This is a genomic window from Fundidesulfovibrio putealis DSM 16056, from assembly GCF_000429325.1.
Classification (GTDB): Bacteria; Desulfobacterota; Desulfovibrionia; order Desulfovibrionales; family Desulfovibrionaceae; genus Fundidesulfovibrio; species Fundidesulfovibrio putealis.
The window spans coordinates 56,736-112,568 of sequence record NZ_AUBQ01000012.1 but is presented as its reverse complement, the minus strand read 5'-3'; the positions used below and the strand labels follow the sequence as shown (position 1 = coordinate 112,568).

Genomic DNA, 55,833 nt, shown 5'->3' with positions numbered 1-55,833 from the left:
AGTAATCAGGTGTGCCGGAAGCTGCGCAAATCAGTGCCAAATCGCGCACCGCCTTACAGCTACCAAGGGCATTTGAGGGGAAACTGAGATATCAGACCGTAAAAAATGAAAAAGGGTCACGGCTGTTTAGGCCATGACCCCGATCATTCGTGGTAGCGAGGGAGGGACTAACTGTCCGCTGACTGTCATAACTCTGCAATCATTGAGCTTTTCTCTCCAGGGACATCGCTCAAGTCCCGTTTGAGATGCGAATGTGTACCAGTGAAGGGGGGCAGATGACAACGCCGAAAGTTGGTCATGTTCCAACGGAGGGATTGAACCCCAGACCCGTGAGCGTAGCCCCGGTTCCTGGTTTGATACGGGCGTTTTCCGTTCTCCGAGGATGCCGCTACGGGCGATTATCGACGGCTTCAGAACGTGAGCCAGGGTAAGCAAGGGCGAGGGAGTTGGAAAGCGTTATGGCCCCGTAGCAGCCTTGTTGGTGTGGGTTTCTGAGCACTCTGAGCGAAAAAAATGTGAAAGCCATACCTATAACATAGTAGGGTCCGACGCAGGACCACAAGCCGTATGGGTAGGGGTAGTGCCCCCCCCTGTGCGTGTGTGGAGTCGCGTGCGTGCGTCCCGCTTGATTCAACTGGCACCTCTCCGACGATCATCCAGAGTGAGTGCCTGTTGCCTGATGGGTGATCCGCTTCCCCTGGTTACGTCGCGATCCTGGCCCTGTCCTGCCCGTGGAAGTCATCCACCTTCACTTCCAGTGAGTCTTCTCCACTGTCAACCAGAGTACACCTTTCCAGTCACACCTAGCCCTTCCCAGGAACCCGCATTCCACCGTGACAACTAACGTCAAAATCGATCAGGTTGACACTGTGACAGCCTGTGCCTAGACTGAGATTGACACGTCAGGGAGGCACATCATGAGTGGTCAGCAAGTCGGGTACGTCAGGGTCAGCAGTGTGGATCAGAACCTAGCACGCCAGTTGGACGGGGTCAGGCTGGATGAACGGTTCGAGGACAAGGCGTCAGGCAAGGACACCAACCGTCCTGGCCTAGAGTCCTGCCTCAAGCACCTTCGCAAGGGAGACACGCTCCACGTTCACAGTATGGATCGTCTGGCCCGCTCCCTGGCCGACCTGCTCAGGTTGGTGAAGGAACTCACCGAGCGCGGTGTTGCCGTTAAGTTCCACAAGGAAGCCCTGACGTTCACAGGGGAACCAAACCCCATGCAGGATTTACAGCTTGCCGTCATGGGAGCCGTGGCAGAGTTCGAGCGTTCCATGATCAAGGAGCGGCAGCGTGAAGGGATCGCCGCAGCCAAGGCCGCAGGGAAACAACTGGGACGCTCCAAGATGCTGACGCCGGAACAAGTGGAAGAGATCAAGGCCAGGATCGCCGCTGGGGAGACGGTCAAGAGCCTCGCGCAGAAATACGGGATCAGCCGTCAGAGCCTGTATGCAAACTACCCGGAAGTGATTCGTAAGGCTGTTTGAGGCCGTCGAAGCCACATGGCACTGGCGGCAAAGTCGCGTGGATTCTGAACGTAAATGCGTGAAACAACAAAGGCTACTCAATTGGTAAGCCGTTGGACTTCTTGGCCAATTGATAACCATTATCACTTTACTAATGACTCCACTCGTACAACTCGAACACTCCCCGTCATGGTAGTCCAGTTCTGGTCGAACAACTTGAACCGCCCGATTTCACTGGACATTTGTCATCTGTTGTGCCATATGATCGTCCACATATCCCAACGCAGGAGGCTGGACGTGGAAGACTTTTTGATGATCCTCGACGAAGAGGTGGCACCTTTGGACTCGTTGCTTGAACTTGGAATGGAGGCTGGAGAGGGACACTGCGGAGTGGCTTGGCACCTGCTCGAAGCTGTTGTGGAGAACGTCAAGCGGAGGGTCCGCGCACAGTAGTCGAGAACTGCTCAAACACACAGGCACAACAAGGCCCCGCCGTCCAATCGGATGCGCGGGGCTTCTTTGTTTCTGGCCCTGTGGCAATTCTGATCAAGTCTGACCATATTCTGCAACTGCCTCTGCTTCTGTTGCTATGGTGCATGTATCTCACATGGAGGTGACACATGTCACTGTTGGAAGAACTGAAGCGGCCAGTCAAAGCGCATCCACTCAACGCGCTGCTCAAACTAGCTGGCATCAAAAAGGCCCGCGTTGCGGAGAAGCTTGGGGTCAGCCTGTCACACCTGAACAACGTACTTCTTGGGAACGTGAAGCCCAGCGAAGCCCTGTCTGATAGACTGGAAGACATCTGGATTGAACTGGGCACGAGTCCTCTCCCGTAACCCGCTACATCTGACAAAGCCCGGTCATGCGCTGTGCTGGCCGGGTATTTGTTGGCCTGTGCTGTGTTCAACCCTAACCAGACAAAGAAGGAAGAGAGATGGCAACTGAAACGATCAGTCTTCGTATCGACAAAACCCTGGCAGACGGATTCCGCGCCGCATTAAAGAAGCTCCAGCTTCCGCTAGCGAAGGTGCTTCAGGGATCGTTGTTCTTGGCCCTTGTGTCACTCGACGTGAGCCAGTCAGGGCGGGTGAAGTTCAAGAGAATGGCGTCTGCGTGACTTCCCCTTACTCAGGGTCACAAACCGCCGCAAACGCCGAATTTCGTGTCTACCGTGCCAGTATTGGAGCGGGTTCCCGAACACATAACCAAGGATGACAACAGCATGAGAAACACGTTCAAGAGTCGGATCACACTGGGAAGTGAAGTCCTTCACGGGATCAAGCTTGCCCAGAGCGAGTTCATCAGCAGAAGGCACTACCTGACCACCACACTGGAGGTCTACGAACTCACAACCGCTGACCGTGATCCGTTTATCATTACAGCCAGGAACTACCTGGGATGGCGGCAACTGTACTCCGCAACGACGGTGGCTGAGTGCCTGGATTGGTTGAAGGGTTCCCGGCTCCCGAAGGAAGCTGTCAGCAGGATCGTGGAGACGCTGGCCGAAAAGCCCCAACCCAAGCGCGGAAGGCCAGCCAAGCCGAAGGTGACGTATTGCACTAGGAAGCGGCGGGATGGCTCCGAAGTCCGTGTGGCTCTGACCGTTGGGGCTGCGGCGTAATGGTGAAGTCGGAGATCGTGCCACTGCGGATCGTGGTGGACTCAAGGGAAAAGAGGCCCTGGCTGTTCAGTGGCTATCCTGACGTAGAGGTAGTCCGGGGAACACTCAAGACCGGGGATTACTCTTTGCCTGGTTTTGAGGATCAGGTGGCCCTGGAGCGCAAGAGCCTTCAGGACTTGATAGGGAGTCTCTCCGCTGGCCGTGACCGTTTCGAGCGCGAGATGGAACGACTTGCCGCAATGGAATTCGCCGCAGTGCTAGTCGAGGCATCAGCCGAGGATATCGCCAAGGGCAAGTTCAGAGGCAACATGAATCCGACAAGTGTTCTTCAGTCGATCTATTCTTGGACGGTTCGTCACAATGTCCACTTTCTTCTGTGCGGTACGCGGAAGCATGCGGAATACGCCTGTCATGGCCTATTATCAAAGTTCATTCGCGAGCACCTATCAAGAGAAGGAGCGTGTGCCAGCGATGCATATCGCGAAGTCCGTGCAATAACTGCAATGTGACGGAATGTGTAGCATTGCAATCCGAGCAAAATAGCTGTAAAGTCGAAGCCCCTTCAAGCTGCTGCTAACAGTTTGAAGGGGCTTTCGCTGGGTGGTGCCGTGGTCGTTCTGCAAGATACATAGAACACGAACCCAGCCAAGTCAATCATACAAATCATACACGAGGTTCGATGTGTCGTATTCGATAGGGTCAACGTCCGTAACGGGCGAGGTTAACACTGTTTACAGGCCCAAGGGAGAGATAAGGGAGGATGCTCTGTCCCTGCCCTACCACAGGAGGGAGGCTCCTGGGTGTCGTAGGGATGCCTTCTTCCGGTTCAGCCGAGAGATCATAAAGGGTGAAACTTGGGCGGAACTGAGTGATGCAGCACGCGCCGTACTCCCTGTCATCATGCGTCATTGCGACAAGAAGGGAAGAGCATTCCCATCGCAGGAAAGGTTGTCTGAATTGTCTGGCGTGAGCATCAACCCTGTGAAGCGCGCAATACAAGAGCTGAAAGAGCGTGAAATTGTGCGCGTAACCGCAAGCTGGACGAACAAGCTAACTCGTCACAATACCTACCATCTCAAGGTTCCACCGCTCAACAGGAGCTTCGCTTGGTATCCGCACATCGTAAAAAGCGGATTGTGGGCACGCATGAGCTTTCCAGCCAAGAACATGTATGTCGTGCTGTTGTGTGGGTCGACGATGGATCGCAAAGAGTATGAGAGCGTTTGCGAGGAACTAGAACGTCGTGGACGACATGCCGAACTGGACATGGCCGACGATTCGCCATTCACCTTCGATTCAAAGAACTACGCATCCGGCTACCAGTGGCGGGAGTGGCAGTTCTCTCATCTTATGGGGGAGGACAAGGAGGGGCTACGCAAGTTCACTGGCATCAAAGACAAGAGGACGCTGGTAAAGTACGGCTGTGAACTCATGAGTGTTGGCCTTGTAACCCCTGTTGAGATAAACGGCGAGGTTAAGTGGCGTGTCCAGGTAGAGCGGTCACTCGATGGTTGAACAAGGCAGGTCTTGCATGAAGTGTGCTGGTAAGAAGGCGATCTGCATGAGGCATCCAGAATACCTGCATGGAGGCGTGCATAGGGCGCACAGATACATGCATGGAGGTGTGCATGGCGGGGTGCACGAAGTGTGCTAGTAAGAATGTCTCGAGAATGTCTTCAAGAATGCCTTGAGAATGATTTTAACTATTCACCGTCAAGGCGGTGAAGTTGCAGAAAAGTCATTGTGCCTGTTTGGACCTAGGCTGGACGCAAGGGACTGGTCGGGCAAGCCGTGGAGGTTGCATGGTTGGCGTGGAAGCTGTTAGCAGCCTATTGGCTGGGCACACCTTTAACCTGGAGGGAGTGCGGTGTACGTGATCAAGATCAAGGACCCAACGGGCGAATTCTTTGTCAGTCAGACTCAGGGGCAATACTGCCATGCTAAGGCCGGTGCGCGGCTATTCACTGATCGCAACGAAGCTGAGTCCGTGGCGGATGCCGTGAGGCCTGAATGGGTAGTGGTTCGGGTGCCAGTCATGGTCGAGGAGGTTTAGGTAGACCTCTTGCCCTGTGCAAAGCAGCATACGTCGATAGCGCCCCAAGTTCGTAGCGCAAACCATGAGAACAGCCGCCTCACCTGACCTTAACGGGCCGGGTGGGGCGGTTTTTCTGTTTGTGTTGGCATTGTGTGGGTTGACTCACGTCATCACCCTTCGATCCTCCTGACCAGTCCCTCCGATTGGCGCTTCACACTGGTGCCATGACTGGCCCTCTCAAGTAGGGAAGCTTGATTTCATGCGTCTCTTCAAATATCTCAAGAGCAGGAGGGCTCTATGCGTAGTACATGCGGTGTCTTGTTGGTTGTTCTTATCATATTTGGGCACTTCTCAGTTGCTCTATCTGTTGAACCCCTTCCTGATGGATTTCGTGGACTGAAATGGGACAGCACAATGCCAATTGAATGGCATGTACGCTCTGTAAAAGAAAATTTTTGCATTGATACAGGAGGCGGTGTAGAAACTGTCAAATTCGATAATCATGAGGTTGTAGACAGGCTGATATTTGGGATGGATGTCGCTAGCATAGTATATAGCTTTCGCTTCAAGAAGTTGAGCTTCGTTCGAGTTTATATCTTCAGTGGCAAGTCTGAAGCCAGTAGCTACATCGCAAAGTTCGTGAAAAAATTTGGAAAACCTGATGTCAATGGAGCACACACACCAAGCATTGTGGACGCAAGCGGCGATATTACAATGGAGAGCTTTGCGTACCTTTGGTCAAAGTCAGATCGCTTTATACACATAAGCTACTCCGTATCCGGAGACAAAACAAGGTGCCTCATAACCACAGAGATTGGGAAAGTAAACTCTAACCAGTACGATGGATGCTTTCCTTCGCGGGGGTTCATAAGCAGTTTGCGCAGTAAAGGCTATAAGCTCGAACACAAAGGCGGAAGCGACGATGGCCTATAATATGGAATCGGTGACACATAAGCCACCTCATCATCATGGATAAGGCACTGGCGAAACTCTACAAGGGAAACTGGGAGCAGCACCGGCGGCATTTCGAGGCCAACTGAACACGCGTTAAATCCGAGGGCAAGTAATGGATCAAGACCATCAGGTTCTGTTGTCTGGGTTGATAGGCTCTGTAGTTGGCGGCATACTGTCGTGCGCTGGGTCTTGGTTTGCAGTTATGACTACGGCTAGATCAGCAAGTAAGCAAGAGATACGGCGGAACAAGCAGAACATTCATAATGTTCTGCAAGCAATACATGACGAACTTGACGCAATTTATACTGCATACATGGACACAGTTGGCAACACTATCGATTCTGATCCAAAGAGAACGACTCTGAACTCTATATTTGTCGTTGGAAGCGACTACTTCACAATGTACAAAGCGAACGCCGCCCAGATAGGAAAGATAGACGATGATCATCTACGAGGACTGATTATCAGAACATACAGCGCAGCGATGTCGCTTATTGACAGATATAACTTCAACAATGACCTGTATCAAAGGTCGCAAAACATGAGATACAACGGACCAAACACCTTTGACATGGAGAGCATTAGTGCATCTGGCATGATGCCGAGTGCATTCAAATCCATTAAGGAGAAGCACGACGAGGTAAAGACGCTTTATGACGAACTGATGCATGAATTACATGAGCGAGGAATCAAGAAAGACTGAGTGAGTCACGATGACCGGTGGCCTTTTCATCGCTCTGTGTGGTCGCGTGGACACACCGACTTCAGCACGAACCGACTCAGCGCCAAGTGCGAGAGGTCCAAACCGAAGTCGAGTTTCTTGATGTACTCTGCCAGTTCCGTGATGTTAACATCGAATATGTAGTGCGCGAAGGTCACGTCACCAGAGAGCGAGTGTCCATCGAGGAGCTTAATCTTGTCTACAGGAGTGCCAACCTTGTACAGGGCCGTGGTGAAGTTTTTCCTGAAGCTGTGGAAACTTTTCGTCTCCGCAATGCCGAGTCCAGCTTTGTAACCGCTGAACCACTTGACGAGATACCGTCCCTTCTCTCCCTGTTGGGCTTTCAGGGCTGGAAATAGTTCGACCTCATTGGCGCCACGCATTGCGTCAACGAATTTGAGAAAGTTCAACTCCTCCAGGATGAAGGGGTGGATCGGTACGATCCTGTTTCCACTGCCGGTCTTCACCTCCTTCTCACCAGAGTCGTTGATGTTGATGCACCAGATGCTTGCGACCTCTTGAACGTCATCAACATGTAGCTGGGCGATTTCGCCCAGTCGTGCCCCTGTAAAGAGGGCTAGGATCGGTCCCCAGAACCTCCATGGGATGTCCTTGCAGGCATCCACAAAGCCAGGGCCGAAGAGCAGGGCGAGGTCATCGGTGGTGAAGGGTTGCTTCTTCTCACTCTGTTTTCTGTTGTCCTTGAGAGTGATCCCCGAGAAGAAGTTTTCCGAAACCCACCTGCGCTTCCTGGCATAATCAAATAGCGCGGACAACTCCGTGACAGCGAGCTTGACGGTGGAAACCCGGATTGTTTCGATCTCTCCAGACTCTTTTGCCTTCTTCGATTGCCTCTTTTTCGGCTTGGCGATCATCTTCTTGACGAATTCATGCGTGAAATCGTGGTCGATCAAGGCCAAGTCAACATCACCCATCACTTCAGGTAAGAACTCTAGACGCGCCATCTGTGTCCGAACTGAACGAGGTTTCCATTCACCGCTCTGGGTTTTGTGCTCACTGTACTCCCGGATGAGGTCGGACACTTTTCGCTTCGGCTTGTCTGGTGCCGTAGGTACGGGTAGCTGGTGGGAGGGTTGAGGCCTTGGTGCATCATCCAGAAACACCTCTGGCACATAGTCGATAAAGCCGTATTCACGCTGTCTGACCGCAGCCACGGCCTCAATGAAGGCCTGGGTGTAGACATGGCACACTTCATTGACCGTAGGGTCATCGTCCGCGATTTCGACGCCGAACCGCTTGAGCATGGCGAGGACAGGCAAACGAAGATCGGGCCAGCGGTTGGTACGGAGCCTTTCACGAAGTATCTTCTCAGCCTGTGTGGCGTCCTTGTACTCCCATGGCGACAGCCCGGTAGTGTCCTGCCAGTCGCTGGGGAAAATACCTTCCGAGGTCAGTCGAACACCGAACTCATACTTTCCAGGGAACCGCATTCGGTCCCGTTGATCCTCTTGCAGAATGCGCCGGAACTCCCGCCGCGTAAGCTCAAAGATTTCATCACTGCTCAGGTCTGCCATTGCTCCAGCCCTCAAGTCTCTCAGAAGTCGGCGCGTGAACGCTGCCAGGGCGAAGGCTTTATCGCGGGCTTCCCGGATACGTCCAGTGCCAAGGGAGATGCGAAGTTCACAGCGTCCGATTCTGGGCCGAATATCAACCGGCACCTTGGCCCGGAAGTGAAGTGTGCCACTGCGTTGAACTAAGTATGAGAGCCACGCCATACCGTCCCCCTATGTGCGGGGAGAGCGATGTGTACCAGTGAAGTGTACCACTGGCGTCCGAGTGGGCATCTGGAGGAAAAGCGGGGAATTCCCTTCAGCAAAAGAAAAAGGGAGTCAGACACTTACGTCCGACTCCCGGTGATTCGTGGTAGCGAGGGAGGGAATTGAACCCCCGACACTGCGGATATGAGCCGCATGCTCTAACCGACTGAGCTACCTCGCCACGAAGTTTGCCTTGCGGCAGGACGGGCTAAATACAAAACGAAGAGGTGCTTGGCAACTCTTTTTTTTCGATTCCCTTAATTGGGCCAAAAGAAAAACACGGCCACGGCCAGCAGGATGCGGTAGATCGCGAAGGGGCGCAGGGTCACGCGGCTGACCAGCCCGATGAACCACTTGATGGCCAGCCAGGCCGACAGGAAGGACACCACGAAGCCCACGCCCAGGAATTGGAGGTCGCCCACGCTGAACTGGTCCCAGCTCTTGAAGATCTCGTAACCGGTGGCGGCCATCATGATGGGCACCGAGCTTATGAAGGAGTACTCGACGGCCAGCTTTCTCCTGGCGCCGAGGATCATGCCGCCCAGGATGGTGGATGCCGAGCGGGAGAAGCCCGGCCACAGCGAGAGGCACTGGAACAGGCCGATGCCCAGGGCCAGGGACGGGGAGACGTCGTCCAGGTCGTGGTATTTTTCCCAGGCTGTCTTTTTGCTCTCGACGATGAAAATAAGGATCGCACCCGCAATCAGGGCCAGGGCCACCGGCAGCGGCTGGAACAGGTGCGCCTTGATCATGCCGCGCGCGAACAGGCCGAGCAGGGCGGCGGGCAGGCAGGTCAGGAACAGGAGCGTCAGCCCGCGCCGTCCGGCGAAGCGCTGCCTGGCCTTGGGGAAGGCGAGCGCCGCGAAGCGGTCGCGGTACAGCACCACCACGGCGAGGATGGCCCCGAGCTGGATGATGATGTCGTAGGAGGCGGCTTTGTCGCCGGAGTGCCCGAGCAGCACGCCCGTCAGGATGAGGTGGCCCGTGGAGGATACGGGCAGAAATTCGGTCAGGCCTTCGACGATGCCGAGAATTATAGTGCTAAGCCACGGGTCCATGAAATCTTCCCAGAACCGGACTGTGCGGGGCCGCTGCCGGACGATTCCTCGCCAGGCTCCGGCCCTGTCCGGGCGTAATGTTCAACCGGTTGCGCCCAGCGGTCCCGAGATCGCGGGCAGGGGACGGGGTACGACAGTCCCATGTTCCTTGCAAGCCCTGAGGCCATGCGGTAAAGGATGATTGCCGTTTGGTAATGAACGAAAAAATGGAGAATCACCCCGATGACCACTGTAATGCCTCAGTCGGAACTCATGCGTAATGCCGTGGCCTGGGTGAACGAACATCTCGCGCAGCCCGGCAGTTCGCTCAAGAAGCTCTTGGACGAGGCCGGAATGCGTTTCAATCTCGGTCCCAAAGAGCAGGAGTTCCTGCGGGGCTTCTTTTCCAAGTCCGACAAGTAGTGGCGACGTCCGTCATCTCGCGCCTGAAGGCGGCGAGCCCGGACAGCGGGCTGACTGGAATTCGGGAAGAAACCGTCTCAGGATTCCGGGTTGCCGCTTGCGGGCGTCTCGATTTCAGGCGTACCCTCTGAGGCAGCGGCAGGCTGGTCCTCGCCAATGCCCAGGCGGATGTCGATGCGTCGCCAGAGATCCTCGTAGCCTGCTCCGGTCACGGAGGAGAACAGCACCGGCTTCTCGCCGCCCAGGAGCCCGGCCCAGCGGTTCTGCTGGGATTGCTGCTCGCGCTTCTTGCACTTGTCGATCTTGGTGAGCACGCCGATAACGGGGATGTCCGAGGCGCGCAGCCAGGCCACCATGTCCAGGTCGCTGGCCTGGGGCGTCAGGCGGCAGTCCAGCAGCACGGCCACGGCGCGCAGCCAGGCGGTGCCCGAGAGATACCGTTCGATGAGCTCGGCCCACTTGGCGCGCTCCTCCTTGGAGCGGCGCGCGTACCCGTAGCCGGGCAGGTCCACCAGATAGACGTCGCCCGGTTCGATGCGGTACAGATTGATGCTCTGGGTCTTGCCGGGGGTGGAGCTGGTCTTGGCCAGCTGCTTGCGTCCGGCAAGCCTGTTGAGCAGCGAGGACTTGCCCACGTTGGAGCGCCCTGCCAGGGCGATCTGGGGTGCGTCGGGGGCGACGAGGTCGGCCTGTCCGTAGATGGTCTTTTCGAGATGAAGTATCTTGCGCATGATGTTTGATTCCGTTTAGCTTCTCGCGGTTGCGCAGGATACCCTGAAATCCCACGAAAGCAAGCAAGGTGAGAGCATGACCAAATGCCGCATTCTGGTTCTCAACGGCCCGAACCTGGGGCACATCGGCAAGCGCCAGCCCGAGATTTACGGATCCAGGGGCATGGACGACCTGGGCCTGATGGTGGGCGAGTCCCTGGGCGAGGCGGCCGGGCGCATCGAGCTGTCGTTCTTCCAGGCCAACGGGGAAGGGCAGCTGATCGACCGGCTGGAACAGGCCTGGCGCGACAAGCTCGACGGCGTGGCCTTCAACGCCGGGGCCTTCACCCACACCAGCCTGGCCCTGGCCGACTGCCTGGCCTGGATTGGCATCCCCTGCGTGGAGGTGCACCTGTCCAATATTTTCGCCCGCACGGACCAGCCCCTTCGCCAGCAGAGCCTGATGGGCCGCAGCGCCATCGGGGTTGTTGCGGGTTTCGGCATGATGAGCTATGTCCTCGCGGTTTCCGCCCTGTGGCAACACTGGCTTACCAAGAACAGTTGATATTCAAGGAGATACAATGCTTTCCACCACTGACTTCCGCCGCGGCCTCAAGATCGAGCTGGACAACATCCCCTACGAGATCGTGGATTTCCAGCACGTAAAGCCCGGAAAGGGCGGAGCATTCGTGCGCACCAAGCTGAAGAACATGCTCAACGGCCGCGTGGTGGAGAACACCTTCCGTTCCGGCGAGAAGATGGAAAAGCCCGACATGGAGAACAAGTCCATGCAGTACCTCTACCAGGACGGCACCGGCTTCGTGTTCATGGACATGGAAAGCTACGAGCAGTTCTCCGTGGAGAAGGACGTCCTGGGCGACAAGGGCGGCTATCTGGTGGACGGCATGGAGCTGACCATGCTGCTGTACCGGGGCAAGCCCCTGGACATGGACCTGCCCGCCTCCGTGGTGCTGGAAGTCACCCACACCGAGCCCGGCGTCAAGGGCGACACCGTGAGCGGCGCCACCAAGCCCGCCACCCTGGCCACCGGCATCACCGTGACCGTGCCCCTGTTCGTGAACGAAGGGGAGAAGATCAAGGTGGACACCCGGACCGGCACGTACCTGGGCCGCGTGTAGCACGAAGCCTTTGGCAGCCAGGCAAGCCTCGCGGCTGCCTCGCTGCCTGCATAGTCGGGAATGGCCGTGGGGCGGGGCTCCACGGCCTCTTGTTTTGGGGGGCTGCGGGGATGATTGGCTCGGATGAGCGCCACCGCGCACGCGTCCCTCTGTGAATGCCATTGCGGCTGTGCTTGCATGGCCGGACCCGGCTTTCCGGCCATTCGCCCCCGGCGGGGAAGCGTCTTTTAATCGCCTGTTTTTTCGCGTAATGATCGTCCAGAACACGGCTGATCGCGCCTTTTCGGGAGAGAGTTACGGAACGCAAGAAAATTTTGGAGGAACTGGTCGGAGTGACGTTCGTCTTCGCGGCGGCGTTTCTCGTCCTGGCCCTGTACTCCTTCGACCGGGCCGATCAGGTCCCCATGCTTCAGACTGCGGGGCCGCACGGCGTCACCAACCTGATGGGCGTGGCAGGCTCGGCGCTGGCGGGCTATCTGGTATGGATGTTCGGCCTGGCGGCGTGGTTCGTCCCGGCGCTCATGGTCTATGCTGGCGTGCGTCGCCTCTTCCCCTTGGTTGGCATCACGCGCAGGCATTGGGCCGGGCTCTTCGGCCTGTTCCTGGTGTGCCTGGTGGCCCTGGGGTCGGACTGGCCCGGACCGGGGCTCTCCGTGAACCAGGTGGCTGGCGGCGGCGCGCTGGGGGGCGCGCTGTACCGCATCGGCGCGGGCATCATCCATCCCGTGGGCATGTACCTGCTGGCCACGTTCCTGGCCGTGGTGTCGGTGCAGCTGTTCGTGGGGCTCTCCTGGCAGGAGCAGGCTTCCCGGCTCAAAGCCTTCCTGGACGGCGTGTGGGCCATTGTCAGCCCCCCGGTCATGCGTTTCCTGTTCGGTCCCGGCTACGGCCAGAATGGGCAGGGCGAGAGGAACGGACAGCCGGATGCGTATGACGATGACGACGAACTCGAGGACGCCCCGGCTGTCGCAGTCGCGCCCGTGCGGCAGGAGCAGCCCGCGTCCAAGCGCCCGGCACGGCAGGAAAAGCCCGTCAAGCCCAAATCCAAGCCGTTTTTCCGGCCCTCTCCCGGAGCCGACGGCCTGCCGCCAATGGAACTGCTCACCATGCCGCCGCCGCAGACGGGCGGCCCATCCGAAGACATGCTGCGCTCCCAGGCGGCCAGCCTGATCACCTGCCTGAACGATTTCGGCATCCAGGGCGAAGTGATGCGCATCGTGCCCGGCCCGGTGGTCACCATGTTCGAGATCAAGCCCGCGCCGGGCGTGAAGGTCAGCCGCATCGCCGGGCTCTCCAACGACATCGCCCTGGCCATGAAGGCCATGGCCGTGCGCATCGAGGCTCCGATACCCGGGCGAGACACAGTGGGCGTGGAGATCCCCAACGCCAAGCGCCAGACCGTCTACCTGCGCGACATCATGGAGTCGCGCGAGTTCTCGAACTCGCCCTCCAAGCTTACCCTGTGCATCGGCAAGGACATCCAGGGCCTGCCCTTCACCGCCGATCTGGCGCGCATGCCCCACCTGCTGGTGGCGGGCGCGACCGGCAGCGGCAAGAGCGTGTGCATCAACGCCATCCTGCTCTCCATCCTCTACAAGGCCCAGCCCGAAGAGGTGAAGCTCCTGCTCATCGACCCAAAGCGCATCGAGCTTGCCATGTACGCCGACCTGCCGCATCTGGTGCATCCGGTGGTCACGGACATGTCCATGGCCAAGTCCGCGCTGGACTGGTGCGTGCGCGAGATGGACAAGCGCTACGAGGCCATGGCCGTGATGGGCGTGCGAAACATCGACGGCTACAACGAGAAGGTGGCCAAGCTTATCGCCAATCCCGGCCCGGATGTGGAAGTGGTGGAGCCCATGCCCTATCTGGTGCTCATCATCGACGAGCTGGCCGACCTCATGATGACCGCCTCCAAGGAAGTGGAAATCTCCATCGTGCGTCTGGCCCAGCTGGCGCGCGCGGCGGGCATCCACCTGATCCTGGCCACCCAGCGCCCCAGCGTGGACGTGGTCACCGGCCTCATCAAGGCCAACTTTCCCACGCGCATCTCCTTTCAGGTAACCAGCAAGCACGACGCGCGGACCATATTGGACACCGTGGGCGCGGAACACCTGCTGGGCCGGGGCGACATGCTGTTCAAGCCCAGCGGAGCCAAGGTCCTGCGCATGCACGGGGCCTTCGTCTCCGACGAGGAGACCTCCCAGGTGGTGGAATACTGGAAGGAGCGCCAGGCCCCCAGCTACCTCATGGATCTTGCCAGCTGGGGCGACGAGGCGAATGGAGAGGGCGGCGTGTTCGGCGGCGATGGCGACGGCGAATCCCTGTCCGACCCGATCTATCCCCAGGCCCTGGAGTTCGTCATGGAGCAGGGCAAGGCGTCCATATCGCTTATCCAGCGGCGCTTCCGCATCGGGTTCAACCGGGCGGCCCGCTTCATCGAGCAGATGGAGCGCGACGGCCTCCTGGGGCCTGCCGACGGCAGCAAACCCAGGGTCGTTCTCAAGGACAGGAGCTAGCCAGCCATGCAGATCCTCCTGGACGAAGGCGCGATCGAACACGGCGCGCAATCCTTCATGCAGCACTTGAAGAAAGAGTGCCGTCCGGTGGCGGCCACGCTACGCTGGCGCGCCGCTGCGCAGAAAGAGGAAGTGTTCTGGAACGAGCCCTTGCACTTCTGGTTCGCCCACAAACGCACAGCCAACCGCCACTGGCTCCAGGCAGGGCTGCACGATCCGGCGTCCTGCGGCCCAGGCGTCCTGCGGCCCGAGTGCGAGATGAGCTTTGCGCTCTCCGGGTTCGACCGCCGCGCCAACTGCTTTCTCCTGCGCTTCGGCAAGGACGTGCTCATCGCCCATTCGGGAATCCCCGGCAAAGGCGGGGCAGGGCTCCCCAGATATCTGGAGCTGCACGATTACGACCTGGCCACCCATGCCATGACAGCCCCGGACGGAGACCCTCTGGAGGCGGTGATCGTCTCGGGTGTTTCCAGCCCGTCCCTGGCCTTTGATTTCGCCCGCTTCCTGAGCGCCGTGAACGATTGGCGCCAGTGGGAGGCTATGGGACTCAACTCCGGGGCGCAGCCGCGAATCCAGTTCGGAATCAAGTCTTCGGGCGCGGACCCGGCCTGTGCGGACGTCCCCGCCGGTTCCCCCCGCCTGCACGCCCTGGTGGTGGACGGCGTGCGCGACCAGCTGGCCAACTTCATCGAGTCGCGCAAGTTGCGCTTCCGGGCCGGTTCGACCCCGTCCGACGATATCGTGCTGGTCACGCCGGACAACCTCGTGCAGGCCGCTTTCCAGGTGAAGACCAGTCTCGCGCCCGCAAACCTGTATGCGGGCGTGGGGCAGCTCCTGCTGTCGCGCTCCACGCTGCGGGCCGCGAAGTTCCTGGTGACGCCCGGAACCCTCGGGCCGTATTTCACGCAAACCCTTTTCCGGCACGACATCCATGTGGCAACATACAAACTCACCCAGGAGATGAGCGTGGTTTTCGACGCGCAGGCCGTGTTCGACGCCATCTTGTCCCTGGGCTAAGGCATCGGAGCTGAGAGGTTTTCATGATTCTTCGCACTATCGCAATCCTGGCCGCCCTGACCCTGGCCACGTCGGGCAACGCCTTCGCGGCGGCCGCCCAGGACGTTGCCGCCCTGGCGGACAAGGTCCAGAAGCAGTACCAGGCCCTGACCTCCTTCTCGGCGGACTTCGTCCAGGTGCTGGACAACGCCGCCAGCAAGGAGAAAGACACTCGCAGCGGGCGGCTGGTATTCGCCCAGCCCGCGCTCATCCGCTGGGAGACCGAGAAGCCCGAGAAGGAACTCCTGGTGGTGGGCAAGGACGCCGTGTGGAACGCTTTCCCCGAAGAAAAAGCCGCCTACCGCTACTCCGTGGAGGAGGTGCTCGGCTCCAAGACCATGCTGCGTTTCCTCTCCGGCAAGGGCAACCTGCGCGAGGACTTCCATGTGGAGCAGGAGAAGGACGCCCCCGAAGGCCAGGCCAAGCTGCGGCTGGTGCCGCGCGAGGCCGAACCGAGCCTGGTGCTGGCCTACGCCTGGGTGGACCTGAAGACCAACATGCTCTCGCGCATCGCCATAGAAGACTTCTACGGCAACATAAACGACGTGAGCTTAAACAACGTGAAGATGAACCCCGCCGTCTCCAGGGAGCAGTTCCAATACACGCCGCCCAAAGACTACGGCATCTTCGACAATACGGGCGTTCCCGCCAAACCCAAGCCGTAGCGCCGCGACGAATTAAACAAGGAAGAACCAGATGAAGTGCACCTTGAAGGTCAATTCCAGCGTGCTGGGCATCGAACTCGATCTGGAAGCCACCGATTACGGCTATTCCATCGAGCTGATCGCCACCATAGACGGCAAGCCCGTCTTCAACCCGGCCCTGCACGTCACGGATGATTATTCGATCGCCCGCATGAACCTCTATGCGGACGCGGTAAAATACACCATGGATGGCCTGGAGTCGCTCGTAACGGGATTCGGCACGGCCCGCATCGACATGATAGACCCGGACGGCAACATCATGTTCAACCGCTATTTCGAGAAGCCCAACACCGTCTACGTGGACATCGAGTTCGACGTGTGCTGCTTCTCGGACTCGCAGTGCTTCTCCTCAGAAGCCATTGGCCTGAAAACAGACATGACTTACGAGGACTACAAGACCTTCGTGACGGAGTTCGCGTCTCTCCTCGGCAAGTTTCACGCCCCCGCCGACTACAAACATCAATAAGGAGCAAGCTCCATGTCCGTCAGCCCCCTGGCCGGCCATACCGCCCCGCGTTCCATGCTGGTGAACGTCCCCAAGCTGGTGAGCGCCTATTACTCCCTCCAGCCCGACCCGGCGGACAAATCCCAGGCCGTGGCCTTCGGCACCTCCGGGCATCGCGGCTCCTCCTTTGCCGGGTCCTTCAACCAGAACCACATCTGGGCCACCACCCAGGCCATCTGCGACTACCGCGCCGCCAAGAGGATCACCGGGCCGCTCTACATCGGCATGGACACCCACGCCCTGTCCGCCCCGGCCATGATCTCCGCCCTGGAGGTGCTGGCCGCCAACGGCGTCGAAGTGCGCATGTGCTGGGACGGCTACACGCCCACCCCGGTCATCTCGCACGCCATCCTCGGCTGGAATCGCTCCAAGCCTACGGCCCTGGCGGACGGCATCGTCATCACGCCCTCGCACAATCCCCCCCAGGACGGCGGATTCAAGTACAATCCCCCTGCGGGAGGACCCGCCGACACCGACATCACCAAGGCCGTTGAGAAGCTGGCCAACGCCTATCTGGCCAACAGCCTCACCGGCGTGAAGCGCGTCACCTTTGAGAAGGCCCTCAAGGCTCCCAACGTGAAGGCCCATGATTTCATCACGCCTTACGTGGCCGACCTGGAGAACGTGGTTGACATCGCCGCCATCAAGGCCAGCGGGTTGCGAATCGGCGTCGATCCGTTGGGCGGCTCCGGCATCGCCTTCTGGAAGCCCATGGCCGAGCGCTACGGCCTGGATCTGGAAGTGGTGGACGAGACCGTGGACCCCACCTTCGGCTTCATGAGCGTGGACCGCGACGGCAAGATCCGCATGGACTGCTCCTCGCCCTACGCCATGGCCCGGCTCATCGGCCTCAAGGACTCCTACGACGTCGCCTTCGGCAACGACCCCGACTACGACCGCCACGGCATCGTCACCCCCACCGGCGGCCTCATGAACCCCAACCACTATCTGGCCTCGGCCATCTGGTACCTCTTCCAGCACCGGCCCGGCTGGCGCGCCGACGCCGCCGTGGGCAAGACCCTGGTGTCCAGCGCCATGATCGACCGCGTGGCCAAGGCGCTTGGACGCAAGCTGTGTGAGGTGCCCGTGGGCTTCAAGTGGTTCGTGGACGGACTGGTGGACGGAAGCTTCGGTTTCGGCGGCGAGGAGAGCGCAGGGGCCTCCTATCTGCGCAAGGACGGCTCCGTCTGGACCACGGACAAGGACGGGTTCATCATGGACCTGCTGGCCGCCGAGATCACCGCCGTCACCGGGAAAGACCCCTCGGTCATGTACAAGGGGCTCACCGAGCAGTTCGGCTCGCCCGTGTACGAGCGCGTGGACGCGCCTCTCTCCGAGGCTGGAAAGAAGGGCTTCGCCACCCTCACGCCGGAGAGCGTGCCTGCCTCCACCTTGGGCGGGGAGCCCATCGTGGCCAAGCTTACCACCGCCCCTTTCAACGGCGCCAGCATCGGCGGCCTCAAGGTGGTAACAGAGAACGGCTGGTTCGCGGCCCGCCCTTCGGGGACTGAACCTGTGTATAAGATCTACGCCGAGAGCTTCATCGACGCGGCGCACCTGAAGCGCATCCAGGATGAAGCACGCGCCATGTTGGACGAAGCCTTTGCGGCGGCAGGGTTTTAGGGGAGAGTTGGGGCGCTGCCCCAAACCCCGGCGGGCTCCGCCCTGCACCCGCCAGGGGGATGATCCCCCTGGACCCTGCATTAGCTTCGCGTAACGCACCGTTACAATTCAGATATCTTGCAAGAAGCCCGGAAGCGCGCAAAGCCGCGCTTCCGGGCTTCTTTTTTTAAAGTCACCGTTTTGGATAGTGCTTGGTAACCGGGATGCACAGCATTGAATGATCCCGTCCGACCACAAGCTTCTTCGGCCTGACAGGTGTGTCGTCGTGGCAGGGCGTACTTTCATTATGGCAGAACGTTTTTTGGGTGCGGTAGAACGTCCCTTCGGCGGGGGCGGGGTGCTGTCCCGGTCGGGTTCTGGCTGGCGGGCGACGAATCGTTTTCAAATCGGTTCTAGCCCGCCCGCCAGGGCACGGACGAGACAGCAGCCTGACCCCGCTCCAAGCTCCAATTGCCGCTCACGGCGCGAAGCGAATCGCCGGGTCTGGGGGAGGCACTCCCCCAGCGGGTGCAGGGCAGAGCCCGCCGGGGTTTAGGGGCAGAGCCCCTGGCGGGTTCGGGCGGAGCCCGAGATTCTATCCAACTCCCCGTCTGTCTGGAAATAACTTGACCATGTATCGTTTACGATACATCATGTTTCATGAGGTTCACGGCGCGACGTTACACCATGGCAGACGGCAAGGAGCCATTTGGTCTCTGGTTCAGGGCGTTGAAGGATGTGAGGGCCAAGGCTGCGATCTTGAAACGAATCGAGCGCCTGGAAGCCGGGAACTTCGGAGCCTGCAAGCCGTGCCGGGAAGGTGTCTGTGAATTGGTGATTGATCTCGGCCCAGGCTACAGGGTCTACTACGGAATACTGGGCAAGGAGATCGTCCTGTTGCTCTGTGCCGGTGACAAAAGCACGCAACAGACAGACATCGCGAAGGCCATCGAGTACCTGATGGATTTCAAGGAGCGTTCGAAATGAATAGCGCGACCAAGGCAAGCGTCAGCCACCATGATGCGGTCGTGGCGGAATTGCGGGATGACCCGGAACTGGCGGTTGAATACCTGAAAGCAACCCTGGAAGAAGATGATGAGGTTGCGCTTCGCATCGGCCTTCGCCGTCTTGCTCAGGCCTACGGAGTGCAGGAAATAGCCGACAAAGCCGGACTGCGTCGGGAGAATCTGTACCGGGCGCTTTCGCCCAAGGGGAACCCGACGGTCAAGACGCTCACGTCCATCCTGCGGGCGCTTGGCCTGCGCTTAAGCGTGGAACGCGCCCACGACAAGGCCGGAGCGCACTAAAACAAATCTTGGTTCCCGGCACAGTACTCCCGCACACGACGCGAAGCTGATAGCCGGGTGCAGGGGAGGCTTCTCCCCTGCCGGGGCCAGGGCAGAGCCCTGGCGGGTTCGGGCGGAGCCCGATATTCTCTCCTACTCTTCTTCCTTCTTCTCGCCCATGCCCTTCGACCTCGGGTGCGCCTTGTCGTAGCTCTGGGTGAGCTGCGCCAGATTCAGGTGCGTGTAGCGCTGCGTGGTGGAGAGCCGCGAATGCCCGAGCAGCTCCTGCACGGCCCGCATGTCCGCGCCGGATTGCAGCATGTGGCTGGCGAAGCTGTGTCGCAGCACGTGCGGGCTGATGGCCGTGGGCAGTCCGGCCTTGGCGCTCAAAGCTTCCAAAATGCGGTTGGCCTGACGGCGCTGCAAGGGCTTGCCGCGCTGGCCGAGAAATATGGCCTGCTCGGCGGGTTCCGGCGAGAAGGCGTGTCGCACGGCCAGATAGGCTTTCAATGCGTCGGCGCCGGTGTCGGAGAGCGGGGCGAGGCGCTGTTTGCTGCCTTTGCCGGTCACGCGCGCGATGCGCGCTGAGAGGTCCACGTCGTTCAGCGTCAGCCCCAGGGCCTCGCTCACGCGCAGGCCTGAGCCGTAGAGCAGTTCGGCCAGGGCCGCGTCGCGCAGCGCTTCCGGGTCGCCCGGCTGGCTGGCCGGGGAGTCCAGCAGGGCGAAGGCCTGGTCAACGTTCAGGCTCTTTGGATGCGGCTTGGAGAGCTTGGGGTTGGAGAGCCCGTCGGTGGGGCTTTTGGCGATCACGCCCCGGCGGATGAGGTGCTTGAAGAAGCCGCGCAGACAGGACAGCCTGCGCGACATGGAGGTCTTGGCCTGCTTGGCGCGGTGCTGTTCTGCCAGAAATCCCTGGATATCGCGGCGGGTTATGTCGCGCGGTGAAGCCAGCGAGCGGCCACGACTCTTCAAGTGTTGCTCGAAGTATTGCAGGTCCGACTCGTAGGCCGCAAGGGTGGCCTGGGCGTAGCCCTTTTCCACGGCCAGCCAGGCCAGAAAGCCTTGTGCGGTGTCGGGGAGCCGCAGGGGCTCTTCAGGAGGAGAGGCGCTGGTCGAGGACATAGGAGCTCTTGGGGTTCTCCTTGGCCTTCTTCTTGAGCGTCATGGCGATCTGCGAGGCCTCGCCGTAGTGCTTGAGGCGTCCGCCGATATTCAGCACCACGGCGATGGAGATGGCCATGAGCGGGAAGGTGCGCATGTTGCCTTCGCGGTCGGTGGACTGGATGTAGCCTTTGGCGCGGTCTTCCTCGTCGTAGAAGTGGGGGACGATGGAGTCGAAGTTTTCCACGATGCGCTGGCAGGCCAGCTCCACCTTGTCGGGCGGCAGGATGAACACGAAGTCGTCGCCGCCCACGTGCCCAACGAAGGAGCGCACCCCGGTGAAGCCCCGGATGGTGTTCACAATGATGCGCGCGCTCATCATGAGCACCTCGTCCCCGCGCGAGAAGCCGTACTTGTCGTTGAAGCTCTTGAAGTAGTCCAGGTCGGCGTAGGCCAGGGCGAAGTCTTCCTGGCGGTCGATCATCTCCTGGATGCGCTGGATGATGGAGGTGTTGCCCGGCAGCTTGGAGAGCGGGTTGGCGTCGAAGGCGCGCGAGGCGCGGGTGATGGTCAGGAAGATGCGCGCCTTGAGTCGGGCGGGCGTGGACGGAATGATGATCAGGTCGTCCACTTCAGCGCCGCACCAGTCCGCCTTGGAGAGCAGCGTCTCCTCGCGGATGGCCAGGATCACCGGCAGCTGGCGATAGACGTTCTCGCTCTTGACCAGGTTCACCACGTCGAGCCCCGCCATGTCCGGCAGGTCGTGGTCCACGATGAGCAGGTCGGGCAGCTCGTTGAAGAGCACCTCGATGGCTCCGCGCCCCCGGTCGAAGTGGATGACCTCCAGATGGTTGTGGTCCCAGAGCCCGACGAGGGTGTCCCTGAGTTCAGTGTTCGCTGAGAGCAGGTAGACCTTCTGAGTGCGGGGCAGGCGGCAGGCGTCCTGGGGCGTCATGGCTTACACGAAGCTCAGGTCGGCGATTTCCAGGAACTGCTCGGAGAGCTGGTCCAGGATGGTTTCCAGGTCGGCGGGCTTGAGCTTGAGCTTCTTGAGGGCGTCCGGCTCCAGGTACAGGACGTTGTCGTCTCCGCCGGAGCCGTACTCGAACACACGCACCATAAAGTCGCCCAGGTGCACGCAGCAGGCCGCCTCCGGGTACAGCCGCGCCAGCTGCGGCTTGTGGTGGTAGCTCATGCCTTCCTTGATGCTGGGGGGCAGCTTCCAGTGGTCGGCGATCCAGGCATTCACGCGGTCGTGCCCGAAGCCCATCAGGGCCTTTTCGGCGTCCAGGTAGGTCATGTCCCTGGCCTTGACCATGGCTTCCACCCCGGTCTTGAGGTCTGGCAGCTGGATGGCGGTGACCACCTTGCCCAGGTCGTGCAGCAGCCCGGCCACGGACACGTCCTCCACGTCTTTGAGGCCCACGTGGCGGGCGATGGTGGAGCTGGCCAGCGCGCAGCCCACGGAGTGCTCCCACAGGCCCACCATGTTCTGGTTCATGATGTCCATGACCGAGGTGGAGACGATGACGCCTCGCAGCACGTTGAAGCCGAGCAGCACAAGCGCGTGGTGTATGGAGCTTATGCGCCCGGGGAATCCGTAAATGGGCGAGTTGACCATCTTGAGGACCTTGGCGGAGAGCACCTGGTCCATGGCAATGAGCTTGGCCATCTGCTCCGTGGAGGAGTCGGGGTCCTTGACCAGGCGCGAGACCTCGTCCAGCACCTTGGGCAGGGTGGGCAGGTCCTTTACGGCCAGGATCTGGTCCTTGCGTTCGAGTTTCAGGTCCTCGCTCATGGTGCTCCTAGCCCGCCTTTGAGGCGATCTTCATCTTGAAATAGTGGGTGAGGAGTGCCTTGACCTGCTTCATCCAGGCGTCCTCCGCATGATGGCGGAAGAGGTGGTCCAGGCGTTCAAGGCGCGTGTCGTAGTTGGTGCCGGAGGACACGCCGTCGGTCTGGATCGGCTCGCCTTCCACCACTACGTGCTCCACGCCCATCATGTCGAATTTGTCCAGCAGGGACTCGGTCAGCTCCGCGCCCTGCGGGGCCACCACCATGCCGTCGGCGCGGGCCACGGGCTTGGCAAGCACGAAGCCGGGTTTGGCCAGATTGAGAGGTATCTTCTGCATGCCCTTGGGGCTCCTTGTCTGGATTAAGCAGTCAGATAGTATCCGCCGGGCAATCTTCGCACAACACCTTTCAGCTCAAGTACAACGAGCGTGCGGCTCATTTCCGAGGCGTCCTTGCCGAAGATGCGGCATAATGAATCGATGTGTGTCGCGCCCATGGCGGCCAGGTGGCCGGACACGTTGTCCTCGAAGGGGGATGTTGGCTCCGGGGCTTGAGGGCCGGAAGCCGGGCTTTTGTCCGCCTTGGTGACAGGGGGGACGGGGGAGCGGGGCTTGCGCGCAGGTGGCGTGGCGGCTCCGACGCGCCTTGGGGGGGCCTTGGCCACGGGTTTGTCCGGCAGCAGTCGGGCCTGCTCGAACTCCGGCAGGGGGGCCGGGGCGGATTTGGGACCGCGACCCTGGGCCAGGAAGGCTTCCAGCTGGGGTTTGAGCTCCAGGAGGATGTCCTCGGCTCCGTGGACCAGCTTTGCGCCCTTGTTGATGATCTCGTGGCAGCCCCGGTAGCTTTTCAGCGACACCGGCCCGGGCACGGCGAACACCTCGCGCCCCTGCTCCATGGCGAGGCGCGCGGTGATGAGGCTGCCGGATTTGGTGGTGGCCTCGACCACCAGCACCCCGAGCGACAGGCCGCTGATGATGCGGTTTCGCAGGGGGAAGTTGCCGGAGAGCGGCTTGGTGCCGGGCGGAAATTCGGAGAGGATGAGGCCCTTCTCGGCCAGCTCGCGCCAGATGTCGCGGTTGGAGGCCGGATAGATGAGATCCGGTCCGGTGCCCATGACCGCGATGGAGCTCCCCGGTCCCTTGAGGCCGCCCAGGTGGGCCTCCCGGTCGATGCCGTAGGCCAGCCCGGAGATGATCGTGACGCCGGTGTCCGAGAGGTCCATGGCGATGCGGTGGGCCAGTTCGATTCCGTAGCGCGAACACTCGCGGGAGCCGACCATGCCGACTCCGGGGTTGTCCAGCAGGCCCAGGTCGCCGACGGTGTAGAGAAATACCGGAGGGTCGGGGATTTCGCGCAGGCGCTGCGGGTAGCGCGGGTCGGCCCAGGTCAGGACGGCGATGTCCTTGTCCTCGGCCTTGGCCAGTTCCTCTTCGGCACTGGCGCGCCAGGATTCGGCCAGGAAGGACTGGAGCTGCTGACTGGTGACGAGGCCCATGTCCTGCCATGCCCTGGCCCGCTCCACGGCCTTGGCCGCGCTGCCGAAGCGCTCCAGGAGGCGCTTGGCGGTGCGGGGACCGAGTCCGGGCGCGTGCTTGATGCACAGGCTGGCCCAAAACTCCTGGCGAGCGTGCTCGGACACGGGGTCACTGGCCCAGCTGCTTCAATTTCTGTTTGGCTTTGCCGACGAACTCCGAATTGGGATGCTCGTCCACCAGAAGCTTCAGGTGGAACACGGCGTTGGATTTGTCGCCCAGGCGCTCGTAGGCGTCGGCGATGCGAAAGAGCGACTCGCCGGACTTGGGGTCCTTGGGGAAGCGGGTGGTCACTTCCTTGAAGGACATCACGGCCTGGTTGTAGCTCTTGTCGCCCATGTAGCTCTCGCCGATCCAGAACAGGACTTCGGGCGTCTTGCTGGAGGAGGGGTACTTGGCCAGGAAGTCGTTGAATTTCTTGCGGCCTTCGTCGTTGCGATTGGCCGATACCGAACGCAGGGCTTCGGTGTAGAGGAGTTGTTCCTGTATGTCCGCTGCCGGAGGCTGGGCCACGGGGCCGCCGGAGGCTCCGGGAACGGCCGGGGGGAGCGGGGCAGCCGGAGTTGCAGGGACGGGCTGAGGAGCCGGAGCGGCTGGCGTCAGGGGTTGCGGGGCCGGTGCGAGCGGCTGCGCGGATGCGGCCTGGGGAGCCGCCTGCCGGGGGGCCTTGCCCTTGCCGTGGCGCGCGGATTCCAGAGGGACTGGCTGTTTTGGCTGCGGGGCCGGGGACATCGCCAGGGGCTGGCCCGGCCTGGGGAGATCATTCACCGTGACCACGTGCGGCCTCAAGGGCGAGGCTGCTGGCTGGGGAGCTGTCTGTGGGATTGCTGCGGCCTGCTGCCCCTGCGAAGCGGGCAGGGGCTGCGCCGCTGGTTGGGAGGCGGGCGATGTCATCGGTTTGGCAGGCTTTCCTGGGGGCAGTGGCTGTCCAGCGGCCTGGGGAATAGCCTGCGGCGCGGCCTGAGCAGCTGGTTGGGGCGCGCCTGCGTTCTGCTGCGGGGCCAGCGGGATGATCTGCCCGGCCACTATTGGCTGCTTTCCGGGGCGTTGGGCGCTGGCAGGTGCCTTGGGAGTTTGGGCCTTTCCGGCCTGCACGGGCGGCTGGCCGGAGTTCAGGCGGTCCAGGCGGGAGGCGATGTCGCGCAGTTTGGAGTCGATGTCGGCGTCCCTGGCGCGCTGCTGCTCCTGAAAACGGGAGAAGCCTGCTTCCAGGTTGTCCAGCCGGGATGTCTGGGCGTCCTTGCCCTTGTTCTGGGCGCAGCCGGAAATGGCGAGCGCCAGGCTCAGGGCGGTCAGGCCGAATCGTTTCACCGCATCCTCCAATAGTTTCCCAAACGATAATTGAGTGTTGCCACGATTGCAAGTGGCCTGGGCCGAAGGATACGGCAAAGTCGAATCCATATTGATTCACATGCTCCATGTTCATTGCATCCTGCAAGGAATTGGGGCAAAAAAGCCGCGCCGCGTCTTGTGCGGCCCCATGCAATCAAGGAGTCCGGTTCAGCGTGAACGAGCACTATCTCTTCGCGGCCTTCACGGCCCTCGTCTGCCTGCCACTGTCCCTGGCCCTGGCCGCTGCCGGGCTGCCCGTGACCAGTGCCGTCCTTTTGGTCAACCCGCCCAAGAGGGTGAAGGTTTTCCGCGACAAATACGGCCAGCAGACCGCCACACTGTGCCTGTTGGCCGGACTGGTCGCCGCCGTGGGCATCGGCGCGGGCGCTGCCCTGGTGCAGAAGGGCTTCCCGGCTGTGGCCTCCTTCTGGCTGGGCTGGCCGCTGCCCGTGATGCCGCTGGCTGCCGCGCTGGTTCTGGCCGCCGGACTGGCCCTGGTGTTCCGCGCCGCGTGGCAGGCCCTGAAGGACAAACGCCTGGCGCACGCCGTCATCGGGTGCGCCTCCACGGCGGCTGCCTGGGGGTTCGGCTACATGTTCCTGGCTTTTCTGCGCCATTTCGTACTGAGCGCAGCCGAACCCGGAGCCGACCCGTCCTTTTTTCTTCCCCCGCTGGAATCCTCGTCCTGGCTGCTCCTGGGGTTGTCCCTGCCCCTGAGCCTGGCCCTGGCCGGAGCATATTCAACGCTCTATCTGATCTACCGCCGCGACAAGGACGATTTCGGTCGCGACTATTACAACTTCGCACTGAAACTGGCCAGCAAGTGGGCTCTGTTCTCCACGTTCGCCGCGCTGGCTGCGCTGGCAGGGATATTCGCCCGCATCTGGCCCCTCGTGCGCGACCTCCCGGTGCGCCCGTTCTTCTTCTGGGGCGAGGGCGTGGCCCTGGTGTGCCTGCTCATGGCCTGCACCCTCTGGGGGCTGGTCATCAGGAATCAGAACCCGCTTCGCCTTAAGCTCCACTGTGTGGCGGCCTGCCTGCTTGCCGTGGCGGGGCTTTCGGGGCTCATGTACGCCAACGTCAAGTTCTTCATCGGATAGAACTTCAGGAGAGAGTCGGCGGTATTGGAGGCTGGAGCGGATTTTTTGCGGGAAGCGCAGCACGTGGTTGATATCCCGGTCGGGACAATTTACAGAAGAGTATAAGAGCGGGTTGCTCCACTCTGGATTACTGCATGTCCAAGAACAAACCGGCGCCGATCATCGTCAAGAAAGAGGACGAATCACACGCAGGAGCCCACGGCGGAAGCTGGAAGGTTGCCTACGCGGACTTCGTCACGGCCATGATGGCGCTGTTTCTGCTGCTCTGGCTGACCATGGCCTTGAAGCCCCAGCAGAAGGAACAGATCTCCGTCTTCTTCCAGGACCAGGACCTGCCCAAGCGCGATCGCCCGCAGGAGACCGTGGTGCTGCCGACCTACATCGCCAAGGATGTGCAGCAGGGCACGCCCCAGTTCAAGCTCTCCCAGGAGGAGAAGCTCCAGTACGAGGTCGCCCTGATGATCAAGCAGCTCATGGAAAACAACCCCAACCTGAAGAAGAACTCCGGCGTGAGTTCGGACAAGGTCGGGGTGCTGCTGCACGTCAACAACGCCGTGATGTTCCAGCCGGGCTCGCCGCAGCTCAAGCCCGAAGCCCTCAAGCTGCTGGACGACGTGGTCAGCGTGATGAAAAAGATCAAGGTGGACCTTGTGGTGCGCGGCCATACCGACGACGTGGAAGCGGGCAACGGCGGCAACATGTCCAAGTTCGAGCTCTCCGCGATGCGAGCGGCCTCCTGCGTGCGTTACATCGTGGAGAAGGGGGGCATCCCCTCCACCCGGGTCAAGGCCGCCGCCTACGCGGACAGCAACCCCATCGCCCCCAACACCTCCGACCAGAACCGCGCCATCAACCGCCGGGTGGAGTTCCTGTACCACTCCCAGGAAATGGCCAACCTCTATTGAGAAAGCATCACACCATGCCCGCGCTCCTGCTCCTTCTCATGATTTTTTCGGCCTGTCCGGCCTGGGCTCAGAAATCCCAGGTCTCCCTGCCCCTGTCCTTTCAGATCGACGCTTCCGGGAACGCTGAATCCGGGGCGAACCTGGCCCGTCTGGTGAACCCGTCCAACACCCAGGGCGTGGCGCTCGGGGAGTGGATCGAGTTCGATTTCGGCAGGCCCATGGTCATCACGGGGGTCACCGTGGTGAACGGCTGGTCCGAATCCGGAACGCACCGCCAGTACGGGCGCATCAGGAACGCTGTCCTGAGCTTCAAGGACGGCGCGACGGTCAGCCTCACCTTCAAGGATACGGACAAGCCCCAGAGCCTGGCCTTCTCGGGCAAAGGCCAGACACTTCGTCTGGCCGTGGCGTCCGTGTATCCGGGGAGCGCGTCCACCGTGCCGTATCTTACCCGCATATCCTTCATGGGATACGACCCCGGCGTGCAGCAGGTCAGGCTGACAGGACGCTTTGAAGGGTGCGTGCGCAGCGGGTCCAGTTCCAACGTGGGCGGTGAGGACGATCCCTTTTACTACTGCGCCCGTTTCCGCGCCGACGACGGAAATATTTACGGCTGCCTGGACGATCTCTGCTTCCACCCCCGCAATCTGGTCAACGTGCACCTTAAAGTGACGGGGCTTGTAAAGCCGGGCAACGTGCTGGAAGTGATCGAGGCCACGCCCGTGGGGCAGGACCCCCTGCCCGTTGGCAAGGGCAAGGCGAAAAAGCGTTAGCAAGGGGAAGTGCCTCTCCCGAGAAGCGCCGTACCCACCCTCCGGCTTTGGTTTTCGGGGGCGCAATCCGGACTAACGGGCTTTGAAGGCGCTGCCGGAAAATATCGAAACGCAAAGGGCAGGTTCGACGGAACCTGCCCTTTTTCTTGATCTGCGCTGCGGCGAATTCTCTAGTCGTACTTCACGGAGCTGAAAGCCATGAGCTTGTCCCAGGTATGGTGGGACTCGATGCGCCTGACGGTGCCGGTCTTGCCGCGCAGGACCAGCGAGTGCGTCACCGCGCCGTGCCCCGAGAAGCTCACGCCCTCGAGCCATTTTCCGCCGGAGATGCCCGTGGCCGCGAAGAAGGTGTCGCCGCTGGAGACGAGTTCCTCTGCGGTGAGCACGCGCTTCAGGTCGAAGCCAGCGTCCAGCAGGTTGTTGCGCTCCTCCTCGGACTGGGGATCGAGCCGGGCCAGCATCTGCCCGCCAACGGCGCGGATGGCGCAGGCCGAGAGCACGCCTTCGGGGGTGCCGCCCGTGCCCATCATCACGTCCACCATGTCCTTGGGGTCGAGGGCCATGAGCGAACCGGCCACGTCGCCGTCGGTGTGCAGCTGGATGCGCGCCCCGGTGGCCCGGATGTCCGCGATGAGCTTCGAATGCCGGGGCTTGTCCAGAACGAACACCACCAGGTCGTCCACGTCCTTGTCCAGGGCCTTGGCTATACCCAGGAGGTTGTCCTGAACCGGTGCGTCCAGGTCCACGGCGTCCTTGGCCTGCGAGGGCACGACCAGCTTCTGCATGTAGAAGCTGGGGCCGGGGTCGAACATGGAGCCCTTGGGAGCGCAGCCCACCACGGAGATGGCGTTGGGGCGGCCATACGCCAGCAGCCGCGTGCCTTCAACCGGGTCCACGGCCACGTCCATGGCCGGGCCGGTGCCGGAACCGACGGATTCGCCGTTGAAGAGCATGGGGGCTTCATCCTTTTCGCCTTCGCCGATGACGATGACTCCTTGGATGTTGATCGAGTCAAAGCACAGCCGCATGGCGTCCACGGCGGCCCCATCCCCGGCGTTCTTGTCGCCTTTGCCGAGCCATCTGGCGCTGGCCAGGGCGGCTGCTTCGGTCACGCGGACAAGGTCAAGGGCGAGGTTGCGGTCGGGTGCTTCCATGTTTCCTCCAGGGTGTTGGTGGGGCAGCAGGGTAGTGAAAATCCCGCACGACGTAAAGATTGAGGGCGGGCCTCCCGTGGGGAAGCCCGCCCTCAATGCATACGGCGGCGTTACGGTCTGCCGCGCGCGCACTATTTCGCGCGGAAAGTGATGCGGCCTTTGGTCAGGTCGTAGGGAGACATCATCACCTTGACAGAGTCTCCAGGAAGGATCTTGATACGGAACTTGCGCATTTTGCCGCAGAGATAGGCCAGAACGGTCTGCCCGGTCTCCAACTTGACTTCAAACACAGTTCCGGGAAGGGCTTCCTGAACCACGCCGGCTATTTCGATGCCGTCTTCTTTGGCCATTGATTCACCTCCGGCTGGTAGCAGTGTAAAAAAAAGGCCCCATCCCTTTGGGGATGGGGCCTGGAATGGTCAGTCTGCCCGGATTACCAGGGACGACGGCCACCGCCACCGGAGCGGGGGTTGTCATTGTACTGGCGGCGGGGACGCTCCTGAGCTTCGTTGATCTTCAGGTTGCGACCCTGGAAGCTCTGGCCGTCCAGGGCTTCAACGGCGGCAAGCGCACCTTCATCGTTCATCTCGACGAATCCGAAGCCACGAAGGCGACCGGTCTCGCGATCGGTGATCAGGGCAACGGAGATCACCTCGCCGTAGGGGGCGAAGTAATCACGGACATCGTCTTCGGAAGCGGAGAAGGGAAGGTTGCCGACGTAAAGTTTCTTGGCCATGTGCATAAACTCCAAAATGTATTTGGCATTCATTCTTATCAAATTGGAGCGAAGCACACGCTTGACCCAACACTCAACAAGATCGATGCCGTTTGCCGAAAGAAGGTAAATGCATTTTCAAAAGAGTCAAGGTAAAATTTGAGGATTAAAAAAATTTAACTGCTGCGACAAGCCGGGCCCCGCAGGGGGGCGGATCCACTTCAGGTTGATTTCCGCATACCTAGGAGCGTGTTGCCATGCGGCGTTCTTGCCGTGCGCACGTGCGGGATAATCCTGCTGTCCAATCGCGTTGGATCAGCGCACATCCAGCGCATTCCAGGCGGAAACCACGCCATGATTTCCTCTTTGCCAAATCGGGCGCTGCATGGTCCCATGGTTTCATGCGACGTCGTCACGTCGCGATCTCGCCTTTGGCAGCATCCAAAGCCGTAACCGAGCGGATTATTGCACGGGATTGATGCAGGACACCGCGTTGAAAGCAAAAAAGAGTCCCCGCCTCCACATGGAGGCGGGGACTCTTGGATGTCGATGCGTTCCCGGCGCGCCGAGGTATGTCCTCCGGCGCTAGGCCAGGCGGGCGCGGATCTGCGCGACCAGGTTCTCGGCGGTGAAGCCGTATTCCTTGGCCAGCACCTCGGCGGGTGCGGAGTCACCAAAGTGGGTGAGCCCGAGCACCAGGCTGCCGCAGCCCACGTACTTGTACCAGAGTTCGGGGCGTCCGGCCTCCACGGCCACCCGGCAGGAGCATTCAGGCGGCAGCACTTCGTCCTTGTAGAGCTGGGGCTGTTCGTCGAAGAGCTCCATGCAGGGCATGTTGACCACGCGCACCTTGCGCTCGGTCAGGGCCTCGGCGGCGGCCAGGGCCATGGGCGCCTCGGAGCCGGAGACCAGGATGATCAGGTCCGGCTTGCCGCCGGGGGCGTCGCGCAGCACGTAGCCACCCTTTTTCGCTCCGTCCACCACGGCGGGATAGACTGCCGGGTCCATGGTGGGAAGGTTCTGGCGGCTGAGCATCAGGCAGGTGGGCCTGCTGGTCTGCTGCAAGGCGGTCTCCAGGCACAGCGCGGTCTCGTTGGCGTCGGAGGGGCGCATCACCAGCATGTTGGGGATGAGCCGCAGGGCGCTGACGTGCTCGATGGGCTGGTGCGTGGGGCCGTCCTCGCCCAGGTGGAACGAGTCATGGGTGAAGATGTGCAGCGCGGGCAGATGCTGCAGGGCGGACATGCGCAGCGCGTTGCGCTCGTAGTCGGAGAACATGAGGAACGTGGCCCCGAAGGGGATCAGTCCGCCATGCAGGGCGATGCCGTTGACGATCGCGCCCATGGGGAACTCGCGTACGCCGAAGGCGAGGTTGCGTCCCAGGGGGTTCTCGGGGCCGAAGTTGCCCACCATCTCGCGGAACTTGACGGTCATGTTGGAGGGGTCGAGGTCCGCCGAGCCGCCCACCAGGATGGGAAGCTGGTCAACCAGGGCTTCCAGGCATTTGCCCCAGGCGGAGCGGGTGGCGATCTTGGAGCCGGGCTCGAAGGCGGGCCACTTGAAGGAGCGGTTGCCGGGCGAGCGCTTCATCACGCGCCACAGGTCCAGGAAGGCCGGGTCCTTGTCCAGCCGGGTCTCCAGGGTGCGGTTCCACTCTGCGGCCTGGGAGCGCAGCTCGGGGAAGCGGACCCGGAAATGCTCCACAGAGTCCTGGGGCAGGGAGAAACACTCAGCGGGATTCAGGCCGCATTTGGTCTTGGTGGCAGCGATCTCGTCGGCGGGCAGGGGCGCGCCGTGGGTCTCGAAGTCGCCCTCGCGGGTGGCCGTGCCCTTGGCGATGATGGTGTGGCAGATGATGAGCGTGGGGCGCTCGGTCTCGGCCTGGGCTGCGCGGATGGCCCCCCGGATGGCCTCGTGGTCGTGGCCGTCGATCTCGATCACGTGCCAGCAGAAGCCCTCGAACACCTTCTTGTAGTCGGTGCAGTCGCTGCGCTTGGTGGGGCCGGAGAGCTGGATCTGGTTGGAGTCGTAGAAAGCGATGAGCTTGCCCAGTCCCCAGTGTCCGGCCAGGGAGGCCGCGCCCAGGCAGATGGGCTCCTGGAAGTCGCCGTCGGAGGCCAGCACGTAGGTGTGGTGGTCGCAGATGTCCGCGCCGAGGCGGGCGCGCAGCATGGTCTCTGCGGCGGCCATGCCCACGGACATGGCGAAGCCCTGACCCAGCGGGCCGGTGGTGGCCTCGACGCCGGGGGTGAGGTGCACCTCAGGGTGGCCGGGCGTGCGCGATTTCCACTGGCGGAAGTTCTTGAGGTCGTCCAGGTTCAGGAGACCTTGGAAGGTCAGCAGGCTGTAGAGCAGGGCGGACTCGTGTCCCGCCGAGAGCACGAAGCGGTCGCGGTTGAACCAGGTGTGGTCGTCCGGGGAGAAACGGAGGAATTCCTTGAAAAGGACATAGGCGACGTCTGCGGAAGACATCGGCCCGCCCGGGTGGCCGGAGTTGGCCTTGCGGGTGGTGTCCATGATGAGGCCCCTGATGACGGCGACTGCTTTGCGGTCCATCTCGTTGTTCGCGGACATTTCTGGTTCCCCTTAGATGGTGTCGAAGAGTTCGATGCGGCGCAGGTGGCGTCCGCCCTCGAACTGAGTTTTCAGGAAAGTTTCGGCGATGGCTTCGCCAAGCCCTGGCCCCACCCAGCGTTCGCCCAGGCAGAGGACGTTGGCGTTGTTGTGCAGGCGGGTCATGCGCGCCAGGTACTCGTTGGCGCACAGCGCCGCGCGGATGCCGGGACGCCGGTTGGCTGCCATGGACATGCCCATGCCCGTACCACAGATAAGTATGCCAAGACAGTTCTTTTCGAGAACGAGATCGCACAATTTGAAGGCGAAGAGGGGATAGTCGCAGCTGGACAGGCTGTCCGTGCCGACGTCCACCACCTCGTGCCCCATTTTGGCGACGAAGGTCTTGAGCTGTTCCTTGAGAGCGAATCCGGCGTGGTCGGAACCGAATATGACGGGGGTGCTCATGGCTGTGTTCCGGTTTTTTGTGTTGCTGGTTGGTGCTTGAAACGAACCCGGCATCAGGAAGTTCCCGCTGCCTGCGTGAGCCTGCTGCCGGAAGCCCTCGTGCGGCGTTCTAAAACACGTTCGTACTCTTCGCGGGCCTAAACCAAGAGAACCAGATATTGTGTTGTGAAAAACATGTTCATGTTTTTCAAAACCGCGACACTAGGGCAGCTCCGGCGCGCGCACGTCTCCGGCCTTGTTCAGGGGAATGTGCCTGGCCTGGGGCGGGAGAGGGAGTTCCAGTGTCGAAAGGTCCATGGGGGCTGCGAATAGTTCGATCTTCTTGGTCCGCAGGATCACTTGCAGACCTCCCGGCGTGGTCAGGGTGAGACGCTGCGCCAGGGGGGGGCGACCGGCTTCGGGAGCGGCGAAATCGCCCAGTTCCACGACCCAGGGTTCAATGCCCCGGCCGGTGAGATGAATCGGTTTACCCTCGAAGTCAAGGGTGACAGAGCCCACGGTGGAGGATGGGGGCAAGGTGAACTCGTACCCCTTGGGGGTCTTTTTCACGCTTTTATAGGAAGATGGCAGGATCAGCCCGAAGCGCCCCGAGGATATGGAGGCCAGATCCTTCAGGGTGAACGGGAAGGGCATGCCCAGGCGCGAAAGGCCCGCCTTGGTGTCCGGGTGGGTGAAGGCCTGGTTGGAAAGCGGGTAGACCGCCAGCCAGCCCAGGGAGTCCTCCCTCCACAACGAGAAGGACTGGCCCATGCCAGTGGACAGGTCCAGGCGCAGGGGGCGCTCCAGGTTTCCCCAGAACTTCACCAGCAGCCGCGCGGACTTCTGCGGGCTCTGGATGCTGAGGCTCGCGTTCATGGAAAAGGCCGCAGGCTTTTCGCCGGGCTCAGACACGAAGGACGTCCACATGGCCTGGGCCTGCGAGGCGTCCGGCGCGCCGGGCGCGCCGGTCTTGGGAGCGCAGCCCGCAAGCGGGAGCGTGGCCAGGAGCAGGGCGCAGAGAGTTGCGCGCAACGCCCCCGCGACGTTCGCCCGGGCGCTCGCAGCCATCACTTCAGTTCCTCCAGCCTGCGCTCAAGGTCCTGCTTGTTGGGATGGTTCATCTCAAGGGCCTTGCGGTATCCCTTCTCGGCTTCCTTCTTGTTGCCCAGCGCCTTGGCGATGTCGCCGTAGTGTTCCCATATGGTGGGGTCTTCAATGGGCTTGGTCACGGCCCGCTGGATTTCCTCCCAGGCCTGCTTGATCTCGCCGCGCTTGAAGTGCGCCCAGGCCAGGGAGTCCAGGTAGTAGGGGCTGTCCGGGTTGACCTTGAGCGCGCGCGTGATGAGCTCCACCGCGCGGTCCAGTTCGCGTCCGTCCTCGGCCAGGGCGTAGCCCACGAAGTTCAGGGCGTCCGCGTTGTCCGGGGCCTTGGACAGGATCAGCTCCATGACGCGCATGGCCTCGGCGCGGTTCTTCAGCCGCTCCTGGGCCACGCCGTAGCGGTACAGGCCCTCGACGTCGTCGGGCCATTTGCGCAGCACTTCGGCGTAAACCTGCGCGGCCTTGTTCAGGTCGCCCTGCTTGTCGTAGTACACGCCCTCCAGGAACCAGAATTCCACACGGTCGGGGAAGGCGGCCTTGCCTTCGGCCACCAGGGGGGCGGCGCGCTCGAACTGGTTGGTGTCCAGGGCCAGCTGGATGCGGGTGATGAGGCTCTTGTCGTAGAGCGCGTTGTTTTTGGGGACCCTGGAGAGCAGGTCGAAGGCCCGGTCCAGGTTCTTTTCCTTTTCCACGGCCATCATGGCCTGGATGAAGATCACGTCGGCGCTTTCGGGCTGGTCCTGGGCCATGCGCTCAAGCACCTTGACCGCGCCGTCCTGGTAGCCTTCGTCGATGAAGAGCCCCATGGCCTCGAACAGGAACGTGCGCTCCTTGGGAGCTTTCTCCATGAACTGCAAAGCCTTGGCTTCATTCTTCTGCTTGAGGGCCAGACGGACGAGGCGGATCCAGACTTCGGGGCCGTCCTCGCCCAGGTCCAGGATGCGGCGGTAGGCTTCCTCGGCCTGACGGTATTCGTTGGCCTGCTCGTGCAGGTAGGCCAGTTCGGACCAGGCTGCCAGCAGGTTGGGGTCCTCGCGCAGGGCCTGGCGCAGCTTGTCCAGGGCCTGTTTGCGCTTGTTCAGGCCCGCGTAGGCCTTGGCCTCGTAGTAGGCCATGGCCGGGGTGCGGCGGTCCTTGCTCACGGAACCCAGAAGGTCAAGGGCTTCCTGGAAGCGCCCGGCCTCCACGAGCACCGCGCCGAGCTCCTGGCTGGCGGTCTGGTCCTTGGGGTGCGCGGCCAGGTAGCCGCGCAGGACGTCGGAGGCCTCCTCGAAGCGGCGTTGCAGCAGGTAGGAGTTGGCCATGTAGAAGTGCAGGACCTTCTCGTTGGGATACCTGGCGAGGCCCTCCTGCAATACTGCCCTGGTCTTGTCCGGGTCGCCCAGGCCCCAGTGCAGGTTGGCGAGGTCGCGGTAGAGTTCCGGCGAGGGGGCAAGCTCGATGAGCTTCTCCACCACGGGCACGGCCTGGGCTGGCTGGCCCTGGCGGGAGAGCTCCTGATAGAGCAGGAAATAGTAGTCGGCCGCCGCCCCGGGGCTAAGCCCCTTGGCGCTGGGGTCGGCGGGCGGGGCGTTCTTTTTCTGGGCGCATGCGGACATGGCCAGGGCGAGGGCCAGGGCCAGCAGCACGGAACGGGCTATGGTGGGCATGTCGCTATTACTCTTCTTTGCGAATCCACTCGGCCGAGAAGTCGCCGATGCGCTTCACGAAGTGGTCGCGGATCTTTTCAAGCAGACGGGTTTCGATCTGGCGGACCCGTTCGCGGGTAATGCCGTATTTCGCCCCGATTTCCCGCAAGGTGACGGGAGAATCCGACAGGATGCGCTGTTCCAGGAGGTCGCGCTCCTTGTCGGAGAGATCTGGCATGATTGATTGCAGGTGCTTGTCCACCAGCCCGGCGATCTCGCTCTTGGCCAGCAGCTCCTCGATGCCCGGGGTGAGGGCTGGCAGGTAGTCCAGGCGCGTGGACGTGGAGTCGTCTCCCAGGGTGATGTCCAGGGAGAGGTCGTTTCGCGCCATACGCTGGTCCATTTCCAGGACGTCGTTTTCCGAAACCCGCAGGTTCTTGGAAATGTTGGACACGGACGGATCGAAGCCCAAAGACGTCAGGCGCTGGCGTTCCTTGTTCAGGTTGTAGAACAGGGTGCGCTGGGCCTGGGTGGTGCCGATGCGCACCAGACGCCAGTTGTCCATGATGTACTTCAGGATGTAGGCCTTGATCCAGTAGGCGGCGTAGTAGGAGAACTTGATCCCCTTCTCGGGGTCGTACTTCTTCACCGCGCGCATGAGGCCCACGTTGCCTTCCTGAATCAGGTCGGCCACGTTCTGGGCCCAGCGCCGCTGGAAATCCATGGCGATCTTGACCACCAGCCGCAGATGCGAGGTGACCAGCCGGAAGGCGGCCTTCTGGTCGCCCTTGTCGCGCACCAGCCGGGCCAACTCGAACTCCTCGTCGGGGTTCAGCAGGGGGAACTTGCTGATCTCGCGCAGGTAGACATTCAGGTTGTCGCGCCCGGAGGCGGGCACGCTCGGTATTTTGGCGGCGGGAAGGTTGGTGAACTCGAATTCCGGCGCTTCGGCCAGAACCTCTTCCAATTCTTCAGCTTCTTCGTCGGGGTCCTGCTCCGCCGTTTCGTCCGCGCCGGTCTCTTCGAGGCCGGTGTCGTCGTCCTTGGCAGGGAGGATTTTCTCCTCGGTCGAAACCTCGTGGGTGCTCATGATGACTGTCCATTTGACGATAAAACGTCTTAAGCATTCCCTCATACGCTTTTCATTTGCCGGATTCAACGATTTTCAGTACGACCCAGAGGCTTTCCAGCAAGGAGGAGTCACGGTGGCGGATTTTCGCAAAGCACTTTCCGACAGTTCCATCATAGTTTTCGACGGCGCCATGGGCACGCTTCTGCAAGGCAGGGGCCTCCCCCCCGGCGCATCACCCGAGCTGTGGGGCCTTGAGAATCCGGACATGGTCCGGGCCGTGCACGAGGACTACCTGCGCGCCGGGGCCAGGGTGGTGACCACCAACACCTTCGGCGGCACGCACTTCAAGCTGCCCTCCGGCACGGACGTGCGCCGCGTCAGCGCCGAGATGGCCCGCGTGGCGCGCCAGGCCGCAGGCGAGAACAACTTCGTGGCGGGCAGCGTCGGCCCCACCGGGCACTTCGTGGAGCCGCTGGGCACGCTCACCATGCGCGAGATGGTGGCCGCCTTCGCCCGCCAGATCGAAGGCCTGGCCGAGGGCGGCGTGGACCTGATCATCGCCGAGACCCACTTCGACCTGGCCGAGGCCAAGGCCGTGGTCCTGGCGGCGCGCCAGGTGTGCGACCTGCCCGTGGCCATCCTCATGACCTTCGAGCCGGGCGGCTCGCTCACCGGCACTCCGTCGGCCACCTTCGCCGACACCATGCAGAACCTCGGCGTGGACCTGATCGGCGTGAACTGCGGGCTTGGACCTGAGCAGATGCTGGACGTCGCCAGGGATTTCCTGCCGCGGCTCGACGTCCCCTTCTTCATCAAGCCCAACGCGGGCCTGCCCAGGCTGGAGAACGGCGTCACCATCTACCCCATGGGGCCGGACGAGTTCGCCGAGAGCATGCGTTCTTTCCTGGACATCGGCGCCAAGTGCGTGTCCGGCTGCTGCGGCACCACGCCAGCCCACATCCAGGCCCTGGCCAGGATCGCCTCCGGCAGAACCTGGACCAGGCCCGAGCCCTCCCAGGGACGCCCCCTGGTGGTCACCTCGCGCTCGCGCTCGGTCTGCTTCGGCGTGGGCCTGCCCTCGGTGTGCATCGGCGAGCGCATCAATCCCACCGGCAAGAAGGTGCTGACCGCCGAGCTCCAGGCCGGGCAGTTCGGCGAGGCCCTGCGCTTCGCCGAGGAGCAGCTCCAGGCCGGAGCACAGGTGCTGGACGTGAACGTGGGCGCGCCCATGGTGCAGGAAGACGTGCTGCTTCCGGCCCTGGTCAAGCAGCTCACCGCGCGCTTCCTGGCCCCTTTGTGCCTGGACTCCACGCTTCCCAATGCCCTGTCCGAGGCTTTGTGGACCGTTCCCGGCTCCGCCCTGGTCAACTCCATCAGCGGCGAGCCAGGCCGCATGGACGAACTCGGCCCCCTGTGCAAGCTGCACGGCGCGCCGTTCATCCTGCTGCCCCTGGCGGGCAAGAAGCTGCCCGTGACGGCGGCGGAGCGCATCGCCTCCATTGAGGCCCTGCTGGAAAAGTCCGACGCGCTGGGCATCCCCAGGCGCCTCATCATGGTGGACTGCCTGGCGCTGACGGTATCCTCCAAGCCCGAGGCTGCGCGCCACTGCCTGGAGACCATCCGGTACTGCTCCACGGTGCTGGGCCTGCCTACCACCCTTGGCCTGTCCAACATTTCTTTCGGGCTGCCTGCGCGCGAACTCCTGAACGCCACGTTCCTGGCCATGTGCCTGGGCGCGGGCATGACCGCGCACATATCCAATCCGTCCACGCCGCTGCCGCGCGAGGTTGGGCTGGCCGCCGAGGTGCTGCTGGCGCGCGATCCCCAGGCGGGACGCTTCATCGCCTCCTGCTCCGACTGGAAATACGGAGGGGGCTCGGGCGGCGTGTCGCGCCAGGCTCAGGAGAAGTCCGTGACCACCCTGCGCGAGGCCGTGGTGGCCGGGCGCAAGGAAGTCGTGCTGTCCATGGTCGAGGAGGCCCTTGCGCGCCAGGAGGTTCCCGCCGCGATCCTGGGCGAGCATCTGGTGCCGGGCATCATGGACGTGGGCGTGCTGTACGAACGCAAGGTATACTTCCTGCCGCAGCTGTTGCTCTCGGCCGAGGCCATGCAGGCCGGGTTCGAGCGCCTGAAGCCGCTCCTGGAAGCGCAGTCCGGCGGCTCGGTCCGACCCAAGATCGTGCTGGCCACCGTCGAGGGCGACATCCACGACATCGGCAAGAACATCGTGGGCCTGATGCTGGAAAACCACGGGTTCGAGGTGGTGGACCTGGGCAAGGACGTGTCCGCCGAGCGCATCGTGGATACTGCGCAGGAGTGCGGCGCGGGGCTCATCGGCCTGTCCGCCCTGATGACCACCACCATGGTGCGCATGGAAGACACCGTGAAGCTCCTCAAGGCGCGCGGCATGACCCAGAAGGTCATCGTGGGCGGGGCGGTGGTCACGCAGGCGTACGCCCAGGCCATCGGAGCCGACGGGCACGCCGCCGACGCGGTGGAGGCAGTCCGTCTGGCGCAACGCCTCATGGACGCCTAGCCTGTTCCGCGTTATCATTACGAAGTGAGTCTTCAACTTAAAACAAGCGTGGCATATCACATGACCCTCTTCCGTACGATATTGCTGACGATAATTGTCTCCGTATTTTCTATCGGCGCGGCCCACGCCCAGGACGCGGGCGACGCCCCCGTCTCCGGCCAGGACATCATCAAGACCGTGAGCCAGGCCCGCGGCAAGGTGGTGGTCATCAACTTCTGGGCGTCCTGGTGCGGCCCCTGCCGCCAGGAGATCCCCGAGCTGATCGCCCTGCGCAAGCGTTTTCCCGAGGACAAACTGCTTCTCCTTGGCGTAAGCGTGGACCAGGAACAGGCCATGTACGCCATGTACAAGGCCAGGGCCGGGTTCAACTATCCCGTGATGCGCGCCAAGCCGGACGTGTCACAGGCCTTCTCCATCCGCGCCATTCCGCGCACGGTGGTCTATTCGCCCAAGGGCGAGGTGGTCCACTCTGAAGAGGGCTACATGGCTGGCGAGGATCTGGAAAAGATGATCAAGAAACTCATCGGAGCCTGAAGCGACATGTCAGAATTCTTCCTGCGCAAGGCCCGCATCCAGGACGTGAAGACCATCCACGGCCTGCTCATGGAGTGCGCCAAGGGCGAGCTGCTGCTCCCGCGCTCCTACAACCAGCTCTATTCGCACCTGCGCGACTTCTTCGTGCTGACCTCGCCCGACGGCAAGGACGTGAAGGGATGCTGCGCCCTGTCCATCTGCTGGGAGGGCCTTGCCGAGATACGCTCCCTGGTGGTGCACCCGGACCTGCAGAAGCTGGGCTGGGGGCGCAGGCTCGTGGAGGCCTGCCTTTCCGAGGCCGTGACCCTTGGCGTGTACAAGGTGTTCACCCTCACCTACCAGCGGGACTTTTTCGCCAAGCTCGGCTTCGAGGAAGTGACCAAGGAGAAGCTGCCTCAGAAGGTCTGGGCGGACTGCATCCATTGTCCGAAGTTCCCCGAATGCGACGAGATAGCCATGGTCATGGAGATGTAGGCGTGTATTCGAATCTTGTACCTGTCATCACCAGCGAGACCATCGCCGCCAGGGTCGCGGAACTGGGCGCGGACATTTCGCAGGAGTACGAAGGAAAGGATCTTCTGGTCGTGGGCGTGCTCAAGGGCGCGTTCATGTTCCTGGCCGATCTGGTGCGCCACATCAGCGTGCCCGCCCACGTGGATTTCGTGCGCCTCGCCAGTTACGGAGCCAAGGACCACCCCGGGGAGCTGGCCTTCCTGGAGGACATCGAGACGTCCTGCGCCGGCAAGCACATACTTGTGGTTGAGGATATCGTCGACACAGGGCACTCCATGGCCATGCTTTTGACGCATCTGGGCGCGCGTGGGGCCGCTTCGGTCAAGTTGTGCTCCCTTATCGACAAGGCGGAAAGGCGCAAGGCGCAAGTAACTGTTGACTTTTCAGGATTCAGGCTGGCAAAGGGATTCCTGGTGGGCTACGGCCTGGACTTTGCAGAAGACTACCGATGTCTGCCTGGAGTCTATGAACTGATCCAGCAGGAAGGTTCCTGACCCTATGAAAGTCGAATGCCCGAACTGCCATACGAAGTACAATCTCCCGGACGACAAAGTCGGCGCCGAGGGGGCTAACGTTCGGTGCAGCGTCTGCCGTCATGAATTCCATGTGGAAGCGCCTGCCGCCGATGACTTCCCCGGTTTCGGCGAATCCGGCGCATCCCCCATCTGGCCCGTGCAGGCTGAAGGCGAGGATGCCTTCGGCGGCTTCGAAAGCCAGCTCGACGCCGCGCGCAAGAAGGACCCCTTCGACGACGCGGGCGTGTCCTCCAGCGACTTCGCATCCATCGATTTCGGCAAGCCCGCCAAAGAGAAGGGCGAGACCAGCAAGTCCAAGAAGATCATCCTGGCCGCCTGCCTGGGCTTTACGCTGCTGCTGGGCATCTCCGGCGCAGCCGCCTATTTCTTCGAGTTCTGGCCGTTCGCCAAGCCGGGTCCCGCCGTGCAGACGCCTGCCTCCGGTGCGGGCGAGCAGGCATCCTCTGTCATGGAGAACGCGCAGGGGACTCCGGGCCAGCCCGCAAAGGAGCAGGGACCGGACTACTCCGCGCAGCTTCAGTTCGAGTCCTTCACCAACCACGTGGTGGAAAACGAAAAGCTCGGCAAGGTCCTGGTCATCGAGGGCAAGCTGGTGAACCGTTCCCCCGTGGCCGTGGGCGAGATCGCAATCGAGGTCACCCTGCTGGACGCCAAGGAAACGGCGCTGGAAACCAAGGTCTTCATGGCCGGTCCCAAGGCCAGCTTCTTCGACCTGCGCACCATGGACAAGGAAGCGCTGGACAGCAGGCTGAACTCCAAACAGGAGATCCTCCTCAACAACAGCAACGTGAAACCCGGCGAAGAGGTCCCCTTCATGGTGGCCTTCCAGGGGTTCCCGCCCACAGTGGCCAACTATTCCCTGAAGCTCAAGGGGTTCAGGGAAGTCCAGGCCCCGCCGCAGCCCGCCGCCAAGAAGTAGCAGAGTGGCCAAGGCGCGCATCGTCTACGCCTGCTCCTCCTGCGGCCAGACCAGCCCCCGCTGGCGCGGCCAGTGCGAGGGATGCGGCGAGTGGAACAGCCTCGTCGAGCAGGCCGCATCCAAACAGCAGCCCCGCATGGGGGCGCCTCTGGGCTTGGCTTCCGGACCGGTCTCCCTGGCCGGATTCACGCCGGAGCACACCCCCGCCGCCCCAAGCGGCATCCCCGACCTGGACCGTGTTCTTGGCCAGGGCCTTCAGCCCGGCGGCGCGATCCTCCTGGGCGGGGAACCGGGTATCGGCAAATCCACCCTTCTTCTGCAACTGGCCGGGCAGCTCGCTGCCGCCGGACGACAGGCCGTGTACGTCTCCGGGGAGGAATCCCTTGGGCAGCTAGCCTCGCGTGCGCGGCGGCTGGGGCTTGTCAGCGAGGGGTTGCTTGCGTCCTGCACCACCAACGTGGCCGACGCCGTGGAGATCCTGGGCCGCCCGGAAGCGCCCACGCTCGTGGTGGTGGATTCGGTGCAGACCATGGCGTCGTCTTTCGCAGACGGCGTGCCGGGCAGCCAGTCCCAGGTGCGTGCCGTGGCCGCCGAGCTGGTGGAGGCCGTCAAGAAGAGCCGGGCCACGCTCATCCTGGTGGGGCACGTCACCAAGGAAGGGCTCATCGCCGGGCCGAAGATACTGGAGCACATGGTGGACACCGTGCTCTATCTGGAAGGCGACCGGCAGCATTTTTACCGGCTGCTGCGGGTGTTCAAGAACCGCTTCGGCCCGACAGACGAGCTCATGGTGCTTGAGATGCTGGGCGACGGCCTGGCCCCTGTGCCGGACCCCTCCACCTATTTCCTGGGCGAGCGCGACGAGACGGCCAGCGGTTCCGCCGTGGTGCTGGCCCTGGAGGGCAAGCGCCCTTTTGCCGTGGAAGTGCAGGCCCTGGTCAGCCGGTCGTATCTCAGCATGCCCCGCCGCACGGCCCTTGGGCTGGACCTGAACCGCCTGAACCTGTTGCTGGCGGTGCTGGAGAAGCGCCTGGGCCTGCAACTCGGACAATCGGACATCTACGCCAAGACCGGCGGAGGCCTCAAACTGACCGACCCCGGCCTGGACCTGGGTCTGGTGGCCGCCGTGTTGTCTTCGTATTATGACCGCCCGCTGCCGCCGCGCGCGGTGTTCTGGGGCGAGGTGGACCTTTCAGGGCGTGTGCGCCCGGTGTCCGGGCAGGACGCGCGCCTCAAGCAGGCCAAGCGCCTGGGCTACAAGCCGATCTTCCATCCCCTGGCCGAGGGGCGCGGCACGGCCACGCTGAAGGACTTCCAGCGCGCGCTGTTCGGCAGCGAGTGATCATTATTCATTTCAGCTTCAGTTCCAGATACCTGACCCCCTCGTGCGGATTCTTGCAGTAGGGCGCGATATCGGTAAATCCCAGCTTCTCATACAGCCCGATGGCCCGCCCCATGGAGGGCAGGGTATCCAGGCGCATGGCCCGGTAGTCGGCCTGCCGGGCTTTTTCGATGACCGCCTCGGCCAGGGCGCGCCCCAGGCGCATCTCCCGGAAGCGCTCTCGCACGTAGAGGCGCTTCATCTCGCACAGGCCTGCCTCCTCAAGCGGGCGCAGCGCCACGCAGCCAGCAGCCACCCCCTCGACATCCGCAAGCAGGATGACCCCGCCAGGAGCGGCGTATCTGCCGGGAAGCCCAGCCAGTTCTTCGTCGAAGTTCTGGAAGCACAGGGAGATTCCCAGATTGGCTGCGTACTCCTCAAACAGTTCGCGCACCTCGCCAAGTCGGTGGGATTTTACCGCGTCCACGATCTGCTTCACGCCATCCTCCTTGGAATTCCCGTGGCAAACGTGTAACGGAAAGGGCGGTGAGTATCCACCCAACCGCAACGTGCCGAGGAGCCTGAATGAAGATCAAATTCCTGGGAGCGGCCAAGACCGTCACCGGTTCGTGCTACATGCTGGAGTCCGGAGGGACCCGCTTCGCCGTGGACTGCGGCCTGCATCAGGGCAACCGAGAGATCGAAGCCCGCAACATCGATTACACCGTCTACCAGCCCGGCAAGATAGATTTCTTCCTCATCACCCACGCCCACATGGACCACTCCGGGCTGCTGCCGCGCATGGCCAGCCACGGGTTCTCGGGCAAGGTCTACTGCACCGCGCCCACCAAGGACCTGCTCTGGCTCATGCTGCAAGACAGCGCCCACATCCAGGAGATGGAAGCCGAGTGGGCCAACCGCAAGAACGCCCGCCGGGGCGGCAAGCCCGTGGAGCCGCTCTACACCCAGGCCGACGCCACTGCGGTGATGCCCATGATGAAGGTGATCGCCTACAACGAACCTTTTGAGCCCGCCCCCGGCATCAAGGTGGTTTACCGCGACGCCGGACATATCCTGGGCTCTGCCTTCATCGAACTGTGGATCACCGAGAACGGCACCACCAACAAACTGGTGTTCTCCGGCGACCTGGGCCGCCCGGACCAGCTGCTCATCAAGGACCCCACCTTCGCGGAGGAGGCCAACTACCTCTTCCTGGAGTCCACCTACGGCGACCGCGACCACAAGGACGAGGGCTCGAGCCTGGACGAACTGGCCGAGGCCATCTCCTATTCCTACGCCCACGGCGAGAAGGTCATCATCCCGGCCTTCGCGGTTGAGCGCACCCAGGAGGTGCTGTACTCGCTGCACAAGCTCTCCAAGGCCGGTCGCCTTCCCAAGGACATGCCTGTCTATGTGGACAGCCCCCTGGCCATCCGCGCCACGGAGGTCTTCCGCCAGCACCCCGAGTACATGGACACCGACATCAGCAAGCTTCTGAACACCGGCGACGACCCCTTCAACCTGCCCAACCTGCGCTTCACGCTCACAGCGGACGAGTCGCGGTCCATCAACAGCTCCCAGGGGCCGGGCGTCATCATCTCGGCCAGCGGCATGTGCAACGCGGGCCGCGTGAAGCACCACCTGCGCCACAACCTCTGGCGCAAGGGCGCGAGCGTCGTCTTCGTGGGCTATCAGGGCCAGGGCACGCCTGGGCGCAAGATCGTGGACGGCGCGAAGTCCATCCGCATCCTGGGCGAGGACGTGCAGGTGGCCGCCAAGGTCTGGACCATCGGCGGCTTCTCGGCCCACGCAGGGCAGAGCCAGATTCTGGAGTGGCTGCGCCACTTCAAGAAGAACGGCATGGAGGTCTTCCTGATCCACGGTGAGAACGGGGCCATCAACACCCTGGCCGAACTCGTCAGGTCGCGCTACGGGTTCACGGTGCACACCCCCGAGTACCTGGAGGAATGCACCCTGAAGCCCGGAGCACTCACCTCCGTCACCCTGGATACGGAACGGGCCATGCCCCGCGTGGACTGGAACTTCCTCCTGTCCGACACCGAGGCCAAGTTCGCCGTGCTCAAACAGCGCCTGGACAAGGCCGACGGCAAGCCCTGGGTGGATCAGGTGGAGCTGCGCGACAGGCTGCTGGAAGTGAACAAGGATCTGATGGAAATCATATCGCAGATGTAGAAACGGCAAACGGCCGGGGTCATGCCGGAAGGCGTGGCCCCGGACCGGGTCCGCAAGTCGAAGATATCGGAAAAGCCCTCTGAAAGGAGGGCTTATTTCATGCGGTAGGTGATGCGGCCGCGCGACAGGTCATAGGGGGAGAGCTCCACCTTGACCTTGTCGCCGGGAAGAATGCGGATGTAGAATTTGCGCATCTTGCCGGAAATGTGCGCCAGCACCTCGTGCCCGTTCTCCAGTTCCACGCGGAACATGGCGTTCGGGAGGGCTTCCTGGACGGTTCCGTCCACCTCGATGGCGTCTTCCTTGGGCATATGCTGTCTCCTTGGTGTGTATGAAGCAGCGCCCTATAGCCTATTTCGTCCCGTTCTTCAAGACACAGACGCCCGGAAGGCGCAAAACGGCCAGCGTTCCACCCTCTGGAGAGTTGCAGATGCTCAACTCGCCAGCCTGTTCCCGGCTCCAGCGTCTGGACTTGGCCAGACCCATTCCCACGCCGACCGCTTTCGTGGTGAAGAACGGGTCGAACAGGAAGGGGAGGCACTCCGGCGCGATGCCAGGGCCGTTGTCCCGCACTTCCAGCAACAGGTCTGCGGCCTCCTCGCGCCAGCCGACGCGTATCGTCCCGCCTGTTTGCGCCAGGGCGTCCAGGCTGTTCTGCAGTATCTCCACAAGGCTGTCGCGCGTGAGCTCCGGGTCCAGGTACCACGTCGGAATTGCCTCGCCTGGCGTGACCGTCTCCACAACCACGCGGCCCGGCAGGGGGCCCAGACGGCCAAGCGTCTCCTTTATCAGCGTCCGCAGGTCCGTTTCGCGCCTAGCATGCTGGCGGGGCGACGTGTACTGCGCCACGGCCCTGACGATGTCCTCCAGGCGGCGCGCTCCGTCCTGGATGCCCTGGATGAATTCGGCCACGGGCTGGCCCTGATTGATCCTGCGCGTCAGCAGGCTCGCGAAGCCGCCGATGGTCATGAGCGGATTCCTGATCTGATGGGCGATGGCCATGGACAGGTGCGCCAGGCTCTCGCTGCGTTCCTCCAGCATGCGTTTTTCGCGCTCGTGCATTTCGTAGATATGGGTCACATCGGCCATCTGCAGGACGATCCCGAATACTTTCCCGTATTCGACGAGCCGCGAGATGGAGAGCGTATAGTGGCGCATGCCCAGTGCCGGATGGCTGCACCGGGCCTGGACCGGTTCGGGGTGTGTGTCCCGGTCGCGGGCCAAGGACATCAGGCGTGCGACCTGGGAGCGCTGCTCGAAGCGCGGGAGAATGTCGCGCTCAAAGCCCGCCTTCAGCAGGTCGTCATGCGCCAAGCCCAGCATGTGCCCGGCCATGTCGTTGGCGGCGTAGACGTCGCCGCGCCCGTTCATGATCACGACGCCAGCGCTGAAGCATTCCAGCAGCGTCGCCAGGTAGGAAGACTGAATGAACGGAAGCATGTGTGCTGGTATCGTCGGTGCAGGTTACGGCCATGTGTCGCGCGGGACATGCATCGCGCCTTTACAAGCGAGCGTGTTTTGGGCAAACGGCATGCACGTTTCCCAAACTAAAACACCGGGAGCCTCCCAACCGTGTTGACCGCAAAACAACTCGAAAAATATGCCGACGTACTGCTCTGGGGCCTGGACACGTCCCGCCTCACCCCCTACCAGCCGGGCGACACCGTGCTCATCCAGTGCGACCTGGCCGGGCTCAAGCTCACCGAAGCGCTGTTCTCCAGGCTCATGGACCGGGGCATCAACGTGGTGCCGCGCCTGGCCTTCACCTCCCGCATGGAGCTGGACTTCTACCAGAAGGCCGCCGAGAGCCAGCTCTCCTTCATCGCGCCCGGCACAAAGGAACTCTACGAGAACCTGCACGGCGCCATCTACGTGCTGGCCCCGGACTGCCTGACGCACCTCTCCTGCGTGGACCCCAAGCGCATCGCCCAGACCGCCATTGCCCGCAAGCCCTACCGCGACATCCTGGTGAAGCGCGAGGAGGCCGGACTCTTCGGCTGGACCCTGTGCGTCTATCCCACCGAGGAATACGCCAAGTGCGCCGGGCTCTCCAAAAAGGAGTTCGCGGATCAGGTGATAAACGCCTGCCATCTGCGCGCCGCCGATCCCGTCAAGGAGTGGCAGACCATCTTCGACGAGGCCGTCGGCATCAAGGCGTGGCTCAACGCCCTGAAGGTGGAATCCTTCCACGTGGAGTCCGCGAGCGTGGACCTCGTGGTCACTCCCGGCCAGCATCGCCGCTTCAAGGGCATCTCCGGACACAACATACCGAGCTTCGAGCTGTTCCTCTCGCCCGACTGGCGCGGCACCGAGGGCGTCTACTACGCCGACCAGCCGTCGTACCGCTGCGGCAACCTGGTGCGCGGCGTCCGCCTGGAATTCAAGAAGGGCGAGGTGGTCTCCGTGTCCGCCGACGAGGGCGAGGAGTTCGTGAAGAAGCAGGTGGCCATGGACAACGGCTCCAACAAGCTGGGCGAGTTCTCGCTCACCGACCGCCGCTTCTCCAAGATCAGCAAGTTCATGGCCAACACCCTCTTCGACGAGAACTACGGCGGCGAGTACGGCAACTGCCACGTGGCCCTGGGCAGCTCCTACTCCGACACCTTCGACGGGGACCCCTCCCAGCTGACCGAGGCCAACAAGGCCGAACTCGGCTTCAACGACTCCGCCCTGCACTGGGACCTGGTCAACACCGAGAACAAGCGCGTCACGGCCAAGCTCGTTGGCGGCGGATCGCTGGTCATTTACGAGAACGGCCAGTTCGCCTGTTAATGTCGGGTGCGTGAAATACATGAACATGTTTTTCATGATTAAAATCATGGTTTTCTTGGTGTTGGCTCATAAATGGTGTGGACGTATTGTTAAATCGCCACATGTGATTTCAGCGGCTTCCGGCCATACCGGTTAATTCCAGAAACGCCCGGCACTGCCCGGGCGTTTCTTTTGGGCTCTGCCACTTTACAGCATGCCCTGGCCGTTATATTTTCCTGAGCGTTGGATAATCCGTTTCCGGAGGGACCATGAATCGTTTCTTTCGCATACTGAGCCTGACCGCCTGTTACGCCCTGTGTCTGACCGCCGTGGCCTTCGCGGCCCAGGGCAAGCCGGACGTGACCGGCTGGGAGAAGGGCGGCGCCTACGACAAGTTCTACGACCCCAAGGAAGCCGACGCCTTCAAGGGCCGCGTTGAGGACATCATTGACATCACCCCCATGCCCGGAATGGCCAAGGGAGTGGGTATCATCGTGCGCGACAAGAAGGACAACAAGGTCGAAACCGTGCACCTTGGCCCCAAGGAATTCGTCGATCTGGCCTCCATCGGCCTGAAAAAGGGCGACTCCGTCAAAGTGACCGGCGTGTGGGCCACCATCGGCGGCAAGGAAGTGGTCATCGCCTCCAAGATCAAGAAGGACGAGACCATGTCCCTCAAGGTGCGCCGCTCCCGTGACGGCATGCCCTGGTGGAGCATGCCCGAGGACGAACTGGCCAAGGAAAAGAAGGCCGCTGCCGATGACTAGCCCGAGCGCGGGAAGTCCCCGCAACCATTCCCGGATTTCCGGCCCGCGCATGCGTGCTGTCCTGCATGGGGTCCTGGTGATTCTGGCCCTGGCCCTTCTGGGAGCCTGCGCCAAGACCACCCCCTTGGCCTCGCTTCCCACGGCCCAGGCCCCTCAGTGGAAGCCCGGCGACTTCTGGGAGTTTTCCGGCAAGAGCCGCAGCGCCTACGCCCTGGCCAGCCGCATGGAGGTGAAGTCCGTGGGCGAGGAGATCGTGCTCGTCGGAGACGGCGATCCCGCCAAGGTCGCCCGCCTGGACAAGGACCTCTCCGTGCGCGAGTCCACCGGGACACTGCTCCAGTACAGCGTGGGCTCCGGCAAGGACGCCTACGTGTTCTTCCCGCTGGCCGTCGGAGAGACCAGGACCTTCACCCAGTCCACCGGCACTAAAAAAGGGTCCCAGACCTACACCAACACCGTGAGCGTGGAGGCCGCCGAGGAGATCACCGTCCCTGCCGGAACCTTCAAGGCTTTCAGGATCCGCGTGAACAAGAAGAACGACACCGGCTGGAGCGGCGTGTACCAGATGTGGTACGCCCCCGAGGTGGGCTATTTCGTACGCATTGTGGACACGCACAACAACGTGGTGGTGCTGGAGAAGTTCGGCAGCAGGAAATAGAAGCAGAAAACAAGAACGAATATGCCTCCGGCGGCCAGAGGGCTACGCCCTCTGGACACCCTCTCCGCTTCGCGTAAAGTGGCGGTGCATTTGAGTGAATCGGCAGGATGAAAGGCCGGAAGCGCAAAACGCGCTTCCGGCCTTCTTGTTTGCTGGGGTGGCAGTGAAAGGATAACCAGATTGTGATAGCCCTCCGGTGTGGTTTTCCCTGTAACCCTTCGTCGCTTCCTGCCGACTCCCTGTGGCGCACGGGAAATCAATCCGACCGGCGCGGCAACATCTGGAGGTTCATCAATGCGTATTCATCTGAAACGAGCCGGTATCGCGATACTTCTGGCCCTCAGCACCGCAGCAGTTGCCCATGCCCAGGGCAAGCACCGCTTCTTCGACCGCATGGACGCCAACACGGACGGTTACCTGAGCACCACCGAAATCCAGAAGCAGTTCCCCAAATTTACCGCCGAGATGTTCAAGAAGGCCGACACCAACGGCGACGGCAAGTTGAGTGTCGAGGAGTGGCAGACCTTCGCCAAGGCCAAGCGCGCCGAGATGAAGGGGGCGTAGGCAGGTTCACGGCTTTGAGAAGCCTGGACACGGTGGGCAAGAACAAAACCGGCGGCTCTTTTCCGTTGCGGTTTTGAGCCACACGGACAGACTTTGAAGACTACTCGCTTGGACTGGTCTGAGGGGGGCGGGACAGGATAAGGTGCGAACAGCTCCGGGCCGTTTTGGGCCGTTCAGGCGGATAGCGGGAGCCTAGGGCGAGAGCGTGAACCGGTCCAGGCTCATGCGCTCCAGGTCGATGACGGCCATCTGTCCCTGCGGCCCGCCGAGCATTGGGGTCTGCCCCAGGGCCAGGCGCACGGCCTCGGCCAGCACCAGCCCCACGGCCACGCTGATGGCCGGGGTCAGGCAGCCCAGCACGTCTTCCGCGCAGGGGACGCACGGGGCGTCGCTCTCATCTGTTTGTTCGTCGGAGCAGAACAGGCTGGCCGGGCCGGTCTCGCCGGGCAGCACCGTGGCGGCCATGGCGGTCCATCCGGCCACGCTGGCCGTAATAAGCGGTACGCCAGCCGCTGCCGCGCCGCGCTCGGCTGCCGGGCGGCAGGCGATGCCTCCCAGCGCGTCCACGGCGATGTCCGCTCCTCGGAAGAAGTCCCTGAAGCTCTCCGGTTCCACATACAGCTGGCGCACGGTCAGCTCCATGGCCGGGTTCACGTCGCTTGCCCGGGCCTGGGCCGCGCCCGCCTTGGAGATGCCCAGCGTCTTGTCCGTGGCCAGCAGCTGCCGGTTCAGGTTGGAGGGCTCGAACACGTCGTGGTCCGCAGCCGTCACCATGCCGAAGCCCAGGCGGGCCAACCCCTCCAGGATGGGGCCGCCGAGACCTCCCAGGCCAACCAGGGCCACGCGGGTTTCCAGCAGACGCGCCTGTGCGGCGCAATCCAGAGTCTTGAAATTTCGTAGGTAGCGTTCGGGGATGACGCCCTGGCGAAGGGCTTCGATCTCGGTCAGGCGCAGGTTTGTGCCTGCCAGATGCGCGGCACTGCGAACCGCCCGATGCCTGAGGACGCGTACCGGGGTTCCGTCGGGCAGACGCCCGTCCTCGGACAGTTCCAGGGCGGGCGAGACCATCCTCAGCCCCCGGCCACTGCCGGGAAGATCCCTACGCGGTCGCCCTCGCTGAGCACCTTGTCCATGGTGGCGTGCAGGCCGTTGACGAAGACCGTTTTCACGTTCTCCCGGGGGATGCCCAGAAGGTCGATGGTCTGGCCCACGCTCAGGCCAGCAGCCGCAGGCATCTCCCCGCTCGGCGGGGCATACCGGGCCAGTGTGGCGAAGCAGTTTACGGTGACGCTCATGGTATACTCATAACACCTGAACCGGCTGAACGCCAGTTGTGCAATTGAGCCGGATTGTTCAGGACGCGAAGCAATCGCCGGAGGCCGGGGGGAGGCGTTTGCTCCCCCTGGCTCCGGCGGGGTATGGGGCAGAGCCCCGATTCTCTTCTTCCTCGCTAGACTACATTGCCTTCACGGCCTGCATCTCGGCGGCGGTGAAGTCCCAGGTGACGTTATGGGGCGCAAGGGGCTCCTCGAAGAACTCGGGGAGCTGGTCGTGGGCGCTGGTGAAACCCGCCGCCTGGTTGAATGCGAACTCGTCCTGCAGGATGGTCCTGCCGAGCTTCAGGAAGTCCTCCGGGTGGAAGGGATTGCCCGAGGCGGCGGTGATCATGTCGCACATGCACTGCACGCCGTCGGCGGTGTCCAGCACCGGGAAGGCCACGAACAGGCAGAAGCCGGTGGCGTCGATGGCGGCAGTGGCGATCTGGAGCGCCTTGGAGAGCTCCACCTGTCCGGCCTTGTCCAGGGGATCGACCTTGCCGCCCACGCCCAGGATGTTCTGGCACACGGAGTAGCCGGCGGTGTGGTCCGCGCCCTGGGGGGTGGTGCAGTAGGTGACACCGACGCCCTTTACGGCGCGCGGGTCGTAGGCAGGCAGGGACTGGCCCTTGACGGTGGGGACGCGGGTTACGCCGTAGGCCTTGGCGGTGTATTCAGCGCCGCCGCCGATGATGCGGCCCATGGGGTTCTTGGGGTCGTAGACCTGCTTGAGCATTTCGATTGCCGCCGCGCCGTCGCCCCAGTTGAGGATTCCGGCTTCCATGAGCATGGCCAGGGTGTTGGCGGTCTCGATGGTGTCCAGGCCGATGTCGTCGCAGAGGCGGTCGAGCATGGCCATCTGGTCGTAATCCTTGACCAGCAGGTTCGCGCCGAAGCCCCAGACAGTCTCGTACTCGAAGCCGCTGGTCAGGTACTTGCCGTCAGGGCCGTGGTAGGCCTGGGAGCACTGGATGATGCAGCCCGCGTGGCAGCCTTCCTTCACCTTGCCGCCGCGCTCCTTGATGATCTCCACCATGCGCTCGCCGGAGATGTCCTTGGCGAACTCGAAGCGGCCCTCGCGGAAGTTCTTGGTGGGCAGCGCGCCCGCCTCGTTGATCACGTTCACCAGCACGGCGGTGCCGAAGCCGGGCAGTCCCTCGGCGGTGACGGGGTGGCCCTTGATGATCTCCACCCAGCGCTTGGAGGCCGCCTTGAAGGCTTCCTTGTCCACGATGGGGGGCGCCTCGCCGGTGTCCACGATCACGACAGCCTTGATGGCCTTGGAGCCGAGCACCGCGCCCATGCCGCCGCGGCCTGCCGCGCGGGCGGGACGGCCCTCGGGGTCGGCCACCTGGATGGAGGCGTTCTGGCGCATGGTCTCGCCCGCAGGCCCGATGCACAGCACTGATGACTTTTCACCGTACTTGTCCAGGAGGCGCTTCACTGTGTCGTAGGTGCCCAGGTACTGCATGTCGGAGGCGTCCTCGAAGGTGACGCCGTCCTTGCCAATCACGATGTAGCTGGGGGACGAGCCGTACTCGGGCTTGTCCTCCAGCACGATGCCCAGAAGGTCCAGCCGGGCCAGACGCTGCGCGAAGGAGCCGCCGACGTTCGATTCCTTGATGCCGCCGGTCAGGGGCGACTTGGCGCCCACGGAGAGACGGCCCGAGGACCCGGCGGGGCGGCCCGTGATCATGCCCGTGGCAATGACCAGCTTGTTCTTCGCGCCCAGCGGGTGGCAGGTGGGGGGCACTTCGCGGCTGACGATGCGCGAGGTCAGGGCGCGTCCGCCCATGCCGGAGTAGGGGCCCATGTCGGAAAATGCGAAGGTTTTGTCTTTGGTGTTGACGCGCAGAAGTCTGGACATGTGCAATGCCTCCTGTGTTGGTGCTAATCCGGCCGGAATGCGACAGTCGATTCCCATGGCCAGCGACCGTTAATTGTATGACACCACTTGTGTATGATGGGCTTTAGGAGGAGTGTTAGTACGTGTCAATTTATGCCACAGGTGGCATAAGAGTAATAAGGTCCCAGATGCTACAAAAATGTAGCAAGGGGGGCTGGCGGGGTGTCGCGAAATGACTCGTGCGGGCAGCGCGGAAGAGCCTTCGGGATGCAGGGAGATGAGAGCGTCAGGTCAGTAAATCTGTTTGTTATAGCATAGATAGGCAAGGCCAGCAGGGCTCGCATCAAAGGTTACCTGCGAAAGTATATGGAGCCTATCAGGTTGGTCGATGGGTCTGCTGGAGCGAAAAAAAACTGAAAAAAGTTGGCGGAGCAGGCGGATGCGCGTTGCGGCGCCGCTGCGACGCGGCAGCGGCGGATGTGTCGCCGGTCGTGAGCGGGGGATTTGGCCGCTACTTGGCCTGGTGCGGTGTTTTGGCGTCGAGTCGTTCGCAGCGGGCCACCAGGGGTTCGAAGGAGCCGGTCTCGGGCAGGTAGCTCAGCAACTCGCCCTTGCGCAGGTCGAAGTACCAGCCGTGCAGGTAGATGCGCCCTGTCATCACCCGCTCCCAGATCCAGGGGAAGGTGAGCAGGTTTTCCAGCGACACCAGCACGGAAGCCTGTTCGCAGGCGCACTGGCGCAGGGCCTCGTCTTTCTCCGTGAGTTTCTCGGACACTTCGCGCAGCGCGGGCGCGGCGATCTTCACCCAGGGGGCGATGAACTCGCCCAGGGTCTCCGGGTCCGAGTGCATGAGCGCCTGGATGCCGCCGCAGCAGGAATGCCCCAGTACGATGACGTGTTCGACCTGGAGCACCTTGATCGCATACTCAACAGCGGCGCTGACGCCGTGAAGGCCGGGGGCCTTCTCGTAGGGGGGGACGAGGTTGGCGACGTTTCGCACCACGAACATGTCTCCGGGCGAACACCCGGTGAGGATGGCCGGGTCCACGCGGGAGTCGGAGCAGGCTATGACCAGCACCTTCGGCTTCTGATCCTCGGACAGGTCGGAATAGAACTTGTTGTCGTCGCAGAAGTAGGTGCGCTGGAACTCTTTGAAACCGGACAGGAACCGGGCGATATCTTTCATGGCGGGAGTCTCCGTGAGATGTCGGCTGGCAGGCCGATACGATTGCCTTCTAGACCAGGGCGGGATGGTTCGCAAGTAGTGACGGTGGAGGATCGATCTGGCGGAGCAGGGCCGGGACGAGAACCGCAGCTGGAAAGAGGCACGGACAGTTCGCCCGCATACGCACGGCCGGGAGCTGGATTGGGAGCGGCTCGAATCCCGGACTCGGTGAGCAGGCCGGAACACCAGCAGGCAGCCGGGGAAAGGCGTCGCCTGATATGTCAGCGTGCAGCGCAGGCGAAACCGGAGCGGATGCGCCTGCTTTCAATGCCTGGGCGCAGATGTTGCGGACGCCACATCAGGACGCCTCGCGATCGAGCAGCAGCTCTCCCGCTTTGAATTTTGCGGCCAAGGGCCTCGACAAGTGGGTGTAGATGGACTCCACCTTCTGCATCCGTCCGAAACACTTGCGGCAGTAATCGGGCTTGTCCGGGGTGTTGACCGTGGATCGCAGGGCTTGAATCCCCGCGCCGTTCCACATCTCCATGAAGTCGGATTCGTTCAGGTTGCCCACAGGGTCCGCTCCGCCGCAGCAGATCTGGCACACGCCGTCCATGTTCACCAGGAACGCCCTCCAGGGCTCGTCGCAGCGGGTGCTCACACGGGTTTGCGAAACGGCCTCACCCTTGAAGGGGACCGGAAGGTTTATGCGTATACCGACCGCCGTGGCGGCCTCGGACGCCTTGAGCAGGCACTCGTCCGAATAGTCCTGGTGGAAATACAGGGACTCGGGAAGCCATTCTTCGCGGGTGCAGTTCATGTAGTGCACGTTGATCTGGAACACCCCAAGAGAATCGGCCAGGGCGATCAGCTTGGTCAATTCGCCCACGTTGGACTTCATGGCCACCACGTTGAACTCGACTATGGGCCATTCGGACCCGGCGATCTGCTTGAACCTGGAGAGTTCCTGGACGTTGTTCAGGAGGCGCAGGAAATTGCCGCCCCGGATGTGCTTGTAGGTCTTGGCGGTTGCCGCGTCCACGCTGATGCGCAGGTCGAAGACCTCGTTCTCCACGAGGAAGCGGTTCATTTCCGTATCCATCAGGGAGCCGTTGGTGGTGATGCGCACCTTGGTGGAGGTCTCGTTGGCCAGGACCACGGCCTTCTTGAAGTGCGACCAGATCATGGGCTCGCCGCCGATGAGTTGGATGGTGTCCGCGAAATAGAGCGCGTCACGCAGTTTCTCCACCATCTCCCAGGGCATCTCCCGCTTGTCGTAGTGCTCCTGAAAACACATGCGGCAGCGGTAGTTGCAGTTGAAGGTGGTGGTCAGCATGATCTCCTGGGGGAACGTGGGGATCTCCGGCACGCCGTTCTGGGCCATGATAGGATAGAGAGACTTGCTCATGAGCGTGGCGTGGTGCGAGTAGCGCATCGTGGGGGCT

General features: G+C 62.3%; 57 protein-coding genes and 1 tRNA gene. 32 read left to right on the top strand and 26 right to left on the bottom strand.

Features of this window, described 5'->3' with window-relative positions; translation table 11 throughout:
* The first annotated feature begins 917 nt into the window (after positions 1-917).
* The 8 genes from G453_RS0109395 to G453_RS0109355 all read left to right on the top strand — a co-directional run bounded on the left by G453_RS0109395 (position 918) and on the right by G453_RS0109355 (position 6,785).
* Positions 918-1,490: a recombinase family protein gene (locus G453_RS0109395; protein WP_027190862.1), complete on the top strand. Its 573-nt coding sequence runs from the start codon at positions 918-920 to the stop codon at positions 1,488-1,490.
* Positions 1,491-1,766: 276 nt separating this feature from the next.
* Positions 1,767-1,922 carry a hypothetical protein gene (locus G453_RS27895; protein ID WP_156920866.1) on the top strand — a complete coding sequence of 52 codons (156 nt, stop codon included), beginning with the start codon at positions 1,767-1,769 and terminating at the stop codon, positions 1,920-1,922.
* A gap of 167 nt (positions 1,923-2,089) precedes the next feature.
* Positions 2,090-2,308: a helix-turn-helix domain-containing protein gene (locus G453_RS0109385; protein WP_027190860.1), complete on the top strand. Its 219-nt coding sequence runs from the start codon at positions 2,090-2,092 to the stop codon at positions 2,306-2,308.
* A 386-nt stretch (positions 2,309-2,694) separates the two neighbouring features.
* Positions 2,695-3,093, top strand: coding sequence for a hypothetical protein (locus G453_RS0109375; RefSeq protein WP_027190858.1), 399 nt, complete (start codon positions 2,695-2,697; stop codon positions 3,091-3,093).
* Positions 3,093-3,602, top strand: coding sequence for an ERCC4 domain-containing protein (locus G453_RS23220; protein ID WP_156920865.1), 510 nt, complete (start codon positions 3,093-3,095; stop codon positions 3,600-3,602). Before G453_RS0109375 ends, G453_RS23220 begins: the two co-directional genes overlap by 1 nt.
* A 172-nt stretch (positions 3,603-3,774) precedes the next feature.
* Positions 3,775-4,608, top strand: coding sequence for a helix-turn-helix domain-containing protein (locus G453_RS0109365; protein ID WP_027190857.1), 834 nt, complete (start codon positions 3,775-3,777; stop codon positions 4,606-4,608).
* 817 nt (positions 4,609-5,425) lie between these two features.
* Positions 5,426-6,061, top strand: coding sequence for a hypothetical protein (locus tag G453_RS27890; RefSeq protein WP_156920864.1), 636 nt, complete (start codon positions 5,426-5,428; stop codon positions 6,059-6,061).
* 133 nt (positions 6,062-6,194) lie between these two features.
* Complete coding sequence (locus G453_RS0109355) at positions 6,195-6,785, top strand: hypothetical protein (RefSeq protein ID WP_027190855.1); 591 nt, start codon at positions 6,195-6,197, stop codon at positions 6,783-6,785.
* 26 nt (positions 6,786-6,811) lie between these two features.
* Here the strand turns inward: G453_RS0109355 and G453_RS0109350 are convergent, their stop codons facing one another.
* The 3 genes from G453_RS0109350 to G453_RS0109340 form a co-directional block, all read right to left on the bottom strand.
* A complete protein-coding gene (locus G453_RS0109350) occupies positions 6,812-8,539 on the bottom strand; it encodes a site-specific integrase (RefSeq protein WP_027190854.1) in 1,728 nt (575 codons plus the stop codon).
* 146 nt (positions 8,540-8,685) lie between these two features.
* Positions 8,686-8,762, bottom strand: a tRNA-Met gene (locus G453_RS0109345).
* Positions 8,763-8,838: 76 nt separating this feature from the next.
* Positions 8,839-9,639 (bottom strand): undecaprenyl-diphosphate phosphatase, encoded by an 801-nt coding sequence (locus tag G453_RS0109340; RefSeq protein WP_027190853.1) that lies wholly within the window; start codon positions 9,637-9,639, stop codon positions 8,839-8,841.
* Positions 9,640-9,861: 222 nt separating this feature from the next.
* Here G453_RS0109340 and G453_RS0109335 point away from each other — a divergent pair, with 222 nt between their 5' ends.
* On the top strand, positions 9,862-10,041 hold the full coding sequence (locus G453_RS0109335; RefSeq protein WP_027190852.1) for a hypothetical protein: 180 nt from the start codon (positions 9,862-9,864) through the stop codon (positions 10,039-10,041).
* Between the two features lie 77 nt (positions 10,042-10,118).
* Here G453_RS0109335 and yihA read toward each other — a convergent pair whose 3' ends face one another.
* On the bottom strand, positions 10,119-10,772 hold the full coding sequence (yihA, locus tag G453_RS23215) for a ribosome biogenesis GTP-binding protein YihA/YsxC (protein WP_084502211.1): 654 nt from the start codon (positions 10,770-10,772) through the stop codon (positions 10,119-10,121).
* Between the two features lie 76 nt (positions 10,773-10,848).
* Here yihA and G453_RS0109325 point away from each other — a divergent pair, with 76 nt between their 5' ends.
* The 9 genes from G453_RS0109325 to G453_RS0109285 all read left to right on the top strand — a co-directional run bounded on the left by G453_RS0109325 (position 10,849) and on the right by G453_RS0109285 (position 19,583).
* Positions 10,849-11,316, top strand: a complete 468-nt coding sequence (locus tag G453_RS0109325; protein WP_027190851.1) for a type II 3-dehydroquinate dehydratase — start codon at positions 10,849-10,851, stop codon at positions 11,314-11,316.
* A gap of 16 nt (positions 11,317-11,332) precedes the next feature.
* The gene (gene efp / locus G453_RS0109320; RefSeq protein WP_027190850.1) at positions 11,333-11,890 is read left to right on the top strand and encodes an elongation factor P; all 558 of its coding nucleotides are present in this window, start codon (positions 11,333-11,335) and stop codon (positions 11,888-11,890) included.
* A 314-nt stretch (positions 11,891-12,204) separates the two neighbouring features.
* Positions 12,205-14,409 carry a DNA translocase FtsK gene (locus G453_RS0109315; RefSeq protein ID WP_407635552.1) on the top strand — a complete coding sequence of 735 codons (2,205 nt, stop codon included), beginning with the start codon at positions 12,205-12,207 and terminating at the stop codon, positions 14,407-14,409.
* A 6-nt stretch (positions 14,410-14,415) separates the two neighbouring features.
* A complete protein-coding gene (locus G453_RS0109310) occupies positions 14,416-15,426 on the top strand; it encodes a hypothetical protein (protein WP_027190848.1) in 1,011 nt (336 codons plus the stop codon).
* 23 nt (positions 15,427-15,449) lie between these two features.
* Complete coding sequence (locus G453_RS0109305) at positions 15,450-16,130, top strand: LolA family protein (protein ID WP_027190847.1); 681 nt, start codon at positions 15,450-15,452, stop codon at positions 16,128-16,130.
* A 31-nt stretch (positions 16,131-16,161) separates the two neighbouring features.
* Positions 16,162-16,635: a hypothetical protein gene (locus G453_RS0109300; protein WP_027190846.1), complete on the top strand. Its 474-nt coding sequence runs from the start codon at positions 16,162-16,164 to the stop codon at positions 16,633-16,635.
* A gap of 12 nt (positions 16,636-16,647) precedes the next feature.
* Positions 16,648-18,297, top strand: coding sequence for a phosphoglucomutase (alpha-D-glucose-1,6-bisphosphate-dependent) (pgm, locus tag G453_RS0109295; protein ID WP_027190845.1), 1,650 nt, complete (start codon positions 16,648-16,650; stop codon positions 18,295-18,297).
* Positions 18,298-18,963: 666 nt separating this feature from the next.
* On the top strand, positions 18,964-19,263 hold the full coding sequence (locus tag G453_RS0109290; RefSeq protein ID WP_156920863.1) for a type II toxin-antitoxin system RelE/ParE family toxin: 300 nt from the start codon (positions 18,964-18,966) through the stop codon (positions 19,261-19,263).
* Positions 19,260-19,583, top strand: coding sequence for an addiction module antidote protein (locus tag G453_RS0109285; protein ID WP_027190843.1), 324 nt, complete (start codon positions 19,260-19,262; stop codon positions 19,581-19,583). The genes G453_RS0109290 and G453_RS0109285 overlap by 4 nt, the downstream gene beginning before the upstream one ends.
* Positions 19,584-19,715: 132 nt before the next feature.
* On the opposite strand, the gene G453_RS0109280 is transcribed toward G453_RS0109285, so the two are convergent.
* The 6 genes from G453_RS0109280 to G453_RS26215 are packed head-to-tail and all read right to left on the bottom strand — an operon-like array spanning position 19,716 to position 25,300.
* Positions 19,716-20,684 carry a tyrosine recombinase XerC gene (locus tag G453_RS0109280; protein ID WP_027190842.1) on the bottom strand — a complete coding sequence of 323 codons (969 nt, stop codon included), beginning with the start codon at positions 20,682-20,684 and terminating at the stop codon, positions 19,716-19,718.
* Positions 20,656-21,618 (bottom strand): GGDEF domain-containing protein, encoded by a 963-nt coding sequence (locus G453_RS0109275; protein ID WP_027190841.1) that lies wholly within the window; start codon positions 21,616-21,618, stop codon positions 20,656-20,658. Before G453_RS0109275 ends, G453_RS0109280 begins: the two co-directional genes overlap by 29 nt.
* Before the next feature lie 3 nt (positions 21,619-21,621).
* Entirely contained in the window at positions 21,622-22,461 is an 840-nt protein-coding gene (locus G453_RS0109270; protein WP_027190840.1) for an HDOD domain-containing protein, read from the bottom strand.
* 7 nt (positions 22,462-22,468) lie between these two features.
* A complete protein-coding gene (locus tag G453_RS23210; protein ID WP_051272151.1) occupies positions 22,469-22,795 on the bottom strand; it encodes a hypothetical protein in 327 nt (108 codons plus the stop codon).
* A 23-nt stretch (positions 22,796-22,818) separates the two neighbouring features.
* On the bottom strand, positions 22,819-24,096 hold the full coding sequence (gene dprA, locus G453_RS0109260; protein ID WP_027190839.1) for a DNA-processing protein DprA: 1,278 nt from the start codon (positions 24,094-24,096) through the stop codon (positions 22,819-22,821).
* A gap of 4 nt (positions 24,097-24,100) precedes the next feature.
* Positions 24,101-25,300 carry a tetratricopeptide repeat protein gene (locus G453_RS26215; protein ID WP_027190838.1) on the bottom strand — a complete coding sequence of 400 codons (1,200 nt, stop codon included), beginning with the start codon at positions 25,298-25,300 and terminating at the stop codon, positions 24,101-24,103.
* A gap of 194 nt (positions 25,301-25,494) precedes the next feature.
* Between G453_RS26215 and G453_RS0109250 the strand changes: the two genes are divergently transcribed.
* From G453_RS0109250 to G453_RS0109240, 3 genes are all read left to right on the top strand, one after another.
* Entirely contained in the window at positions 25,495-26,421 is a 927-nt protein-coding gene (locus tag G453_RS0109250) for a hypothetical protein (protein ID WP_027190837.1), read from the top strand.
* 134 nt (positions 26,422-26,555) lie between these two features.
* Positions 26,556-27,326, top strand: coding sequence for an OmpA/MotB family protein (locus G453_RS0109245; protein ID WP_027190836.1), 771 nt, complete (start codon positions 26,556-26,558; stop codon positions 27,324-27,326).
* Positions 27,327-27,340: 14 nt separating this feature from the next.
* The gene (locus G453_RS0109240; protein ID WP_027190835.1) at positions 27,341-28,099 is read left to right on the top strand and encodes an NADase-type glycan-binding domain-containing protein; all 759 of its coding nucleotides are present in this window, start codon (positions 27,341-27,343) and stop codon (positions 28,097-28,099) included.
* Between the two features lie 170 nt (positions 28,100-28,269).
* On the opposite strand, the gene glpX is transcribed toward G453_RS0109240, so the two are convergent.
* The 8 genes from glpX to G453_RS0109200 form a co-directional block, all read right to left on the bottom strand.
* Entirely contained in the window at positions 28,270-29,253 is a 984-nt protein-coding gene (gene glpX / locus G453_RS0109235) for a class II fructose-bisphosphatase (RefSeq protein ID WP_027190834.1), read from the bottom strand.
* A gap of 131 nt (positions 29,254-29,384) precedes the next feature.
* Positions 29,385-29,603 carry a translation initiation factor IF-1 gene (infA, locus tag G453_RS0109230; RefSeq protein WP_027190833.1) on the bottom strand — a complete coding sequence of 73 codons (219 nt, stop codon included), beginning with the start codon at positions 29,601-29,603 and terminating at the stop codon, positions 29,385-29,387.
* Between the two features lie 83 nt (positions 29,604-29,686).
* A complete protein-coding gene (locus G453_RS0109225) occupies positions 29,687-29,989 on the bottom strand; it encodes an RNA recognition motif domain-containing protein (RefSeq protein ID WP_027190832.1) in 303 nt (100 codons plus the stop codon).
* Between the two features lie 564 nt (positions 29,990-30,553).
* Positions 30,554-32,542 carry a transketolase gene (gene tkt / locus G453_RS0109220; protein WP_027190831.1) on the bottom strand — a complete coding sequence of 663 codons (1,989 nt, stop codon included), beginning with the start codon at positions 32,540-32,542 and terminating at the stop codon, positions 30,554-30,556.
* Positions 32,543-32,554: 12 nt separating this feature from the next.
* Positions 32,555-32,989, bottom strand: a complete 435-nt coding sequence (gene rpiB / locus G453_RS0109215; protein WP_027190830.1) for a ribose 5-phosphate isomerase B — start codon at positions 32,987-32,989, stop codon at positions 32,555-32,557.
* 201 nt (positions 32,990-33,190) lie between these two features.
* Entirely contained in the window at positions 33,191-34,036 is an 846-nt protein-coding gene (locus G453_RS0109210; RefSeq protein ID WP_027190829.1) for a hypothetical protein, read from the bottom strand.
* On the bottom strand, positions 34,036-35,718 hold the full coding sequence (locus G453_RS0109205) for a tetratricopeptide repeat protein (protein WP_027190828.1): 1,683 nt from the start codon (positions 35,716-35,718) through the stop codon (positions 34,036-34,038). The genes G453_RS0109210 and G453_RS0109205 overlap by 1 nt, the downstream gene beginning before the upstream one ends.
* Before the next feature lie 7 nt (positions 35,719-35,725).
* Positions 35,726-36,787, bottom strand: coding sequence for a sigma-70 family RNA polymerase sigma factor (locus G453_RS0109200; RefSeq protein ID WP_027190827.1), 1,062 nt, complete (start codon positions 36,785-36,787; stop codon positions 35,726-35,728).
* A 115-nt stretch (positions 36,788-36,902) separates the two neighbouring features.
* Between G453_RS0109200 and G453_RS0109195 the strand changes: the two genes are divergently transcribed.
* From G453_RS0109195 to radA, 6 genes are read left to right on the top strand one after another with little or no spacing between them, the layout of a single operon-like run.
* A complete protein-coding gene (locus G453_RS0109195) occupies positions 36,903-39,305 on the top strand; it encodes a homocysteine S-methyltransferase family protein (RefSeq protein ID WP_027190826.1) in 2,403 nt (800 codons plus the stop codon).
* 60 nt (positions 39,306-39,365) lie between these two features.
* Positions 39,366-39,839 (top strand): TlpA family protein disulfide reductase, encoded by a 474-nt coding sequence (locus G453_RS0109190; protein WP_051272148.1) that lies wholly within the window; start codon positions 39,366-39,368, stop codon positions 39,837-39,839.
* A 6-nt stretch (positions 39,840-39,845) separates the two neighbouring features.
* Complete coding sequence (locus tag G453_RS0109185) at positions 39,846-40,313, top strand: N-acetyltransferase (RefSeq protein WP_027190824.1); 468 nt, start codon at positions 39,846-39,848, stop codon at positions 40,311-40,313.
* A gap of 2 nt (positions 40,314-40,315) precedes the next feature.
* A complete protein-coding gene (gene hpt, locus G453_RS0109180; RefSeq protein WP_235731730.1) occupies positions 40,316-40,846 on the top strand; it encodes a hypoxanthine phosphoribosyltransferase in 531 nt (176 codons plus the stop codon).
* Between the two features lie 4 nt (positions 40,847-40,850).
* Entirely contained in the window at positions 40,851-41,807 is a 957-nt protein-coding gene (locus G453_RS26210; protein ID WP_084502208.1) for a DUF3426 domain-containing protein, read from the top strand.
* A gap of 4 nt (positions 41,808-41,811) precedes the next feature.
* Entirely contained in the window at positions 41,812-43,149 is a 1,338-nt protein-coding gene (gene radA / locus G453_RS0109170; protein WP_027190822.1) for a DNA repair protein RadA, read from the top strand.
* A 7-nt stretch (positions 43,150-43,156) separates the two neighbouring features.
* Here the strand turns inward: radA and G453_RS0109165 are convergent, their stop codons facing one another.
* The gene (locus G453_RS0109165) at positions 43,157-43,627 is read right to left on the bottom strand and encodes a GNAT family N-acetyltransferase (protein WP_051272138.1); all 471 of its coding nucleotides are present in this window, start codon (positions 43,625-43,627) and stop codon (positions 43,157-43,159) included.
* An 86-nt stretch (positions 43,628-43,713) separates the two neighbouring features.
* Here G453_RS0109165 and G453_RS0109160 point away from each other — a divergent pair, with 86 nt between their 5' ends.
* Positions 43,714-45,321, top strand: coding sequence for an MBL fold metallo-hydrolase RNA specificity domain-containing protein (locus tag G453_RS0109160; protein ID WP_027190820.1), 1,608 nt, complete (start codon positions 43,714-43,716; stop codon positions 45,319-45,321).
* Positions 45,322-45,413: 92 nt separating this feature from the next.
* Here the strand turns inward: G453_RS0109160 and infA (G453_RS0109155) are convergent, their stop codons facing one another.
* Together infA (G453_RS0109155) and G453_RS0109150 are read right to left on the bottom strand one after the other, a co-directional pair.
* Entirely contained in the window at positions 45,414-45,632 is a 219-nt protein-coding gene (gene infA, locus G453_RS0109155; RefSeq protein ID WP_027190819.1) for a translation initiation factor IF-1, read from the bottom strand.
* Positions 45,633-45,672: 40 nt separating this feature from the next.
* A complete protein-coding gene (locus tag G453_RS0109150) occupies positions 45,673-46,761 on the bottom strand; it encodes a sensor histidine kinase (protein ID WP_027190818.1) in 1,089 nt (362 codons plus the stop codon).
* 132 nt (positions 46,762-46,893) lie between these two features.
* Between G453_RS0109150 and G453_RS0109145 the strand changes: the two genes are divergently transcribed.
* From G453_RS0109145 to G453_RS23195, 4 genes are all read left to right on the top strand, one after another.
* Positions 46,894-48,093, top strand: coding sequence for an aminopeptidase (locus tag G453_RS0109145; protein ID WP_027190817.1), 1,200 nt, complete (start codon positions 46,894-46,896; stop codon positions 48,091-48,093).
* 248 nt (positions 48,094-48,341) lie between these two features.
* Entirely contained in the window at positions 48,342-48,839 is a 498-nt protein-coding gene (locus tag G453_RS0109140) for a hypothetical protein (RefSeq protein ID WP_043645249.1), read from the top strand.
* A 49-nt stretch (positions 48,840-48,888) separates the two neighbouring features.
* A complete protein-coding gene (locus G453_RS0109135) occupies positions 48,889-49,497 on the top strand; it encodes a TapB family protein (RefSeq protein ID WP_027190815.1) in 609 nt (202 codons plus the stop codon).
* 294 nt (positions 49,498-49,791) lie between these two features.
* Complete coding sequence (locus G453_RS23195) at positions 49,792-50,061, top strand: EF-hand domain-containing protein (RefSeq protein ID WP_043645248.1); 270 nt, start codon at positions 49,792-49,794, stop codon at positions 50,059-50,061.
* Between the two features lie 192 nt (positions 50,062-50,253).
* On the opposite strand, the gene G453_RS23190 is transcribed toward G453_RS23195, so the two are convergent.
* The 5 genes from G453_RS23190 to G453_RS0109105 form a co-directional block, all read right to left on the bottom strand.
* The gene (locus tag G453_RS23190; RefSeq protein ID WP_043645245.1) at positions 50,254-51,129 is read right to left on the bottom strand and encodes a ThiF family adenylyltransferase; all 876 of its coding nucleotides are present in this window, start codon (positions 51,127-51,129) and stop codon (positions 50,254-50,256) included.
* 2 nt (positions 51,130-51,131) lie between these two features.
* Positions 51,132-51,356, bottom strand: a complete 225-nt coding sequence (locus G453_RS0109120) for a MoaD/ThiS family protein (protein ID WP_027190814.1) — start codon at positions 51,354-51,356, stop codon at positions 51,132-51,134.
* Between the two features lie 160 nt (positions 51,357-51,516).
* Positions 51,517-53,244, bottom strand: coding sequence for an aldehyde ferredoxin oxidoreductase family protein (locus tag G453_RS0109115; protein WP_027190813.1), 1,728 nt, complete (start codon positions 53,242-53,244; stop codon positions 51,517-51,519).
* A gap of 490 nt (positions 53,245-53,734) precedes the next feature.
* Positions 53,735-54,409, bottom strand: a complete 675-nt coding sequence (locus G453_RS23185; protein ID WP_043645243.1) for a carbonic anhydrase — start codon at positions 54,407-54,409, stop codon at positions 53,735-53,737.
* Positions 54,410-54,746: 337 nt separating this feature from the next.
* Positions 54,747-55,823 (bottom strand): radical SAM protein, encoded by a 1,077-nt coding sequence (locus G453_RS0109105; RefSeq protein ID WP_027190812.1) that lies wholly within the window; start codon positions 55,821-55,823, stop codon positions 54,747-54,749.
* Positions 55,824-55,833: the final 10 nt, after the last annotated feature.

Coding starts and splice junctions, on each gene's coding strand:
- G453_RS0109105 (WP_027190812.1), bottom strand. CDS start 55,823: ATGCGCTACTCGCACCACGCCACGCTCATGAGCAAGTCTCTCTATCCT.
- rpiB (WP_027190830.1), bottom strand. CDS start 32,989: ATGAGCACCCCCGTCATATTCGGTTCCGACCACGCCGGATTCGCTCTC.
- G453_RS23195 (WP_043645248.1), top strand. CDS start 49,792: ATGCGTATTCATCTGAAACGAGCCGGTATCGCGATACTTCTGGCCCTC.
- G453_RS0109205 (WP_027190828.1), bottom strand. CDS start 35,718: ATGCCCACCATAGCCCGTTCCGTGCTGCTGGCCCTGGCCCTCGCCCTG.
- infA (WP_027190833.1), bottom strand. CDS start 29,603: ATGGCCAAAGAAGACGGCATCGAAATAGCCGGCGTGGTTCAGGAAGCC.
- G453_RS0109275 (WP_027190841.1), bottom strand. CDS start 21,618: ATGACGCCCCAGGACGCCTGCCGCCTGCCCCGCACTCAGAAGGTCTAC.
- G453_RS0109355 (WP_027190855.1), top strand. CDS start 6,195: ATGGATCAAGACCATCAGGTTCTGTTGTCTGGGTTGATAGGCTCTGTA.
- tkt (WP_027190831.1), bottom strand. CDS start 32,542: ATGTCCGCGAACAACGAGATGGACCGCAAAGCAGTCGCCGTCATCAGG.
- G453_RS0109335 (WP_027190852.1), top strand. CDS start 9,862: ATGACCACTGTAATGCCTCAGTCGGAACTCATGCGTAATGCCGTGGCC.
- G453_RS0109210 (WP_027190829.1), bottom strand. CDS start 34,036: ATGGCTGCGAGCGCCCGGGCGAACGTCGCGGGGGCGTTGCGCGCAACT.
- infA (WP_027190819.1), bottom strand. CDS start 45,632: ATGCCCAAGGAAGACGCCATCGAGGTGGACGGAACCGTCCAGGAAGCC.
- G453_RS0109375 (WP_027190858.1), top strand. CDS start 2,695: ATGAGAAACACGTTCAAGAGTCGGATCACACTGGGAAGTGAAGTCCTT.
- G453_RS0109280 (WP_027190842.1), bottom strand. CDS start 20,684: ATGTCCTCGACCAGCGCCTCTCCTCCTGAAGAGCCCCTGCGGCTCCCC.
- G453_RS0109325 (WP_027190851.1), top strand. CDS start 10,849: ATGACCAAATGCCGCATTCTGGTTCTCAACGGCCCGAACCTGGGGCAC.
- G453_RS0109160 (WP_027190820.1), top strand. CDS start 43,714: ATGAAGATCAAATTCCTGGGAGCGGCCAAGACCGTCACCGGTTCGTGC.
- G453_RS0109115 (WP_027190813.1), bottom strand. CDS start 53,244: ATGTCCAGACTTCTGCGCGTCAACACCAAAGACAAAACCTTCGCATTT.
- pgm (WP_027190845.1), top strand. CDS start 16,648: ATGTCCGTCAGCCCCCTGGCCGGCCATACCGCCCCGCGTTCCATGCTG.
- G453_RS0109200 (WP_027190827.1), bottom strand. CDS start 36,787: ATGAGCACCCACGAGGTTTCGACCGAGGAGAAAATCCTCCCTGCCAAG.
- G453_RS26210 (WP_084502208.1), top strand. CDS start 40,851: ATGAAAGTCGAATGCCCGAACTGCCATACGAAGTACAATCTCCCGGAC.
- G453_RS0109185 (WP_027190824.1), top strand. CDS start 39,846: ATGTCAGAATTCTTCCTGCGCAAGGCCCGCATCCAGGACGTGAAGACC.
- G453_RS23190 (WP_043645245.1), bottom strand. CDS start 51,129: ATGGTCTCGCCCGCCCTGGAACTGTCCGAGGACGGGCGTCTGCCCGAC.
- G453_RS0109350 (WP_027190854.1), bottom strand. CDS start 8,539: ATGGCGTGGCTCTCATACTTAGTTCAACGCAGTGGCACACTTCACTTC.
- yihA (WP_084502211.1), bottom strand. CDS start 10,772: ATGCGCAAGATACTTCATCTCGAAAAGACCATCTACGGACAGGCCGAC.
- efp (WP_027190850.1), top strand. CDS start 11,333: ATGCTTTCCACCACTGACTTCCGCCGCGGCCTCAAGATCGAGCTGGAC.
- G453_RS23210 (WP_051272151.1), bottom strand. CDS start 22,795: ATGCAGAAGATACCTCTCAATCTGGCCAAACCCGGCTTCGTGCTTGCC.
- G453_RS0109270 (WP_027190840.1), bottom strand. CDS start 22,461: ATGAGCGAGGACCTGAAACTCGAACGCAAGGACCAGATCCTGGCCGTA.
- G453_RS0109395 (WP_027190862.1), top strand. CDS start 918: ATGAGTGGTCAGCAAGTCGGGTACGTCAGGGTCAGCAGTGTGGATCAG.
- G453_RS0109245 (WP_027190836.1), top strand. CDS start 26,556: ATGTCCAAGAACAAACCGGCGCCGATCATCGTCAAGAAAGAGGACGAA.
- G453_RS0109135 (WP_027190815.1), top strand. CDS start 48,889: ATGCGTGCTGTCCTGCATGGGGTCCTGGTGATTCTGGCCCTGGCCCTT.
- G453_RS0109190 (WP_051272148.1), top strand. CDS start 39,366: ATGACCCTCTTCCGTACGATATTGCTGACGATAATTGTCTCCGTATTT.
- G453_RS0109285 (WP_027190843.1), top strand. CDS start 19,260: ATGAATAGCGCGACCAAGGCAAGCGTCAGCCACCATGATGCGGTCGTG.
- G453_RS0109385 (WP_027190860.1), top strand. CDS start 2,090: ATGTCACTGTTGGAAGAACTGAAGCGGCCAGTCAAAGCGCATCCACTC.
- G453_RS0109150 (WP_027190818.1), bottom strand. CDS start 46,761: ATGCTTCCGTTCATTCAGTCTTCCTACCTGGCGACGCTGCTGGAATGC.
- G453_RS0109120 (WP_027190814.1), bottom strand. CDS start 51,356: ATGAGCGTCACCGTAAACTGCTTCGCCACACTGGCCCGGTATGCCCCG.
- G453_RS27890 (WP_156920864.1), top strand. CDS start 5,426: ATGCGTAGTACATGCGGTGTCTTGTTGGTTGTTCTTATCATATTTGGG.
- G453_RS0109340 (WP_027190853.1), bottom strand. CDS start 9,639: ATGGACCCGTGGCTTAGCACTATAATTCTCGGCATCGTCGAAGGCCTG.
- G453_RS0109140 (WP_043645249.1), top strand. CDS start 48,342: ATGAATCGTTTCTTTCGCATACTGAGCCTGACCGCCTGTTACGCCCTG.
- G453_RS23185 (WP_043645243.1), bottom strand. CDS start 54,409: ATGAAAGATATCGCCCGGTTCCTGTCCGGTTTCAAAGAGTTCCAGCGC.
- G453_RS0109240 (WP_027190835.1), top strand. CDS start 27,341: ATGCCCGCGCTCCTGCTCCTTCTCATGATTTTTTCGGCCTGTCCGGCC.
- G453_RS0109300 (WP_027190846.1), top strand. CDS start 16,162: ATGAAGTGCACCTTGAAGGTCAATTCCAGCGTGCTGGGCATCGAACTC.
- G453_RS0109290 (WP_156920863.1), top strand. CDS start 18,964: ATGGCAGACGGCAAGGAGCCATTTGGTCTCTGGTTCAGGGCGTTGAAG.
- G453_RS23220 (WP_156920865.1), top strand. CDS start 3,093: ATGGTGAAGTCGGAGATCGTGCCACTGCGGATCGTGGTGGACTCAAGG.
- glpX (WP_027190834.1), bottom strand. CDS start 29,253: ATGGAAGCACCCGACCGCAACCTCGCCCTTGACCTTGTCCGCGTGACC.
- G453_RS0109310 (WP_027190848.1), top strand. CDS start 14,416: ATGCAGATCCTCCTGGACGAAGGCGCGATCGAACACGGCGCGCAATCC.
- G453_RS0109305 (WP_027190847.1), top strand. CDS start 15,450: ATGATTCTTCGCACTATCGCAATCCTGGCCGCCCTGACCCTGGCCACG.
- G453_RS0109225 (WP_027190832.1), bottom strand. CDS start 29,989: ATGGCCAAGAAACTTTACGTCGGCAACCTTCCCTTCTCCGCTTCCGAA.